Annotated in this window: 45 protein-coding genes, 1 tRNA gene and 3 pseudogenes; 36 read left to right on the top strand and 13 right to left on the bottom strand. The window is 57.5% G+C overall.

Annotation, left to right across the window (positions count from 1 at the left end; genetic code table 11):
• The coding region (locus tag ALO80_RS31735; protein ID WP_217997878.1) for a hypothetical protein at nt 1-184 on the top strand (184 nt) is incomplete at its 5' end.
• Between the two features lie 3 nt (nt 185-187).
• On the opposite strand, the gene secB is transcribed toward ALO80_RS31735, so the two are convergent.
• From secB to ALO80_RS05205, 3 genes are read right to left on the bottom strand one after another with little or no spacing between them, the layout of a single operon-like run.
• Nucleotides 188-676, bottom strand: a complete 489-nt coding sequence (gene secB, locus ALO80_RS05215) for a protein-export chaperone SecB (protein WP_002551468.1) — start codon at nt 674-676, stop codon at nt 188-190.
• Between the two features lie 40 nt (nt 677-716).
• Nucleotides 717-968, bottom strand: coding sequence for a glutaredoxin 3 (gene grxC / locus ALO80_RS05210; protein ID WP_054988634.1), 252 nt, complete (start codon nt 966-968; stop codon nt 717-719).
• 2 nt (nt 969-970) lie between these two features.
• Nucleotides 971-1384 (bottom strand): rhodanese-like domain-containing protein, encoded by a 414-nt coding sequence (locus ALO80_RS05205; protein ID WP_054988635.1) that lies wholly within the window; start codon nt 1382-1384, stop codon nt 971-973.
• A 156-nt stretch (nt 1385-1540) separates the two neighbouring features.
• Here ALO80_RS05205 and gpmI point away from each other — a divergent pair, with 156 nt between their 5' ends.
• The 5 genes from gpmI (at nt 1541) to ALO80_RS05180 (ending at nt 8784) form a co-directional block, all read left to right on the top strand.
• On the top strand, nt 1541-3073 hold the full coding sequence (gpmI, locus tag ALO80_RS05200; protein ID WP_055008189.1) for a 2,3-bisphosphoglycerate-independent phosphoglycerate mutase: 1533 nt from the start codon (nt 1541-1543) through the stop codon (nt 3071-3073).
• A gap of 153 nt (nt 3074-3226) precedes the next feature.
• Complete coding sequence (locus ALO80_RS05195) at nt 3227-4549, top strand: murein hydrolase activator EnvC family protein (protein ID WP_055008188.1); 1323 nt, start codon at nt 3227-3229, stop codon at nt 4547-4549.
• Between the two features lie 33 nt (nt 4550-4582).
• Complete coding sequence (locus ALO80_RS05190) at nt 4583-5920, top strand: S41 family peptidase (protein ID WP_054988638.1); 1338 nt, start codon at nt 4583-4585, stop codon at nt 5918-5920.
• 3 nt (nt 5921-5923) lie between these two features.
• Nucleotides 5924-6706 carry a divergent polysaccharide deacetylase family protein gene (locus tag ALO80_RS05185; protein WP_055008187.1) on the top strand — a complete coding sequence of 261 codons (783 nt, stop codon included), beginning with the start codon at nt 5924-5926 and terminating at the stop codon, nt 6704-6706.
• Between the two features lie 251 nt (nt 6707-6957).
• Nucleotides 6958-8784 (top strand): M60 family metallopeptidase, encoded by a 1827-nt coding sequence (locus ALO80_RS05180; RefSeq protein ID WP_055008186.1) that lies wholly within the window; start codon nt 6958-6960, stop codon nt 8782-8784.
• A 229-nt stretch (nt 8785-9013) separates the two neighbouring features.
• Here the strand turns inward: ALO80_RS05180 and ALO80_RS05175 are convergent, their stop codons facing one another.
• From ALO80_RS05175 to ALO80_RS05140, 8 genes are all read right to left on the bottom strand, one after another.
• Entirely contained in the window at nt 9014-9769 is a 756-nt protein-coding gene (locus ALO80_RS05175; RefSeq protein WP_055008185.1) for a substrate-binding periplasmic protein, read from the bottom strand.
• Between the two features lie 186 nt (nt 9770-9955).
• Nucleotides 9956-10726 (bottom strand): imidazole glycerol phosphate synthase subunit HisF, encoded by a 771-nt coding sequence (gene hisF, locus ALO80_RS05170; RefSeq protein ID WP_055006271.1) that lies wholly within the window; start codon nt 10724-10726, stop codon nt 9956-9958.
• 19 nt (nt 10727-10745) lie between these two features.
• Nucleotides 10746-11483: a 1-(5-phosphoribosyl)-5-[(5-phosphoribosylamino)methylideneamino]imidazole-4-carboxamide isomerase gene (gene hisA / locus ALO80_RS05165; RefSeq protein WP_054988642.1), complete on the bottom strand. Its 738-nt coding sequence runs from the start codon at nt 11481-11483 to the stop codon at nt 10746-10748.
• Between the two features lie 108 nt (nt 11484-11591).
• Nucleotides 11592-11852 (bottom strand): DUF2164 domain-containing protein, encoded by a 261-nt coding sequence (locus ALO80_RS05160; RefSeq protein ID WP_055006264.1) that lies wholly within the window; start codon nt 11850-11852, stop codon nt 11592-11594.
• A 4-nt stretch (nt 11853-11856) separates the two neighbouring features.
• Complete coding sequence (hisH, locus tag ALO80_RS05155; RefSeq protein ID WP_054988644.1) at nt 11857-12495, bottom strand: imidazole glycerol phosphate synthase subunit HisH; 639 nt, start codon at nt 12493-12495, stop codon at nt 11857-11859.
• Nucleotides 12495-13088 (bottom strand): imidazoleglycerol-phosphate dehydratase HisB, encoded by a 594-nt coding sequence (gene hisB / locus ALO80_RS05150; protein WP_002551454.1) that lies wholly within the window; start codon nt 13086-13088, stop codon nt 12495-12497. The genes hisH and hisB overlap by 1 nt, the downstream gene beginning before the upstream one ends.
• A 92-nt stretch (nt 13089-13180) precedes the next feature.
• Entirely contained in the window at nt 13181-14380 is a 1200-nt protein-coding gene (locus tag ALO80_RS05145) for an amino acid aminotransferase (protein WP_054988645.1), read from the bottom strand.
• Nucleotides 14381-14642: 262 nt separating this feature from the next.
• A complete protein-coding gene (locus ALO80_RS05140; RefSeq protein WP_055006262.1) occupies nt 14643-16304 on the bottom strand; it encodes an OFA family MFS transporter in 1662 nt (553 codons plus the stop codon).
• Between the two features lie 498 nt (nt 16305-16802).
• Between ALO80_RS05140 and ALO80_RS05135 the strand changes: the two genes are divergently transcribed.
• From ALO80_RS05135 to ALO80_RS05005, 26 genes and pseudogenes are all read left to right on the top strand, one after another.
• Nucleotides 16803-19028 carry an AsmA family protein gene (locus ALO80_RS05135; RefSeq protein WP_055008184.1) on the top strand — a complete coding sequence of 742 codons (2226 nt, stop codon included), beginning with the start codon at nt 16803-16805 and terminating at the stop codon, nt 19026-19028.
• A 95-nt stretch (nt 19029-19123) separates the two neighbouring features.
• Nucleotides 19124-20191: an A/G-specific adenine glycosylase gene (gene mutY, locus ALO80_RS05130; protein WP_054988648.1), complete on the top strand. Its 1068-nt coding sequence runs from the start codon at nt 19124-19126 to the stop codon at nt 20189-20191.
• Nucleotides 20188-20460 carry an oxidative damage protection protein gene (locus ALO80_RS05125; protein WP_002555777.1) on the top strand — a complete coding sequence of 91 codons (273 nt, stop codon included), beginning with the start codon at nt 20188-20190 and terminating at the stop codon, nt 20458-20460. Before mutY ends, ALO80_RS05125 begins: the two co-directional genes overlap by 4 nt.
• A 101-nt stretch (nt 20461-20561) precedes the next feature.
• Nucleotides 20562-20637 (top strand) — tRNA-Phe (locus ALO80_RS05120).
• A 174-nt stretch (nt 20638-20811) separates the two neighbouring features.
• Nucleotides 20812-22021 (top strand): annotated as a pseudogene (locus ALO80_RS05115) (tyrosine-type recombinase/integrase).
• The gene (locus ALO80_RS05110; RefSeq protein ID WP_055008183.1) at nt 22021-22473 is read left to right on the top strand and encodes a hypothetical protein; all 453 of its coding nucleotides are present in this window, start codon (nt 22021-22023) and stop codon (nt 22471-22473) included. The pseudogene ALO80_RS05115 and the gene ALO80_RS05110 overlap by 1 nt, the downstream one beginning before the upstream one ends.
• 418 nt (nt 22474-22891) lie before the next feature.
• Nucleotides 22892-23116 (top strand): helix-turn-helix transcriptional regulator, encoded by a 225-nt coding sequence (locus tag ALO80_RS05100; RefSeq protein WP_055008181.1) that lies wholly within the window; start codon nt 22892-22894, stop codon nt 23114-23116.
• Nucleotides 23116-23754 (top strand): hypothetical protein, encoded by a 639-nt coding sequence (locus tag ALO80_RS05095; RefSeq protein WP_055008180.1) that lies wholly within the window; start codon nt 23116-23118, stop codon nt 23752-23754. The genes ALO80_RS05100 and ALO80_RS05095 overlap by 1 nt, the downstream gene beginning before the upstream one ends.
• On the top strand, nt 23751-24467 hold the full coding sequence (locus ALO80_RS05090) for a hypothetical protein (RefSeq protein ID WP_055008179.1): 717 nt from the start codon (nt 23751-23753) through the stop codon (nt 24465-24467). Before ALO80_RS05095 ends, ALO80_RS05090 begins: the two co-directional genes overlap by 4 nt.
• 2 nt (nt 24468-24469) lie before the next feature.
• Nucleotides 24470-24877 (top strand): virulence-associated protein E, encoded by a 408-nt coding sequence (locus ALO80_RS05085; RefSeq protein WP_055008178.1) that lies wholly within the window; start codon nt 24470-24472, stop codon nt 24875-24877.
• Entirely contained in the window at nt 24874-26175 is a 1302-nt protein-coding gene (locus tag ALO80_RS05080; RefSeq protein WP_083493151.1) for an AAA family ATPase, read from the top strand. The genes ALO80_RS05085 and ALO80_RS05080 overlap by 4 nt, the downstream gene beginning before the upstream one ends.
• Nucleotides 26175-26465, top strand: coding sequence for a hypothetical protein (locus ALO80_RS05075; RefSeq protein ID WP_055008177.1), 291 nt, complete (start codon nt 26175-26177; stop codon nt 26463-26465). The genes ALO80_RS05080 and ALO80_RS05075 overlap by 1 nt, the downstream gene beginning before the upstream one ends.
• A 234-nt stretch (nt 26466-26699) precedes the next feature.
• The gene (locus ALO80_RS05070) at nt 26700-27899 is read left to right on the top strand and encodes a tyrosine-type recombinase/integrase (protein ID WP_055008176.1); all 1200 of its coding nucleotides are present in this window, start codon (nt 26700-26702) and stop codon (nt 27897-27899) included.
• A gap of 91 nt (nt 27900-27990) precedes the next feature.
• The gene (locus ALO80_RS05065) at nt 27991-28191 is read left to right on the top strand and encodes a hypothetical protein (RefSeq protein WP_055008175.1); all 201 of its coding nucleotides are present in this window, start codon (nt 27991-27993) and stop codon (nt 28189-28191) included.
• On the top strand, nt 28191-28583 hold the full coding sequence (locus tag ALO80_RS05060) for an HNH endonuclease (protein WP_017277746.1): 393 nt from the start codon (nt 28191-28193) through the stop codon (nt 28581-28583). The genes ALO80_RS05065 and ALO80_RS05060 overlap by 1 nt, the downstream gene beginning before the upstream one ends.
• A gap of 85 nt (nt 28584-28668) precedes the next feature.
• Nucleotides 28669-28905 (top strand): MerR family transcriptional regulator, encoded by a 237-nt coding sequence (locus ALO80_RS05055; protein WP_044322229.1) that lies wholly within the window; start codon nt 28669-28671, stop codon nt 28903-28905.
• Nucleotides 28906-29045: 140 nt separating this feature from the next.
• A complete protein-coding gene (locus ALO80_RS05050) occupies nt 29046-30287 on the top strand; it encodes a phage major capsid protein (protein WP_083493150.1) in 1242 nt (413 codons plus the stop codon).
• 52 nt (nt 30288-30339) lie between these two features.
• Complete coding sequence (locus ALO80_RS05045) at nt 30340-30546, top strand: hypothetical protein (RefSeq protein ID WP_055008173.1); 207 nt, start codon at nt 30340-30342, stop codon at nt 30544-30546.
• 411 nt (nt 30547-30957) lie between these two features.
• Complete coding sequence (locus tag ALO80_RS05040; protein ID WP_235812446.1) at nt 30958-33435, top strand: AAA family ATPase; 2478 nt, start codon at nt 30958-30960, stop codon at nt 33433-33435.
• A 616-nt stretch (nt 33436-34051) separates the two neighbouring features.
• Nucleotides 34052-35206, top strand: coding sequence for a Fic family protein (locus ALO80_RS05035; protein ID WP_055008171.1), 1155 nt, complete (start codon nt 34052-34054; stop codon nt 35204-35206).
• Nucleotides 35207-35399: 193 nt separating this feature from the next.
• On the top strand, nt 35400-35678 hold the full coding sequence (locus ALO80_RS05030) for a hypothetical protein (protein WP_054985136.1): 279 nt from the start codon (nt 35400-35402) through the stop codon (nt 35676-35678).
• Nucleotides 35679-35987: 309 nt separating this feature from the next.
• Nucleotides 35988-36764: pseudogene (locus tag ALO80_RS32440) on the top strand (PAS domain-containing protein); the annotation flags it as partial.
• Between the two features lie 63 nt (nt 36765-36827).
• Nucleotides 36828-37334 (top strand): methyl-accepting chemotaxis protein, encoded by a 507-nt coding sequence (locus ALO80_RS32435; protein WP_244391644.1) that lies wholly within the window; start codon nt 36828-36830, stop codon nt 37332-37334.
• A gap of 157 nt (nt 37335-37491) precedes the next feature.
• Complete coding sequence (locus tag ALO80_RS05020; RefSeq protein WP_162491663.1) at nt 37492-37887, top strand: type III secretion system chaperone; 396 nt, start codon at nt 37492-37494, stop codon at nt 37885-37887.
• 27 nt (nt 37888-37914) lie between these two features.
• Nucleotides 37915-39057, top strand: a pseudogene (locus ALO80_RS31730) (T3SS effector HopA1 family protein).
• Nucleotides 39058-39181: 124 nt separating this feature from the next.
• Nucleotides 39182-39667 (top strand): hypothetical protein, encoded by a 486-nt coding sequence (locus tag ALO80_RS05005; protein WP_055008167.1) that lies wholly within the window; start codon nt 39182-39184, stop codon nt 39665-39667.
• 42 nt (nt 39668-39709) lie between these two features.
• Here the strand turns inward: ALO80_RS05005 and gabP are convergent, their stop codons facing one another.
• Both gabP and ALO80_RS31365 read right to left on the bottom strand, forming a co-directional pair.
• Nucleotides 39710-41101: a GABA permease gene (gene gabP / locus ALO80_RS05000; RefSeq protein ID WP_055008166.1), complete on the bottom strand. Its 1392-nt coding sequence runs from the start codon at nt 41099-41101 to the stop codon at nt 39710-39712.
• Between the two features lie 208 nt (nt 41102-41309).
• Nucleotides 41310-41474 (bottom strand): hypothetical protein, encoded by a 165-nt coding sequence (locus ALO80_RS31365; RefSeq protein ID WP_162491662.1) that lies wholly within the window; start codon nt 41472-41474, stop codon nt 41310-41312.
• Between the two features lie 151 nt (nt 41475-41625).
• On the opposite strand from ALO80_RS31365, the gene ALO80_RS04995 reads away from it, so the two are divergent.
• The 4 genes from ALO80_RS04995 to ALO80_RS04980 form a co-directional block, all read left to right on the top strand.
• On the top strand, nt 41626-42399 hold the full coding sequence (locus ALO80_RS04995; protein WP_054985144.1) for an ABC transporter ATP-binding protein: 774 nt from the start codon (nt 41626-41628) through the stop codon (nt 42397-42399).
• 13 nt (nt 42400-42412) lie between these two features.
• The gene (locus ALO80_RS04990) at nt 42413-43177 is read left to right on the top strand and encodes an ABC transporter substrate-binding protein (protein ID WP_054985145.1); all 765 of its coding nucleotides are present in this window, start codon (nt 42413-42415) and stop codon (nt 43175-43177) included.
• A 66-nt stretch (nt 43178-43243) separates the two neighbouring features.
• Complete coding sequence (locus ALO80_RS04985) at nt 43244-43939, top strand: ABC transporter permease (RefSeq protein WP_055008165.1); 696 nt, start codon at nt 43244-43246, stop codon at nt 43937-43939.
• On the top strand, nt 43936-44444 hold a 509-nt coding region (locus ALO80_RS04980), incomplete at its 3' end, for an ABC transporter permease (protein WP_055008164.1). The genes ALO80_RS04985 and ALO80_RS04980, both read left to right, overlap by 4 nt.

Below are 44444 nucleotides of genomic sequence, written 5' to 3'. Positions count from 1 at the left end.
GTTTCCGGCCCGACTTCGTCCTGTCACTGACGTCGCACTCTGCGTCGTCAGTAACATCGCGATAAAAAGCATACAAACAGTATGCGCAGTAAAACCCATGCACGAGGATGCGCGTGGTCAATCGCCGCTATTTGAACAGACACAAAAAAGCGCCCCGAAAGGCGCTTTTTGCTTGCAGCGGTAACGCTTACTGAACAGTCGGCGTTTCGCCGGCTTCCTGCATGCGTTGCAGCTCTTGCGCGTAAAGGGCATCGAAGTTCACCGGGGCCAGCATCAGCGCAGGGAACGAGCCGCGTACGACCAGATTGTCGATCGCTTCACGTGCATACGGGAACAGAATGTTCGGGCAGAACGCACCCAGGGTATGGCTCATCGCGCCGTCGTCCAGGCCCTTGATCAGGAAGATACCGGCCTGTTGCACTTCAACGATGAAGGCCACTTCGTCGCCGTTGTTGACAGTTACGGACAGGGTCAGCACGACTTCGTAGAAATCGCCTTCCAGCTGCTTCTGACGGGTGTTGAGGTCCAGACTGACGGTCGGCGTCCACTCCTGACGGAAGATCGCCGGGCTTTTTGGCGCTTCGAACGACAGGTCGCGAACGTAGATACGCTGCAGGGAAAATTGCGGGCCGTTTTCTTCGTTGGCAACAGCGCCGTTGTTCGGTTGATCGGTCATCTCGGATCCTTGTCAGGTAGGGCTGAAAGTTTAAGGGGAATCAGGCCAGCAGCGCATCAAGCTTGCCGGCACGCTCCAGAGCGAACAGGTCATCGCAGCCGCCCACGTGGGTCGAGCCGATCCAGATCTGCGGCACAGAAGTGCGACCGGCTTTCTTGGTCATTTCTGCACGCAGCTGCGGCTTGCCGTCCACGCGGATTTCATCGAAGGCCACGCTCTTGCTCTGCAGCAGTTGCTTGGCGCGTATGCAATACGGGCAGTAGTCGCTGGAATAGACGATGACTTGAGCCATGTTCACTTCACCAAAGGGAGATTGTCGCCGCGCCAGCTGGAAATGCCGCCGGACAGCTTGGCCGCCTTGAAGCCGGACTTGAGCAGCTCACGGGCGGTGGTGCCAGCATGCTGCCCCATTGCGTCGACTATGATCAACGTCTTGTCCTTGTATTTCTGCAGTTCGGCGGTACGGGTCAGTACCTTGTCCTGCGGAAAGTTAAGGGAGCCCACGATGTGGCCTGCGGTGAAATCCTTTTTCGAGCGCACGTCGATGACCACGCCCTGATCGCTGTTGACCAGTGCGGTCAGCTCGCGAGTGCTCAGGCTGGCACCGCCCTTGCTCAGTTCGTACGCGATCAGCAGTCCCAGCAGAACGACGAAGGCACCGGTGATCAAATAGTGGTTAGTGGCGAATTCAAGCAGGTGAGCAACCATCAGTAGGTTCCAGGGCGTTAAAATGTCGGCCAGTATACACAGCAGCCAAGGTCGGCCAAAGTCCGTACGGCAGTGACGCCGTTTGAACTTGTCCTTAAAATGCCGTTCCCTTGTACTTTGTCTATCTCTTTATCCAATCAGCATCGAGTGGGTTCTATGACTGCCACGCCAAAACCTCTGGTTCTTATCATCCTGGATGGCTTCGGACACAGCGAAAGCCATGAAGGCAATGCCATTCTGGCGGCAAAGATGCCCGTCATGGATCGTCTCTACCAGACCATGCCCAACGGCCTTATTTCCGGGTCGGGCATGGACGTCGGTCTGCCGGACGGTCAGATGGGCAACTCCGAAGTCGGGCACATGAATCTGGGTGCCGGCCGCGTGGTGTATCAAGACTTCACTCGGGTGACCAAAGCGATCCGCGACGGCGAATTCTTCGAAAACCCGACCATCTGCGCCGCTGTGGATAAAGCTGTCAGCGCCGGCAAGGCTGTGCACATCATGGGCCTGCTGTCCGATGGCGGCGTTCACAGCCATCAGGATCACCTGGTGGCGATGGCCGAACTGGCGGTCAAACGTGGCGCGGAAAAGATCTACCTGCACGCGTTTCTCGACGGTCGCGACACGCCGCCGCGTAGCGCGAAAAAATCCCTTGAGCTGATGGATCAGACCTTCGCGCGTCTGGGCAAGGGCCGCACCGCCACGATCATTGGCCGTTACTTCGCGATGGACCGTGACAACCGTTGGGACCGCGTCTCCACTGCCTACAATCTGATCGTCGACAGCACCGCCGAATTCCACGCAGACAGCGGTGTCGCAGGGCTTGAAGCCGCTTACGCACGTGATGAGAACGACGAGTTCGTCAAGGCCACGCGCATCGGCGAACCTGCCCGCGTGGAAGACGGCGACGCCGTGGTGTTCATGAACTTCCGCGCTGACCGCGCCCGTGAACTGACCCGCGTGTTCGTCGAAGACGACTTCAAGGACTTCGAGCGCGCCCGCCAGCCCAAGGTCAATTACGTGATGCTGACCCAGTACGCTGCAAGCATCCCTGCACCCTCGGCCTTCGCGGCGGGCAGTCTGAAAAATGTGCTGGGCGAATACCTGGCAGACAACGGCAAGACGCAACTGCGCATCGCCGAAACCGAAAAATACGCCCACGTCACCTTTTTCTTTTCCGGCGGTCGTGAAGAACCGTTTCCCGGTGAAGAGCGCATTCTGATCCCATCGCCGAAAGTCGCCACCTACGACCTGCAGCCGGAAATGAGCGCGCCGGAAGTGACCGATAAAATTGTCGATGCCATCGAGCATCAGCGTTATGACGTGATTGTCGTCAACTACGCCAACGGCGACATGGTCGGCCATAGCGGGATTATGGAAGCGGCGATCAAGGCGGTGGAATGCCTGGATGTGTGTGTCGGCCGTATTACCCAGGCGCTGGAAAAAGTCGGCGGTGAAGCCTTGATCACTGCCGACCACGGTAACGTCGAGCAGATGACCGACGATTCCACCGGGCAGGCGCATACTGCGCACACATCGGAGCCGGTCCCTTTCGTATACGTTGGCAAACGCCCGCTGAAAGTCCGCGAAGGTGGCGTTCTGGCTGACGTCGCACCGACCATGCTGCACCTGCTGGGCATGGAGAAACCGCAGGAAATGACCGGCCACTCGATCCTCGTGGCAGAGTAAACCGCTAAAAACCGGCCTATAGCCATCAGGCAAGGCCGGTTTTTTATGATTCAAGCCCTAAAGCAGTGGCTGCGGGGCGTTTTTTTTGCAGCGCATGGCGGGCATACTAGGCCTGACATTTTTTCTCACAATTCCTCGGTATCGCCCACCCACATGCTTCGCGCCTTGATTGCCCTTGCTCTGATCTGCCTGCTCAATCCGGCGTTTGCCGAAGACGAGCGCGTGCAAACCCAAAAACAGATAGATGCTGCGCGTCAGGATGTGGCGGAGCTGCAAAAAGTCCTGGGCAAGCTTCAGGAAGAACGTGCAGGCGTCCAGAAGGACCTGCGCACCACTGAAACCGAAATGGGCAAGTTGGAAAAGCAGGTCGAGGTCCTGCAAAAGGAACTAAAAAAGACGGAAACCGAGCTGCAAAAGCTCGACAGTGAAAAAAAGAAACTGAACAGCGCTCGTGTAGAGCAGCAACGCCTGATTGCTATCCAAGCCCGCGCCGCCTACCAGAGTGGCCGCCAGGAATACCTCAAGCTGTTGCTCAATCAGCAATATCCCGAGAAGTTCGCCCGAACCCTCACCTATTACGATTACCTGAGCCAGGCGCGCCTGGAGCAGTTGCGCAACTTCAATGAAACCCTGCGCCAACTGGCCAATGTCGAAAAAGACATCGACCTGCAACAGGCACAATTGCTGGTGCAGAAGAGCAACCTGGAGAGTCAGAGCGAAGAGCTCGCCAAGGTGCGTCAGGAGCGCCAGCAGGCGCTGGCCAGGCTGAACCAGGATTACAAGGCCCGCGATCAGAAGCTGCAGGCCCGTCAGCAGGATCAGGCCGATCTGGCCAAAGTTCTCAAGACCATCGAGGAAACGCTGGCCCGGCAGGCACGTGAAGCCGAAGAGGCTCGCCAGAAAGCGCTGGTTGCTGCACGTGAGGCGGAGGAGAAACGTCAGCGCGAAGCTGAAGCCGTCGCACGCAACAACAGCAATAGCAGCAGCAAAAGCGATGATGAACCCGCACCGCGTCGTCCGGTCAAAGCCCCCGGCGCAGTCGTTTCCAGTGCCGGAGTTTCCTACGGCGGACCTTTTGCAGAGGCCAGAGGAAAACTTCCATGGCCTGTTGATGGTCGACTGCTTGCGCGTTTCGGTGAAGCCCGCGGTGATGACGAACGGACCAAGTGGGACGGCGTCATGATAAGCGCCGCAGCCGGAAGCCAGGTACATGCCGTGCATGGCGGACGAGTGGTGTTCGCCGACTGGTTGCGTGGTGCCGGGCTTCTGGTCATTCTCGACCATGGCAACGGTTATCTCACCCTCTATGGGCATAACCAGAGCCTGCTCAAGTCGGCAGGTGACATTGTAAAAGCCGGTGAAGCGATTTCCACGGTCGGCAATAGTGGCGGTCAGGACACGGCAGCGTTGTACTTTGCTATTCGTCAGCAGGGTCGCCCCAGCGATCCGGCCCAATGGTGCCGCACTCAAGGATAAGTCGGCGTCAATATCTGTAGGAGTTCGTTAGACATGCTGCATTTGTCCCGCCTCACCTCGCTGGCCCTGGCAATTGCCATCGTTATCGGCGCGCCTCTGGCGCAAGCTGCCGAGAAGACCGCGCCAGCCACGCCTGCAGCAGTCACGCCCGCCAAGACCAATGCCAGTGCAAAGCCACCGCTGCCGCTTGACGAGCTGCGTACCTTTGCCGAGGTCATGGACCGGGTCAAGGCAGCCTACGTCGAGCCGGTGGACGACAAGACCCTGCTTGAGAACGCCATCAAGGGCATGCTCAGCAACCTTGATCCTCACTCGGCCTACCTCGGCCCGGAAGACTTTCAGGAGCTGCAGGAAAGCACCAGCGGCGAGTTCGGTGGTCTGGGCATCGAAGTGGGTGTCGAAGACGGTTTCGTCAAGGTGGTTTCGCCCATCGACGACACACCGGCTTCCAAGGCAGGCATTGAGGCAGGCGACCTGATCGTAAAGATCAACGGCACGCCGACCCAGGGCCAGAACATGCAGGAAGCGGTCGACAAGATGCGCGGCAAGATCGGCGAGAAGATCACCCTGACGCTGGTGCGCGACGGTGGTACTCCGTTTGACGTGACGCTGGCGCGTGCGACCATCCAGGTCAAGAGCGTCAAGGCGCAGATGCTGGAAAACGGCTACGGCTATATCCGCATTACCCAGTTCCAGGTCAAGACTGGTGACGAAGTCGGCAAGGCGCTGGCCAAATTCCGCAAGGACAATGGCAAGAAGATGAGCGGTCTGATCCTCGACCTGCGCAACAACCCTGGAGGCGTGCTGCAATCGGCTGTGCAGGTGGCGGATCACTTCCTCACCAAGGGCCTGATCGTCTACACCAAAGGCCGCATCGCCAACTCCGAGTTGCGCTTCTCGGCCGATCCGGCAGATGCCAGCGAAGGCGTGCCGTTGGTAGTCCTGATCAACGGTGGCAGTGCCTCGGCATCGGAAATTGTTGCCGGTGCCCTGCAAGATCAGAAACGCGGGATTCTCATGGGCACCGACACCTTCGGCAAAGGCTCGGTACAAACCGTCCTGCCGCTGAACAACGATCGCGCGCTGAAGATCACCACAGCACTGTATTACACGCCAAATGGCCGCTCGATCCAGGCTCAGGGTATCAACCCGGACATCGTGGTACGCCGGGCCAAGGTCACCAGCGAAGCCGACGGCGAGAACTACAAGGAAGCCGACCTGATGGGCCACCTGGGTAATGGCAACGGCGGTGCCGACAAGCCGACCCTCAAAGGCGGCGCAGCAGCCAAGGCGCGTCCGCAGGATGACGACTTCCAGCTCAGTCAGGCACTCAGCCTGCTGAAGGGGCTGAGTATCACCCGCGGCAATTGACGGATGCGTGTTCTCGCTCTGTTACTTCTGGCCTTCTCGATCACTGGCGCTGCCCACGCAGCGCCAGCCGATCAGGCTGAAAGACCCTCGAAAGCCTATCTCAGCCTGATCATTGACGACCTGGGTCAGAATCCGGCGCGCGACAGCCGTACACTGGCGCTTCCAGGCCCGGTCACGCTGGCGATCATGCCTGATACCCCGCATGCCACCGAGTTTGCCCGCGAGGCTCATCGCGCAGGCAAGACGGTCATGCTGCACATGCCGATGGACCCCGCGACAGGCCCATACGCCTGGCATCCCGAACTGCCACTGCCTGAGCTGGAAAGCCGTCTCAACGCTGCCCTGCTGAAAGTACCTTACGCAGCCGGTATCAATAATCACATGGGCAGCCGGATGACTGCCGAACCGGTCGCCATGGCCTGGCTGATGGCCGAGCTACAACGGCGTCATCTGTTTTTCGTGGACAGCCGCACCAGCGCGAAAACCGTGGCGGCAGCCGAGGCGCAGCGTATCGGTCTGGCCAGCGTCTCGCGCGATGTGTTTCTGGACGACGAGCGCACCGCAGAGGCCATCAGCCGACAATTGCAGACCGCTATCAACCTCGCCCGCAAGCACGGTTCGGCAGTGGTTATCGGTCACCCCTATCCCGTTACGCTGGACGTGCTGGAGCGCGAGCTGCCCAAACTCAAGGCCCAGGGCGTCGAATGGATCGACCTGCGCAGCATGATCAGCGAGCGCGGTAATCAGGCGAGCGCGGCACATGGCAAGAATGGGATTTATCGCTGACGCAGTACGCAACCACACCTCCCTGTCAGTTCTGTCAGTACACCTCGATCAAGGACAGGCCCACACTGTGTTTACTCGGTTTGGGCAGTATGGACATCCGATAGCAGATCTCATCTGACTATATCCACCACTCCCGCTGCTGTACGAGAAAATCACAGGCACGAGCATAGCGACCATCACGTCCAGGCCCGTATCTGCCCACTATTTCTCTCTCGGTCATGAAGTGACCGGGCAGCAACAGGTATCATTCGATGAGCGATTTCACTTCAGCCATCACTGGCGCGGGGGCGTTACAAGGCTTCATCTGCGGCACCTCCACAGCGGACTCCGAACCGCCGGCAACGCAAGCAGTTTCAATTGTAGCAATCGACATAGCGGCAGTTTCAGATGATCGCGTCGAGGTCGTTGTCGCGATCTACGGCGCAAACGGCGCGACGGTAGAGGCACTGAGGGCAGATGGCATCTGGGCCTCTATAGGCCCGGTTTCCATGGGCCTACTTAATCCGGATGTGCCTGCAAGTTATCTTGTAGACCCTGAACGTATCCGCCTGCGTGTGGCCGGTTTTCCAGGTACTGATACGACGTTTCATGTCCGCCCGATACTGACGCGCCTGTCATCACTCAGGAACCCCGACGGCAGCCTGTCAGTCAGTGGCTCAACCACTATGCAGTCGGGACGGGTAGAAGCATTTTCCGACTCAGAGTGGAAAGGCGTCGGTATCGTCAGCAGCGGAGTCTTTTCCAACCCGTCCGTACCGTCTGCCTACCTGTATACCGCCGATACCTTGCGTATCCGAATATGCAGCCATTCTCAAAATATTTGCTCTTACGCACTGGATTCAACGCTTGAATTCCCTCACCCGCGCTCTGTGCTTATTCGACCCATGCAGGACGCAGCTGCCGAGCAGGCCGAGATGTCCTGGTGGCTCCGCAAGGCCGACTATCAGCCAACCGGCTACTTTGCGCCAGCAGGGCAAGAGATTCAGGTATGGGCATGGGGCAACGTCGATAACCTGACCTTGCTGGTCGGCACACAAGGCATGGCTAACCGCAACTACCCTTCAGTGCAGTCCGAGAACATGCGGGCAACGCGTCTGACCCGAGGGATAAACATTATTCGAGACCCGTTGGGCGGTGCCATTCACATCCGTAAGCTGACCGGCCCCACGACCGGCGCAGCGCGGGTGACCTTCGGGAATGAGGTCATCCCGATGGCCTACTACGTCAATAGGGTTACCACTCAACCCCAATGGCTTAAAATGCTCATTCGCACCGATGCGCCTGAAGTCGAGCTGGTGGGGACGCACGTGGTGATTGCGGCATTACGGCACACGACGCTCAAGTTTTCCCATGTCGACCCCAGTGCCATAGTGCATTCTCATGAGGAGGTCATGCGCCTGGAAGCAGAGGTCAGCGGGCAGGATGGTTCCACGTCTATCCATAAAAGGTCGGCTCTTTTGCTCTATGCGGTGGAAGGCTCCGCCAGTGCAAATCCCCATGCGACCACAGGTTACATCGCCCTGCCCCATAGAGAATCGATCGGTGAGTACAACGAGGCTCTACTCGGGGGGCTAGCCGCTGAGCGATGGGTCACGCTGCACGAGTATGGACACCATTATCAAACCTCTTACAACGCCTACGGACCCTTTACCGAAGTCTCCGTTAATCTGTACGCCCTTGCTGTAGGACGACACTACATCAACGAATATACCTATTTACTTCCAGACCGATGGGCTCACACCGTGAATTGGCTGGCACTGCCCCGCCCTGTAAAAACCTATGGGGCGCCTGAATCCGACCCCATGGCAATGTTTGAGCAACTCCGCAAGGGGCTGGGCGAGGGCTTCCTGCCAAACTGGCATCGTTACATCAGAGAAAATCCAGGCCAGACCCGAGGTCTTGAATATTTCGTGTTGAGCGCATCCATCGCCGCCAAACGCAACCTCACGGAGTTTTTTGCCGATTGGGGCTTACTCAAGCTCACAGATACCGACGTGTGGAGTGCCGTGAACGCTCTCGGATTTCCTTACCCCTCACAACGGCTGTCTGCCATCAGGCCGTACTTGAATCAGGATTGACTGTAATCAGCTCGGTTCAGCAGAAGCAGGTACATGAATACGCCCGCCTGACGTCAGCATGTTCAATACCAGAGGTAAGCCGAGCCTGCCTTACATGTCCACCACCGCTTCAGCCTTGATAATGAAACAGATCATGATGAGAAGATCTGCACCTACGCCCACGACATCAACGGTCAGCCATCCGCGTTGCGCGAAGACCTCATCGCGTTGCCCGCGGCAGGGTAATCGATTACTGATAGCGCGCCTTGACGGCATCGACCCAGCCTTCGGCGCGCATCTGGTCGAGTGCCTTCTGCAAGCGAGTGACAACCTCGTCTGGCGTGCTTTTGTTGACGGCCAGGTACAACTCGGCACTGTTGAAACGCAGCGCCGTCTTGAACCCCGTGACGCCTTCCAGTTTGGCCAGATAGCGGCCAACGGGATCGCCCACTGCCCACAGGTCGATCTGGCCGTTAGCGAGCTTTTTCACATTGTCCCGGTCACGCAACATCAGGATCGGGTTCAGGCCCATGGCGTTGAGGCGTTCGCCAATGGCATCGCCTTTGTAGGCACCGATCCGGTAATCCCTGGCCTGCTCCAGTGACGTCAATGTGATGGGACTGTCGCCGCGCGCCAGCATGATCCAGTCGTAGGATCCTACCGGGCCGACCCACTTGAACAGGTTCTCGCGCTCAGGCAGGCGGGTGGTGGAAAACACGCCGTAACCAGGTTTCTCCAGCGCGAGTTTGTAAACGCGGTCCCACGGAAAGCGCAGGGTCATGCTGTAGCCGATATTCGCGCGCTTGAACATCTCGCGCACCACTTCAGCAGCAATGCCGTCGATGTTGGTTTCCTGCGCGAAATTCTTGCCATCGACCGCCATGTTGAACGGCGGGAAGTTTTCGGTCAGCAACACCATAGAGTAAGGCGCCGGGTCGCCGGCTCGGGCACCTTCACTCAACAAGACTCCGGCCCCGATCAGTGCAAGAAATAGACGTTTGAACATGTTCCGGCACTCGATCGTGAACGACGCATGCAGAGTGCCGTGAACCCGATGCACTGTCTAGCCCGGTACTCTGCGATGTCGCTTACAGACAATAAAGCAGAGACGCAGGGCCTGAAACAAAACGAGCGCCGGTCATTTCAGACCCTCGGTCCGAAACGAGCGACACTCGTTTTTAAGCGCAGCGAATCAGCGCACTACAATCCCGCGACTGGCCATGTAGGCCTTGGCCTCGGGGACGGTGTATTCGCCAAAATGGAAAATACTCGCCGCCAGCACCGCACTGGCGTGGCCTTCTATGACACCGGCCGCCAGATGCTCAAGGTTGCCGACACCGCCGGAAGCAATCACCGGGATACCCAGCGCATCGCTGATGGCGCGTGTGACGCCCAGGTCGAAGCCGTTTTTCATGCCGTCCTGGTCCATGCTGGTCAGCAGAATCTCGCCGGCCCCCAGCTCTTCCATCTTTTTTGCCCACAACACTGCATCGAGCCCGGTGGGCTTGCGTCCGCCGTGGGTAAAGATTTCCCAGCGCGGGGTTTCGCCCGGGCCTGAGACCTTCTTGGCATCAATCGCGACCACGATGCACTGCGACCCGAAGCGGGCAGCGGCTTCACCGACAAACTCGGGGTTGAACACTGCAGCAGTGTTGATCGAGACCTTGTCCGCCCCCGCATTGAGCAGGTTACGGATGTCCTGCACAGTACGCACGCCGCCGCCAACGGTCAGCGGAATGAACACCTGACTGGCCATGCGCTCGACGGTATGCAGCGTGGTGTCACGGCCGTCGACGCTGGCAGTGATGTCGAGAAAGGTGATTTCATCGGCACCCTGCTCATCGTAGCGACGAGCGATTTCCACCGGATCGCCTGCGTCCCGGATGTTCTCGAACTTGACGCCCTTGACCACTCGACCGTTGTCGACGTCCAGGCAAGGGATGATGCGTTTGGCTAGGGCCACAGGTTCAATCTCCAGCTGTTCAGCGTTGTTCGCGGTCGCAGAGGGCCTGAGCTTCGGCCACATCCAGCGTGCCCTCGTAGATCGCACGACCGGTGATTGCGCCGATGATGCCCGGAGCCCTGGCGTCGAGCAGCGCCTTGATATCGCCCAGATTATGGATACCACCCGAAGCAATCACCGGGATCCGCGTGGCAGCCGCCAATGCGGCGGTGAACGGAATGTTGCAGCCCTGCATCATGCCGTCTTTGGCGATGTCGGTGTAAACGATGGCCGATACGCCATCGGCCTCGAAGCGCCTGGCCAGATCGATGACCTGCACCGAGCTGACTTCAGCCCAGCCGTCGGTGGCGACGAAGCCATCCTTGGCGTCCAGGCCGACGATCACCTTGCCGGGGAACGCACGGCAGGCCTCAGCCACGAACTCGGGCTCCTTGACGGCCTTGGTGCCGATGATGACGTAGCTCACACCCGCCTTTACGTAGTGCTCGATGGTTTCCAGCGAGCGGATGCCACCGCCGATCTGGATCGGCAGGTTCGGGTAGCGTCTGGCGATGGCCGTGACCACATCACCGTTGACTGGCTGGCCTTCGAACGCACCGTTCAGATCGACGAGGTGCAGACGGCGGCAACCACCGTCGACCCATTTGGCGGCCATTGCCACCGGGTCATCGGAGAACACCGTGGAGTCTTCCATCCGGCCCTGACGCAGACGCACGCAAGCGCCGTCCTTGAGATCGATAGCGGGGATAATCAGCATGCTGTTTCCTTGGTCAAAAAGAGCGGCAAGCTGCAAGCGATTGGCTGCAAGTATGCGTACTCACTGATTCTTGCGGCTTGAAGCGCGACGCTAAAAGCTGCTTGTATTTCAATTCTTTTCGAGCGCCCAAAGGTCGCTTTCGATGCTCTCGAACCGCTCCTTGAGGTGCTGCTGAACATCGAAAATGGCGCGATTGTAGTAATGCGGGGCAATCTCGCGGGTGAACAGCTCAAGCACCTCAGCCACTTCGAATGTGCCCAGGTCAAGCTCGAAGCGGTCTGCGAACAGACGCTTGAGCTTGTCGATCGCCTGCTGCTCATGCTCGGGCGAAAGGGTCAGGATCGGTGGCTTGCCTTTGGCTTTGCTCATGCGCTTACCAGCGACCATCCCAGGCGGCGAAGTTCTGCAGCAACTGCAGGCCGTGGGTGTGGCTTTTTTCCGGGTGAAACTGCACGGCGAAACGTGAACCGTCGGCCAGCGCAGCGGCGAAATCGAGGCCATAGTGACCACGCCCGACCACCTGACGCTGATTGGCAGCATCGATATAGAAGCTGTGCACGAAGTAGAAACGCGCCAGGTCCGGAATGTCGTGCCACAGCGGGTGATCCACCGCCTGAGCGACCTGATTCCAGCCCATGTGCGGCACTTTCAGGTGCTCGCCTTCTTCATGCAGGTCCTTGCCGAAAAACTTTACCTGACCGGGAAACATACCGATGCAGTCCACACCGCTATTTTCTTCACTGCTGTCGAGCAACGCCTGCATGCCGACGCAGATGCCGAGAAACGGGCGGTCCTGGCTGACTTCCCTGACCAGCGAATCAAAGCCCAGGCGGCGAATCTCGGCCATGCAGTCGCGAATCGCGCCCACCCCCGGAAACACCACACGGTCGGCTTCGCGAATCACCTTGGCGTCACTGGTAATCAGCACACGGCCCGCGCCTACGTGCTCCAGCGCCTTGGCGACAGAGTGCAGGTTGCCCATGCCGTAATCGATGACCGCAACCGTCTGCATCAGAGCACACCCTTGGTGGATGGCATTTGACCGGCCATGCGCTCGTCCAGCTCGACCGCCATGCGCAGGGCACGACCGAAGGCCTTGAACACGGTCTCGATCTGGTGGTGAGTGTTGGTGCCACGCAGGTTGTCGATGTGCAGCGTCACGTTGGCGTGGTTGACGAAGCCCTGAAAGAACTCCTGAAACAGGTCAACATCGAAGCCGCCCACAGTGGCGCGGGTATACGGTACATGCATCTGCAGGCCGGGACGCCCGGAGAAATCGATGACCACGCGCGACAGCGCTTCGTCGAGCGGCACGTAGGCGTGGCCGTAACGACGAATGCCCTTCTTGTCGCCGATGGCCTGGCTGAACGCCTGACCCACGGTGATCCCGACGTCTTCTACCGTATGGTGGTCGTCGATAGCCAGGTCACCCTTGCATTCGATGTCCAGGTCGATCAGCCCGTGCCGGGCGATCTGGTCGAGCATGTGCTCAAGGAAAGGCACACCGATATCGAATCGGGCCTTTCCGGTGCCATCCAGGTTGATCGAGGCTTTGATCTGGGTTTCCAGAGTATTGCGCTCGACGTACGCCTTACGTTCGGCCATCACCAGCTCCGCAAAATCATTGGGCGAAAAAAGGCGAGCATTATAGGCCCAGATGCGCCCGCCATGAAGCAAACAGACGACCAGCAGGGCATTTAGTGAGCGAAGAGGCTCGCGATTGCGTTACATACCTTGTCGATATTCCCTTCATTCAGACCCGCCATGCATACACGGCCACTGCGCAGCATGTAAATGCCGTGAACGTCTTTCAGTTCATCAACCTGCTGCGGTGTCAGCCCGGTGTAGCTGAACATGCCGCTCTGCCTGAGGATGAAGCTGAAATCATGCCCGGAAACCTTCTGCGCCAGCACTTCAACCAGACGAGTGCGCATGTCGATGATGCGCAGGCGCATAGCCTCGACTTCACTCAGCCACTGGTCGCGCAGGTGCGGCGTGTTGAGCACTTTTGACACCAGAAAGGCACCGTGTGCAGGCGGGCTGGAATAGTTGCGTCGCACAGTCGCCTTGAGCTGGCCGAATACATTGGCAGCAGAGGCCGCGTCTTCGCAGACAACCGAGAGCCCGCCGACTCGCTCACCATACAGTGAGAAGATTTTCGAGAACGAGTTGCTGACCAGGGTTGTGATCCCTGCGTCGGCCATTGCACGGATCGCGTAGGCGTCTTCATCGATGCCTTTGCCAAAGCCCTGATAGGCGATATCCAGAAAGGCGATGAGCTGACGGTCCTTGATCACCTCGATCAACCGGTCCCATTGTTCGACCGACAAATCGCTGCCGGTCGGGTTATGGCAGCACGGATGCAACAAAAGAATGCTCTGCGCAGGCAGGCCCTGCACCGTATCGAGCATGGCCTCGAACCTGACGCCGCCGGTCTGTGCATCGAAATACGGGTAGCTGTTGACCTTGAAGCCGGCACCGCCGAACAGTGCGTTATGGTTTTCCCAGGTCGGATCGCTGACCCATACCTGTGAGTCCGGGAAGGCATACTTGAGGAAATCGGCACCGACCTTGAGTGCGCCGGAGCCGCCCACGGTCTGGATGGTGGCCACGCGCCCGGCCCGCACCAGCGGGTGATCCGCCCCGAACAAGAGAGTCTGCACCGCCTGCCGGTAAGCCGCCAGGCCTTCCATCGGCAGGTACACAGACGCCGCCTGTTCGCCTTCGGCCAGTTGCTGTTGCGCCGTTGCTACGCATGCCAGCTGAGGGATACGGCCCTGTGCGTCGTAATACAAACCGATGCTCAGATTGACCTTGTCCGCCCGTGAGTCCTTGCCAAAGGTCTCCATCAGCGAAAGGATCGGATCACCGGCGTATGACTCCACGTGGGCTAGCATGCAAACAACTCCTTCAGGCAATAAAATCAGAGCTGACTAATGTAGCAGCGTATGCACCGGAACGGGCAGTGCCTCGAGTACATAGGGTCAACTGAATATGGCTATCGCGGCGAACACCATCCGGACGCGATGATCATCGTTCCCGTGCTCCGCATGAACACGAGTCAGATCGCAATCAATTTTCGTGGGCGCAGCGCACAAAAAACAGGCAAAAAAAAGCGCCTGCACCGAGGTGCAAGCGCTTTTCTATCAACGGCAGGCCTTAGTGGAACAGCACTGCGGTTTTTTGCAGGGTGATCCAGACGCCCCACGCCAACGGAATGCCGACCGCCAGCCAGGCGGCGATGACCACCGGCTTGCTGCCTGCAGATGCCTTCCACTCCAGCGAAGTCGTGGCGTTGGCACCCTTGTCGTGACCGATGGCTTGTTCAGCAGCCAGTTCGGCGTCGGTCATGAAGTACTTGTCGGCAACCGGACGAATCAGCAGGTTGCAGATAAAGCCCAGCACCAGCAGACCCGAGAGGATGTACAGGGTGATGTCGTAGGCATCGGCACGTGCAACACCGTGGCTGAGCTGATACTCACGCAGGTAGTTGACCAGTACCGGACCCAGCACACCGGCCGCAGCCCATGCCGTCAGCAGACGACCATGAATCGCACCGACCATCTGCGTACCGAACAGGTCAGCCAGATAAGCCGGAACCGTTGCAAAGCCGCCACCGTACATCGACAGCACGACACAGAACGCCGCTACGAACAGCGCGATGCTGCCCATGTGACCCAGTGTCGGCACCGATGCATAGAGCAGGAAACCCAGCGCGAAGAACACGAAGTAAGTTGCCTTGCGCCCGATGTAGTCCGAGCACGAAGCCCAGAAAAAACGGCCGCCGATGTTGAACAGGCTCAGCAGACCGGTGAAACCGGCTGCAATCGCAGCAATGGCTTTCAGTTGGTCGGCATTGAGCTGACTGAAGGTCAGATCGTTGCCCAGCAGTTTGCCGGCGAACACTTCCTGCAGGAGTGGCGAAGCCATGCCCAGGATACCGATACCCGCCGAAACGTTAAGGCACAGCACCAGCCAGACCAGACGGAACTGCGGTGTCTTCCAGGCCACGCTGACATGCACGTGGCGGTTGGTGATCATCGCGTTCTTGGCCTTGGCAGCCGGAGCGGTCCAGCCTTCAGGTTTCCAGCCGGTTGGTGGAACGCGGTAGCCCAGCGCGCCGCCGATCATGAAGATGAAGTAGATTACCGCCATCACCACGAAGCTCTGCCAGACGCCAACGCTTTCAGCCGAAGCGAAATGCCCCATCAGCGCAGTGGCCAGCGGTGCACCCACCATTGCGCCGCCACCAAAGCCCATGATTGCCATGCCGGTCGCCATGCCGCGCTTGTCCGGGAACCACTTGATCAGGGTCGATACCGGGGAGATATAGCCCAACCCCAGCCCGATACCGCCGATCACGCCCGAGCCCAACCACATGAGCCAGATCTGGTGGGTATAGATACCCAATGCTGAAATCAGCAGACCGCCACACCAGCACACGGCAGAAACAACACCGGCCTTGCGCGGACCTGCGTGTTCCAGCCAGCCACCCCAAATGGCTGCCGAGCAACCCAGGAAGATGAAGAACAGGGTGTAGATCCAGCCCAGCATGGAAATCTGCCAGTCGCAGGTCGACGCAAACATTTGCGCGAGGAAACCCATGTCCGGAGTACAGGCGACGGGGGCGGTAACACCCACGGCTTTCGACAACGGCAACCAGAACACCGAGAAGCCGTAAGCCATACCGATACAAAGATGGATTGCCAGTGCGGCAGGTGGAACAAGCCAACGGTTGAAACCGGGCTTGGCGATAATGCGCTCTTTGGACAAGAACGCAGGCTGAACGGCAGCGCCGCCCAAGGCTGTGCTTGTGCTCATTATAATTACCCCAATGTGTGAAGCTCGCAGATGGTCCGCTGGTCCGCCACAGACTCCATGCCGAGCGGCCATGTCTGTTTTATCGGCAGGTTGTTCAGATACGTGACAAAAAGACGCACCTGAGCCAGCAAAAACGGAGACTATCACTCTCTGATGGCAAATAAGCATCTCGTTACATGCTTTTTATTATCTATTTTCATAGGTTAATCCGCGCGCTCTATGACGCCATAGATGCAATCAATTACGCGATAAGCAAAACTCTGTCCGCGCTTTAGTTGCGCCGTGACTGTGTGAGTGTTCGACTCGCCTGGAAACACCAGAAAGGTCTATCGCGAAGAAGCGGCCCATGATTTTCCCTCGGCTCTGTGGCTGACGCTGGACGAGTGCTGCGCCGTCCTACAGGGCAGCAGACTGCAATAACGGCATCCGCAGCCCGGTACGCTCGTCAGAGCGGTATACTCGTGGGCTATTTTTGAACATCGACACAAGGACTCGCCCATGAAAGCGTTCGGCAAAATCCTGGGGCTGTTTATTCTCGGGTTGTTGCTGATCATCGTGGCTCTCGGCTTTGCCCTGACCCACCTGTTTGATCCCAACGACTATAAAGACGAGATTCGCCAGCTGGCACGCGACAAGGCCAACGTCGAGCTGACGCTCAATGGCGATATCGGCTGGAGCCTGTTCCCCTGGCTCGGCCTGGAGTTGCACGACACCCATGTAGCCACCCTGACCGCCCCCGATCAGCCGTTTGCCGATGTGCAGATGCTGGGCCTGTCCGTTCGTGTGCTGCCACTGCTTCGTCGTCAGGTGCAGATGAGCGATATTCGTGTCGAAGGCCTGAACCTGACCCTGCACCGTGATGAAAACGGTCACGGCAACTGGGAAGACATCGGCAAACCTGCTGCGGCAAGTGCCGGAACGCCTGGCGAGCCCGCACCCGCGCCGGCACCGGACGCGCCCAAAGCGGAGCGCCCTTCTCAGCCAATCCGGCTGGATATCGACAGCCTGACGGTCAACAACGCCCGCGTGGATTACAGCGATGCCCGAAAGGGTCGGACCTTCACCGCCGAGAGCATTCAACTGAGTACCGGGCCGATTCGTGAAGCATCCGACATCCCGATCAAGCTGACGGCGTTCCTGAGCACCAACCAGCCAGTCGTGCGCGCCAAGACCGAGCTGGTCGGCGAATTGCGCATGGACCGCGTGCTCAAACGCTATCAATTCGAAGACATGCGCCTGTCCGGCGAAGTCGCCGGCGAGCCTTTGCAGGGCAAGACCGTGACCTTCTCGGCGCAAGGCCAGCTGCTGGTTGACCTTGCTGCCAATATCGCCGAATGGAACAGCCTCAAAGTGTCGGCCAACCAGCTGCGGGCACTGGGCGAGCTGCGTGCCCGCGATCTGGATAAAACCCCACAGATCAGCGGCGGCCTGTCCATTGCCCAGCTTGATCTGCGCACGTTCTTCGAAAACATCGGCCAGCCGTTGCCAGCCATGTCCGAGGGCGCGCTGAGCAAGGTTGAAATGGTCACGCGCCTCGCCGGCACGCCCACCAGCCTTGCGCTTGAAAACCTCAACCTGAAAGTCGACGAAAGCACGTTCACTGGCCGCATCGCGGTGGACGATTTCGCCAGGCAGGCATTGCGCGTCCAGCTCAAGGGCGACACCTTCGACGCCGACCGCTACCGCCCGGCTGAGAGCGAAGAAAGCAAAGGTGCCAAGGCCGCACGCAAATCAGAAGTGCAGTCGGGTGAAGCCGCCGCGGTTGCAGGCGACTCACCGTTGCCCGAACAACCCACCAAGGCGGCCTGGAGCACTACAAAACTGCTGCCACTGGAGCGCTTGCGCACGCTGGATGTCGAGGCCGACCTGAGCTTCGGCAAGCTGACCCTGAACAAACTGCCTATCGACAATGCAGCGTTCAAAACCCAGGCAAACGCTGGCGTCATCAAGGTCGATACATTGAGTGGCGATCTCTACAACGGCAACTTCGAGGTCAAGGGCAACCTGGACGCGCGTCCGGACACCCCTGTGGCAAATGTGCAGACGCGCATTGTCAAAGTGCCAGTCGAGCGCATTCTGGAAAGCCAGGGTCAGACACCGCCGGTACGCGGCCTGTTGACCCTCGACAGCCACCTGAGCGGCACCGGCAACAGCGAAAAAGCCCTGATCGACAGCCTCAATGGCACCGCCAGCTTCGCGCTCAATAACGGCGTGCTGGTCAACGCCAACCTGGAGCAGCAGTTGTGCAAGGGGATTTCGACCCTGAACCGCAAACCGCTGACCGGCGAACCACGCGCCAAGGACACGCCGTTCCAGCAACTCAACGGCAACCTGACAGTGCGCAACGGCGTGGCCAGCAACCCGGACCTCAAGGTTCGTATTCCGGGCCTGACCGTCAACGGTAACGGCGACATCGACCTGCGCGTCCTGGGCATGAACTACCGCGTCGGCATTATCATCGAAGGCGACAAGAGCGACATGCCGGACCCGGCCTGCGAGGTCAATCCGCGCTTCGTCGGCATCGAATGGCCCGTGCAGTGCCGCGGCCCGCTGGAGCTGGGTGCCAAGGCCTGCCGTCTCGACAAGGAAGGCGTCGGCCAGATCGCGGCAAAACTGGCGGGCGACCGAATCAGCGAGAAGCTTGAGGACAAGCTGAATGAAAAACTCGGTGACAAGGTCAGCCCAGAGCTAAAGGACGCCCTCAAGGGACTGTTCAAACGCTAAAGCAACGTGGACTGCTCAGGAGCGCCCCGGCGGCGCTCCACTAGCGCAACGTTTCATCTACCTACTCATACCCGACAACGAGAGCCCACCAGGCCATGCAACCTGAACAATTCTCCAGCGCCGTGCTGGACTGGTACGACCGTCATGGCCGACATGACCTGCCCTGGCAACAAGGCATCACGCCGTATCGGGTCTGGGTATCGGAAATCATGCTGCAGCAGACGCAAGTCAGCACCGTGCTGAATTACTTCGACCGGTTCATGGAAGCCCTGCCGACCGTGCAGGCGCTGGCTGAGGCCCCGGAGGACGAAGTGCTGCACCTGTGGACAGGTCTGGGTTACTACACCCGCGCCCGCAACTTGCAGAAGACCGCCAGAATCGTCGTGGCCGATCACGACGGCGAATTTCCCCGCGACGTCGAAAAACTCATCCTGCTGCCCGGCATCGGCCTGTCCACCGCAGGTGCCATTGCCAGCCTGAGCATGGGCATCCGCGCGCCGATCCTCGACGGCAACGTGAAGCGTGTGCTGGCGCGCTTTACGGCGCAAGAAGGCTATCCCGGCGAACCCAAGGTGGCCAAACAGCTGTGGGCCACTGCCGAACGCTTCACACCGCACAGCAGAGTCAACAACTACACCCAGGCGATGATGGACCTGGGTGCCACACTCTGCACCCGCAGCAAGCCCAGCTGCCTGCTCTGCCCGCTGGAACGCAGTTGCGAGGCGCACATGCTGGGCCTGGAAACACGCTACCCGATCCCCAAACCACGCAAGACTGTTCCACAGAAACGCACGCTCATGCCCATGCTCGCCAACGACGACGGCGCGATCCTGCTTTATCGTCGCCCGTCCAGCGGTCTGTGGGGCGGCCTGTGGAGCCTTCCGGAACTGGATGACTTCGATGATCTGCAGCACCTGGCCACACAACATGCGCTGCAACTGGGCGAGCACCATGAACTGCCGGGGCTTATCCACACCTTCAGCCACTTCCAGTTGAGCATCGAACCCTGGCTGGTCAAGGTTCGCGAGTCCGCCGATCACGTGGCCGAGGCCGACTGGCTCTGGTATAACCTCGCCACCCCGCCACGCCTGGGCCTTGCTGCCCCGGTGAAAAAGCTGCTCAAACGCGCAGCCGACGTATTGAACGCAGGAGAGTCGTCATGACCCGCACCGTAATGTGCCGCAAATACAAAGAAGAACTGCCTGGCCTGGAACGCGCGCCCTACCCTGGCGCCAAGGGCGAAGACATCTTCAACCACGTCTCGCAAAAAGCCTGGGCCGACTGGCAGAAACACCAGACCCTGCTGATCAACGAGCGCCGCCTGAACATGATGAACGCAGAAGACCGCAAATTCCTTCAGACCGAGATGGACAAATTTCTCTCGGGCGAAGAATACGCCCAGGCCGAAGGCTACGTACCCCCCGAAAAATAAAGCGTTTCACGCAGTGGAGGTCGTAAGCGTCGGTAATAATTCGAATTTTTTAAAAAACACGCTTGACGACCTCCTGAAAAACACGTCTAATGCGCCCCGTTGCCCAGATAGCTCAGTCGGTAGAGCAGGGGATTGAAAATCCCCGTGTCGGCGGTTCGATTCCGTCTCTGGGCACCACTAATTGATTTCAGGTGGTGCCAAAACCACCCGAAAGCCCACAAGAAGCCCGCCTAGTGCGGGCTTTTTGTTGTCTATGGTTTCCCAAACCAACCTTGCCAGCCCAGAGTTTTGGGGGCAGAGTTAGGGGCAAGACCGGTTCGGTCATCTTGCTTGCCCCTACAATGGTGCCCTATGCCCCGCAAAGTCACGCCCCTGACCGACTCCGCGATCAAGGCCGCAAAGCCCCAGGAGAAGTCCTACAAGCTCTCCGATGGCGAAGGTCTGTACTTGGAAATCATGCCCATCGGCTCCAAGCTATGGCGGCTCAAGTATCGTCACCTCGGCAAAGAAAACCGGCTGGCGCTTGGATCGTATCCCGAAGTGACGTTGATGCAGGCACGCAAGAAGCGATCAGAGGCCCGGCAGCTAATGGCAGACGGCAAAGACCCAAGCGCGGCCCGACAAGCGGCGAGGAAAGCGCAGAAGGTCGAGGGGCTGACATTTGAGACGCTGGCGCGGGAGTGGTTTGCCTACAACGCGCCACGCTGGGCAAAGAGCACGGCCTACAAGGCCAAGCTTTACCTGGAGAACGATCTGATCCCAGGTATCGGTGCTCGCCCACTGAAAAGCATCAGCCGGCCCGATCTGGTGGAGCTGGTGCGCAAGGTTGAGGCCAGGGGGGAAGATCCGCCAATGGCTGCACCAGATATTCCGCTACGGGTTGGCGAAGGGTGTAGTCGATAGCAACCCCGCTACCGATCTGGACGTGGTAGCCGCTCCCGCAAAAGCGCCCCGCCACCACCCACACGTCGCTTTGTCCGAGTTGCCCGAGCTACTGGGGAAGTGCGATAGCGCCAACATCAACAAGCTGACCCGCTACGCCATTCGCCTGCTGGTACTGACCGCCGTGCGACCTGGTGAATTGCGAGCCGCACCGTGGGCCGAGTTCGATCTGGACGCCGCCACCTGGACAATCCCCAAGGAGCGGATGAAGGCCCGCCGCCCACACGCTGTACCACTGCCGAGTCAGGCCGTGGAGATCCTGCGCCAGCTTCAACCGATTACCGGCGAGTACTCGCTGGTTTTTGCCGGACAGCAAAACACCGAACGCCCTATGAGCGAGAACACGATCAACAAGGCATTGCGCCTCATGGGTTACGAGAACCGCCAGACCGGCCACGGATTCCGTCATCTGCTGTCCACCGAGCTGAACGGACGCGGGTACAACAAGGACTGGATCGAGCGGCAACTGGCCCACGGCGATTCTGATGGCATCCGCGACACTTACAACCACGCCAACTACCTGGAGCAGCGCCGGGGAATGATGCAGGCCTGGGCTGACTCAATCGACGCGCTATGTGCTGGCGCGAACTCAAATGTACAGTTAATGAGGGCGTGCTAATGCTTTGCGAATACTTCCGATACATCGACCTTGAAAAACTGTATGAGCAACTACACTCGTACAATTCATTTGAAAGCTCTAAGCTCTCGAATATCCAAGAACAATTCACAGACACCCTATCATTTTGCTTTGAGGAACTGGCATACGTTGCACTAGGCCAAGACGATGAGGACGCCTGGAAAAGTTTACCGCCAATTCAGGTTGGCGCAGACGTAGGCGATATCATAGAGGCGGATTTAGAGCTTATCGCAATAGCTTCGAAAATAACGCTACCAAGTCGTCGAGCATCTGCAACTACCGCTATTGAGAAGCTGACCACACTATCTATTCACGCATCGTTTGGCGAGTTTGACTACTGGCAAAAAACAAGCTTACTCGTATATCAATACGATCTACTATGCTGGCTTTATAGTAAGGATAAAATTAAAGAAGCGTTCGAGGTATATAACTGATTTTGAAAACGTATGGCGAATTGGCGGCAAGTTATGCGCTAAGCCGTTCTTTCCAGCAGCAAAGTGAGATCGTTTCGAATATCGCCCGTGAGCGAGCGCAGAAACGTCACGCCTCCACGAACAGGGTAAAGACCCAACTGTTAGCTGAATGGGACAAAACGTCTGCCGAGTACAAGAGCCGCGCCGACTTCTGCCGCATAGTAGCCCGCCGAGACGGGATTAAGGAGCGCACGCTACAAGAGTGGATTCAAATTCACGAAAGAGATCGCTCGTGAGCTGACTACGGTCTGCACCGCAAACCGGACATTATGCTAGGCAAACTGTACGGTTTGCGCAGCACACCGGACTATCAGCACCGCCGCTTACCCGCCAGCATTGCCATCGTCGATTACCAATACCGCCCAAGGAGGCGCAGACGATGGCAAACGCTACCAACACCACCTCTCCAGCTCGCCGGTTTATCAAACGCCAGGAAGTAGAGTCGATCACCGGCCTTTCCTGCACTGAGATTTACCGCCGTGTCGCTGCTGAAAACTTCCCCAAGCAAATCACCCTCGGCCCGAAGTGTGTCGTCTGGATCGAGGCTGAGGTGCTGGCCTGGTGTGAAGCCCGCATCGCCGAATGCCGTAGCGAGGTGGCGTAATGTCCACGAAGGCGCTCAAGGCGCTCACGAAAAAGAATGAGCACCTTCATGAGCATCTTGGCGACCAGCACTCCATTCGTGCCCTTTTTCTTATCAGTCGTGCCCTTTTTGTGCAGTCGTGCCCATACCCTAGGCTGGGCACCACTGAGGGCACCACTGAGAAAAGCATCCTCAAGAGCACCGACGAACGGTCGATATCGTTGGTTGCACGCAATCGTTCTCGCGGTTATTGTTCGCCCGTCGTTGCCAATTCAGCGACCGACCTTGGCGGGTCGAATGATTTCAGGCGCAACAGCGCCCCCATTACGATTGCAGGCGCTTTTTTTGTGCCCGCAATCCTGTGTTATGGCGGGTTGCGCAGGAGCACCTTCGGGTGCGCCGGGTTCCTGAATCTCCGGTCCGCCAATCCTGTGCAACTCGCCACCCTTACCTGCTTGGCGGCAGGACGCGGTGGCTCCAATGATTCGGGAGCTTCACCTATGTATGCCCTCACTCCGTCCAAAATCCGCGCAATAGCCCATCGCCGCATGGCCCTGGCCGCCCTCCGCGCAAACTCGTCCCTATCCGTTCGCTTGAAACGCTACAACCATCACATGAGTCAGGTCCGTGTACTGGAAGCTCAAGGCGGTGCGCTGTGAAGACCAATACGACTCTCACGCTTGGCCGCATCCAGTACCGCAATCTTGCGGAAATATCCAAAGAAGCGGGTTGCTGCCTCGCGATTGGCACTGACGAAGAGCTGGGGGGCAACTGGGGTATGTTCAACCCTTTTGCACAGGCTGTTTACGCTGACGCGTCAGTCAACGAAGTGTCGCTGCAGGAACGAGTTGTAATTCTGGTTGCCGAAAAAATAGACGCAGCTACCCTGCGGAGCGTCCAGCGCCCAGAGATAGATTGGTCCCAACTTGAGGACGACGAAATCCACACGTTCGTTGTCATGCATGAGATCGGACACTATCGCGATAACTTCAGCGGCTTTGACACTTTCGGAATTACCGACCCAGAACTTCGCGCCGATTGCCAGAGAGTTATTGGTGCTGTAAACGAAATATTAGCTGACCGCTACGCATGGAACGCTATTCGACCTGGTGAGCCTGTTCCTTTGTGTGAAACCGGCAAACGACTGCAAGACTCAATGGCTGAGTCAATGGCGCTGCTGGATAAGTGCATACCTCGTATCCGTCGGGCTCCGCGCACTCTGCCACGCGGCCAATATGCATATGTCCCGCAGGCGATGTTAATGACCGACTCTAAGGTCGCTTATGTGGGAACGAAAGTATCTCCAGAACTGGTGGACCGAGTTCGTGATCGTCGCCGCATTTATCGCCGCGATACTCGCGTAAGGGGCTAACTATGAAAATTCAAAACGGCGCACTTGCGCCGACGGGATCGGCTTGCCTTGAGAACGTACTTTCGAGGCTCGAAAAAGTTAAACCGGCAGGCGCGCACAAGTGGAAAGCGTGTTGCCCAGCGCATGATGACCGCTCTCCAAGTTTGGCAATTTCGGACACTTCAGATGGCACCGTTCTGTTGCGCTGCTGGGCAGGTTGTTCAGCTAAAGCGATTGTTGAGGCCATCGGTTTGGAGCTTCGGCATCTGTTCCCAAACAGCGTGCGCGAGCGAACCGGCCCCAGCAAAGCTGCGATCAATCACGAGCGCGCGATTTACCTGATCGGCGCGGCACTTCAACAAAACGGCACGCTTTCCGGGGATGACCTGGAGCGGTTCAACATCGCCAAGCAACGTCTGGGGGTCGCATGACCATTAAAAAAGATCCGTTCGGCTCCCAATGGGCAGAGCCAAAAAGCGCCATCACGCGCGCTGATCTGCCGGCCGTATGGCGGGCGAACGCAGTGCGCGCCAACAACATCAAGCCGGTAGCGATCCGCTGGTTGTGGCCTGGCTGGCTGGCGCGCGGAAAACTGCACATTCTGGCGGGTGCCGGCGGCACCGGTAAAACCACGTTGCTGATTGGCCTAATTGCAACCATTACCACTGCTGGGCGGTGGCCAGATGGTGAAATCTGCCGAGAGCCGGGTAATGCCGTGATCTGGTCGGCCGAGGACGATCCTGCTGACACGTTGGTGCCTAGGCTGATAGCCGCAGGCGCAGACCTGAGCCGGGTGGCGATCCTCCAGGGCCGCGTTAACTCCCGTGGCGACGTTGAGCCGTTCGATCCTTCGAACGATATCGGCCTGCTGCACATGACAGCCGAAGAAATGGGCGGGATATCGCTGCTCATGATTGATCCTGTGGTGAGCGCAGTGAAGGGCGATATGCACAAGGCCAATGACGTGCGTCGCGGCCTGCAGGGAGTTGTCGACTTTGCCGAACAGAACCTGTGCGCCGTGGTGGGGATTTCCCACTTCGCCAAGGGTGGCGCAGGCACATCGCCTGCGGATCGGGTCATTGGCTCACAGGCGTTTTCGGCGCTTGCCCGCACGGTACTTGTGGCGGCCAAACAGCACGACTCTGACGCCCGGGTGCTGGCGCGGGCCAAATCCAACATCGGCACAGACGATGGCGGCGTTTCCTACACCATCGAGCCTTGCACACTTGATGACGGCATAGAAGCCACTCGGGTTGAGTGGGGTGAGCTGATTCAAGGCTCGGCCCGCGAGATTCTGGGCGATGTGGAAGGCCAAGACGATGAGGCGCGCCTTGATGATTCGGATGACCCGACTGAGGCGCTCCGGCGGATTCTGGCAAAGGGACCACTGCCCGGCAAAGAAGCCAAAGGCTTCATGGCCAGCAACGGCTACACGCAAAAACAGATCCGCCGAGCGCGTGAGCAACTGTCGATCACTACGGCTCGCAGTGGGTTCGGCGGCGACACTGTCGTCACCTGGTCGCTCCCTCAGCCCGATGGCGAATACGCCATGTTTCAGGCCGATTCCCAGTCGTGCCCTCAGTCGTGCCCACCCTTGGACATGGGCACGACTGCACAAAAAGGGCACGACTGCGAGGAAAAAGGGCACGAATGGAACCAGTACCTCAAAGGCCCACTGCCTGACGGCACATCTCTTCCCTTCCTGGACGATGACGCGGAGGAAGTCTGATGGCCGCTCTCGCCTACCTGCTGAATCTCGGTTTCGCGGCAAAGTTGAGCGGCAGACGCGTTCGGGTTTCACCCGCCAGCAGACTTACCGACCCTATCCGCTCCTACATCAAAAACCATCGTTTGGAGCTGATTGCAGAGCTGGCTTCAGACGACGGCGTTGAGCGCCGCTGCCACTGGCAGGTTACGAGAGACGGGAAAAGGCTCTGCACGATGATCGGTGAACCGATGACCAGGGCCGAAGCGCTGGAAATTGTTCGCTGGCGATGGCCTGACGCTGGCCTTGGATAGATGTGAGCAAAACTGCGCGCACCTACTCCCCCCATAACTGGGGGCAGCCGCCACTAACGCTCGCACCGTTACCGCGCCGTTAGCCGGGATGCGCTCAGATTTGAGCGCATCCCGCCGGAGTAGCACCAAGTTTATCGGTACGAGAACGGATTTTATCGGAACAACTCCCGCCATTGGCGGAAGTTAAACCACATCAGTGCATCCACAGCTGGATGCCTCTCAGAGGCCGGCACCATGAACACGCTACACGTCACTGTTACCGATGCTGAGATTCGCAAACAGGCCGCTGGTAACGCACGCCAACTGCGCGACCCGCGTTACCCAGAGCTTCGGTTTCGCTACTCCACATCAGATCGCGCCAAAGGTGCATGGCACGTCGTGGTGCGCGGCAAATGGGGCAAGGCCGGTAACTATCCCGGCATCAACGCCAAGCTGATGCAGTCCACGCTTCCCGCCATCCTCGCTCGACGCGCCGTCGATCCGGACGCCGTGTCCACCACCAGCAGTTGGCGCACGGTGGGCGACGTACTGAGCTGGTACACCGAGCGCATGAAGCGTGACCGGGCGTTGTCGGCCAAGCGCAAAGCGGGTGCGGAATCTGCGCTGCGCTGTCACCTGGTGCCTCGGCTGCAAGAGGTCGAGCTGTGCACGTTCAACGGCCCGACGCTGGATCGCCTGCTGATGTGGCCGATGCAGGAGCGTTACAAGGCCTCGTTCGTGCGCCTGGTCTATGGCGTGCTGGCCGTAGCATTCAGCCAGGCATTGCGCCTCAAGATGCTGCCGGTCAACCCGATGGCCACGCTCAAGTTCACCGACTTTATTGCGACCCGCATCCGACCCAAGCCAGCGCGAGTGCGTGGCGACGATCTGCCCGCACTCATGGTTCAACTGGCAGAGAAGTATGAGCTCGCCCCCACTGCCTCGATGCTGGCGCTGATGATGCTATGTCACGGCACGCGACTGGGCGAAACGCGGCTGGCGCGCTGGAAGAACATCAACCTCACCACCGGGCTGTGGTTCATTCCGGAAGAAGACACCAAGACCAAAGCCGAGCACACGTTGCCCCTGACAGCTCAAGCCTGCGCGTTGCTAAAGCGCTACCGCGATCAGCAGCACGCCAATGGCTACACCGGCCCTCATGTGTTTCCCGGTCGTCCTGGCGCCCCGGTGAGTGCCAGCAAGGCCAGCACCTTGTTCGCAGAGTTGGCCAAGGGTGAGTGGTCGAGCCATGACCTGCGCAAGGTGGCCCGCACCGGATGGGCCGATCTGGGCGTCGACTACATGGTGGGCGAGATGCTGCTCAACCACGCCATGAAAGACCTGGACGCGACGTACATCCACACCACCGCCGAGGGCATGAAGCGTAAGGCGCTGGAGACCTGGCATGACCACCTCGACAGCCAGGGTTTCCGACAGCTTCATGGTGGGACATAGCCGGGATCTTTTGCATGGTTAAACGGCTGCAAGCCAAGAAACACAAGGGCCGCAGGCCGAACACGAATCCATCCCAAGGGAGTACGTAGAAATGAAAAGCAGCACAGATTACAGCCGCCCGGCCCGCCAACAATTCCCCGTCACGCTGGCCGAGATGATCGCTCGGAAAGCCTCGGTCATGGCGCAGCGGCTTGAAGACCAAGCCATCACCCAGATGGTCCGCGACGCACAACGTGCGCTTGATCGCGGTACCGATGTTGAACAGATCGCACGTGAGATGGAGTTGAAGTAATGCCGCAGAGACCACAGAAGCCTTGCAACGCCCAGGGCTGCAACACACTGACGCGCAACCCTCGGTACTGCGACGAGCACGCACACCTGCGCACCGGCTGGAGCAGGCGCGGGCCGGACGCTGGCAACACCACTGAACGAGGGTACGGTCATGCCTGGCGAGTGAAGCGCGATCGCGTCCTTAGACGTGACCATTATCTCTGCCGGATATGTACACACAACGGGCGAGTTACTGAGGCCTGCGACGTCGATCACATCGTGAATAAGGCGGCGGGCGGCAGTGATGCGGACGAGAACCTGCAATCGATCTGCGAGACGTGCCATAAGGCCAAGACAGCGACCGAAAGCCGCATTGGGCGTGGGGCGGTCCCAAAGTCTGGGACCTCTCGCTAAGTGACCGTCCCCTCAGTCGTTTTTTTACACCCGCGAAATTAAAAGTTCAGACCGAGCTGCGACCGGGCAGCTCAGGAGCCAAGGCATGACAAGCAGTGTTGAAGAAGAGATCGCGGCCCGCCTGGCGGCCGCGGGTGTAACGCCCCTGATCGGAGGGCTCGTGCCGGAACCGGCCACGGCTGAACTGCTGGGCTACGCGCCGAGCTACCTGCGCCGACTCGCTGCCGAGGGGCACGCTCCGATCCCCTTCGTGCGCCGGGGCAACCGCAGGTTCTACAAAGTCGCCGACATCGTGAGCTTCGCGACCAATACCGCCGCATAACGTCGGACTTCGCCGAAGACTGGGGCTTGTGTGCGCGCATAAGGTAGTCGGCATGAACTCACGCCGTGCGCTGGGGGATTGCCCACCGCCTCACGCCTTGCGCTGGGGCGGCTCCCATAACACCTAGATGGGATTACCCCATGACTACCCCTCACGATCAACGCTGGCATAAGCTCAAAGCAGCTCTCGCCTCGCACCACCCCACGGCTGGCGGAAATGAACATCTCGCCACCATCACTCAAGAGATGAGCGAAATGGATCAAGACATTGGCCAAATGGCTGCCGCGATGAAGGCGCAGAACGAACACATCACCGCTCAAACTGACAAGCAGTCAGAACTGCAGGCTCGTATGCTTGAGCTCGAGCAACGCGCAGTCGCCGGCGGTCTCAATAAAGCTCAACGTAGCAGCGAGCCGGACACCAATGTCGTCAGCGCCGCAGTGATTGAAGCCGATGGTATTTCGGTGATTCGAGCGGGCCAGAAATCCACCGGCAAAATGCGCGTTGGGACAGGCCTGCGCGCAGCGGTGACTAACCCCAACAAGGGCACCACCGGATCAACCAGTTACCCGACCGCGCCGGTTCGCGCCCCGGGCATTCAAGGTATTCCGCAACCGCGCCTCAGCCTGCTAGACGTTCTCCCGATCGTCCCGGTTGAAGGCTCGACATATGAGTATGTCCGGCTCGACGGGTACCTGAGCGGCGCCGCTTACCAGGTCAAGGAAGGCGACGAGAAAGCCGAGGGCCAACTGCCCACCAAAATGGACCGTGCCGAGATTGCCACGATTGCGACGTGGATTCCGGCCAGTCTCCAGGTGCTGAACGACAACACCCAACTCGAGGATCAGATCGGCCTGCTGATGAGCGTTGGCGTCCGTCAGAAACTGGAGGCTGAGTTGCTGGTCGGCGACGGCGGTCCGGGTGAGATCCTTGGATTCGTTGCCCAGGCCCCGGAAGCTGGCATAACCACTGGTAAGCCTGTTGACCGCATCGGCTTGGCGCTGACCGATCTGAAAGCCGCCGGCTGGAATCCAAACGTGGTGGTTATGAACCCCCGCGATTGGTTCGCCATCGAGAGCGAACGCGCAAATGAGGGTGACGGACAGTACGTGATCGGCACGCCTCGCGACCCGGCACCACCGAGCCTTTGGGGTACGCCGGTAGTTGTCACCATGGGAATGCCCGAGGGTAAAGCGCTGATCCTCGACACCACCACCACCGCTCTGCTTGATCGTCAGGAAGTGACGGTTGAGGCAAGCCGGATGGACGGCGACAACTTCCGCCGCAACCTAGTGACGATCCTCGCTGAACTGCGCGCAGGCCTCGCCGTGTATGCCCCATCCTCGATGCGCCTGGTGTCCCTGACCCCAACCGCCCCTTAGTCACTGGCTGGGCCGGGGCGATACGTCGGCCCGTCCCATGAGGACTGCACACATGAGCTCCACCAAACCTGAAACGCTACCCAAGCCAATCCAGCAAGCGCTAAACCAGATCGCACACAGTCGTGCCTTGCTCTATCAGGCTGCCTGCCGTGATCGTATCCGCAAAGAGATTGATGGCTTCCTTGCCCAGGGTATGAGTCACCAGCAGGCTATCGAGGCGCTGCGCACGAACCCACCGACCATTGACCCTGGCTACTAGGATCGATCTGGTTCGACCTCACAGCGTAAACTGGGGGCAGGCCGGTGCGAAACCATACAGGCCTGTGTACCGGCCCCCGCCCCCGACCGGACGTAGAGATTTTCCCCTCTCACCTTTTTTTGTTAAAGCTCCAGCGCGTTAGCCTTACTGGAAGCCTTGAAAATCAATTGGTTATTCTTCTTTTATTCAACTGTGCGCTTGTTAACACCTCGCGTGAGCGTAAGGCCATGTGTCCTGTCACTGAGCGCATGCCGGGAAATGCCGGTTAGCACCCCGATAGAGCTCCTACCGCGCTCGTGAACGATGTGCCCGCAGAGGATCCTGACGGCCCAGACGCATCTCACAGCCTGATGCCGTATGTCCATGAGCCGCGCACAGATGCTGAGATAAACAGGCTCGGGATTGAAAGCTGTGGGTCGCTGGGCTCGAAGCGATTATTCGGCTTGGTGGATTCTGAAGGCAAAGGATTGCGGAGAAAGACTAGAAATGCGCATAGTGAGCGCTTTCAGCCTTACAAGAGAACGGAAGCTCGGCATGTTAAAACGAATTAAGTCGATTCAAAATGTAGGCCGGTTTCGGGCATGCGCACCTGCGAGGATCGAATTTGGGCCAATCACGTTCGTGTATGGCCTAAATACTTACGGAAAATCTACCTTAGGCGACATATTCTCCAGCCTACGATCTTCTGATACCTCAAGCATAAAGGCGAGGCGAACCATACCCTCGGACTCCACGCCTCAAACAATCGAACTGAGCTTCGCAGCAGAAGGGCAAACCGAAACGACAGTCAGGTACGCTAACGGGGAATGGAGCAAAAACTTTCCTGCGGAACTGAGCCTCCATGTTTTTGATGATGGGTTTTACCACAAAAATTTATTTTCCTCGCGCCAGTTCACACGGGCAACAAAAGAAGCATTTAGCTCGTTTGTATTAGGTGAGCAGGGCGTATCTAAAACTAAAACCATCACCGAAAAGAACAAGATAAAAAATGAACTAGCACGTGATATCGCAAAAATAACCTCCCATGCATTTCAGGAGATAAGTGACCTTCCGACTTTTTTAGCACTCGAAATATTAGAACCCATTGAGACCCTAGAGGAGACAGTCGCGAGTCTGCGCACTGAATATGACAGCCTAAGAAAACAACGAGGAAGCATTCAGAAAATCAGTGTTCGAAAGACACTAGCAACCACGAACTGGACAACAGATTTCAGTCACGAATTTCGCGCAATTAACACGACTCTGAAAGAGTCCATGAAAGCGCATCAGGAAGCGGCCCGAAAAGCTGTTGCAGATCACATAGCAACCACTTTCCAAGGTGAAAGGGGCGCAGAAGCTTGGATAAGACAGGGATTATATTATCGTAAAGGTGACGACTGCCTCTTCTGCGGGCAGCATTTATCGCTTGATGCGATGGACCTTATCAATATCTATGAAGAAAGCTTCGACACCTCTTTTGAAACGAATTCCAAGAGAATCAACGACGCCTTAGAGGCTAGTTTTATTGCAATTAACAAGCCACGCATCACACAACTGTCATCACTAATAACGCGCAACAAGGAACCACTCGCCAGCTATCCAGAGCTAGACGATTCAGAGTATTTCTCGACTACAGTAAAGTTCCTCGAAAGTGTTGAAGCCGACATAGTCGACGCTATAAAAGAATGGGATCTACACTGGCCAGAGTTCATACAATCATTAGCTATCGCTGTCGAAAGAAAAAAAGAGACACCAAACCTGCCATGCCCTCCCGCGGATGATTTTGGCCTGATCCAAATTGAACAAAATCTCACCATGCTGTGCAGTAACTATGACAGCTTCGTTGAGTACGCGAATTCGGCCATTGAGCAATTCAAGGCGACGGTCAATATCGCGGACCTTGAACGCAAAATGACGGAGATTGCCGATCAGGGGAAATCAATAAAAACCAAAATCTCACGAATTCAGCTTGCACCGCAATGCGTCGAGTATGTGTCTATGTCGGCAAGACACAAGGAGCTGGCGGACGAGATTCCCGCTCTAAATCTGGAATTGATTGCCGAACAGAGTGACTTTCTCAGTCATTACTATAAGAAAATAAACGAGTATTTCAAAAAGTTCGGCAGTGAAGATTTTGACCTGGTGAAAGGAGAAGACAACAGAGGGCACACACCGATATTTTATCTGAAAGTTAAATATCGCGACCAAGACATCTCAGAAAGGAACCTTGAACAAGTATTTAGCGAATCAGATAGAAGGGCCCTAGCGCTTTCAGTATTTTGGGCAGGGGTAATGGGGAGCGAGTTTGGCAGACTGAAAAACTCCATTGTAGTTCTCGATGACCCAATAACCTCGTTCGATAGCAACAGGATGACTTCAGCCCACATGGAAATAGTTGAGCTATCGAAGAGCGTCCGACAAATATTGATCTTAAGTCATTTCGAATCCGGAGTTGCTGCGTTCCTCAACGTATATAGAAATCAACTGCCAATCAAACTAATCTCTATAACCAAGACTGAACGATCCTCCGATCTTACACTTCCAGATGTCGAAATTTTTATATCGACAGAGCACGAAAAGCGTAGAGCGAAAATCTTTGACTTCATATCAGGCGAAACAGATATCCATAGTCCTGGAGATTTACGTGTTTTTTTCGAGCTAGAGCTATCCCTTAGGTTCGCACAGCAAATTGCTAAACACGAAATCACTGAAATCAACCTTTCAGACCGCATTGATAGACTTCATGACAATAAAATAATATCCAGCACCGTACTAAACACTGCACATCAGTTCCGATTGGTTTTGAACCCTACTCACCATATCTGGCAGAGCAACAACATAGAAGACCAAAGAAATACCGCACGAAACCTCATCGCTTTTATTTACGCCGAGTTCATGCCTGGTGCATAGGATCCCTAGCTTTGTTGCTGGTGCACCCAGTCACGAAAAACCTGCAGATCAAGAGTGAATCCGCATGAACGACGAGTGTGGCACTGTCATTCACGCTGTTTTCTTTGAAGGCATGAGAATTGCTCTCACATATCTGAAAAAAAACCGAGGATCTACAGTCAGTGGTTTAGGTGTTTTTATTTTTGGGGGCAGATTTGGGGGCAAATTAATAAATAACACCAGGCACACCCTACGGCACATGGGCCGTAGCCATAGGTTCGGTTCCGTCTCTGGCACCACCTTCCGTTTTCAGGTGATGCCAAGCACACCTGAAAACACACAAAAAGCCCGCCTCGTGCGGGCTTTTTGCTGTCTGGGGTTTCCAAACGCCCTCCCCCTTGTAAGTCCAAAGTTATGTGGGCAGATCCCATTCGATCTGGAAACCTCCTCTCACCACACGGTCAAGCGCCCGCCTCCACCAACCGAGGATACATTCCACTAACCATTCTCCCTTTTCACTTAGCGCAAAGCTGAATTCAAGATAATTTTTTCTGGATGCTATGCTAAGCCCTTTAAATACGGCATCTAACAGACTTTTTTTCAAGATAACATTTCAGACTACTGAGATATTTCTCGCATGCCTACGTTTACTCACCATGATCTTGTGCTTTTGAATCCGTCCTTCGACTCAGATCTGGTTGATGTGCTGAGCGAACTGGAGCATCTACGTCGCCTCAGGCTTGAAGGCGATACACCACCGCAGGTGTTCTACCAACTCAAATCGCTTTTCCACGCACTGGAAAGCCTTGGGTCTGCCCGTATAGAAGGCAACCACACCACTTTGGCGGACTACATAGACAGCAAGGTAGGAGGCAAGGCACGAGAAACGGACCAGTTGCGCGAGGTTGCCAACATTGAAAGGGCAATGGATTACCTTGAGCAGATCATGACGCCGGGCGCTGTGCTGACCGAGCAAACGATTCGTGAGCTACACGCGATGACGGTCGATGATTTGGTACGCGAAGGCGACAGAACGCCTGGCGCTTACCGCAATGGAGGTGTCCAGATATCCCAATCTGACCACCTGCCGCCCGATTTCATTCAGGTTCAGGCTTATATGCAGGAGCTTGTCGACTTCGTGAATCGCGAAGACTCTCCAAAATACGATCTCATGAAGGTAGCGTTGGCCCACCACAGATTTGGATGGATACATCCATTTGGCAACGGCAATGGTCGCGTGGTCAGACTGCTTACCTACGCACTCTTGATAAAGTACGGCTTCAACGTCAGCACAGGCGGGCGCGTCCTGAATCCTACGGCCGCGTTCTGCAATGATCGTGAGCGTTATTACGCCATGCTTGCCAAGGCCGACAAAGGAACAAAAGAAGGGCTTGAGGAGTGGTGCACATACGTACTGCAAGGTATTCGTGATGAGGTTGAGAAAGTCGACCGCCTCACAGACTATGCCTATCTGACCAAATGCATCCTTGTCCCGGCTGTGGCGTTCGCACGTGAACGAGAATGGATCACAGAAACAGAAGAGTCAGTGCTGTCTGCCGCAATCAAGCTGAAGATCGTAAAGTCTGCAGATGTAGCAAAAGTGCTGCCTCGACAGTCAAGCAATCAACGAACTTACCTGATTAGAAAGCTAGTGGATCAAGGAATGCTTTTGCCCCTCAGTGCGGGTGCCAGACAGTACACCATCGGTTTTTCAAACAACTATCTGATTCGAGGAGTCATCAAGTCTCTCAGGGATCAGGGGTTCATACCTGAACCACTTGAAAAGCCTTGATCATGGGTTGAAGGCCGCACGAGCGAAATTAGCCTTTCCGTGCGTTTGAGACTGGAAAATTCATAGCCACCACAAACCATAGCGCTGACGCAGAAGCGCGGACGAGAGCGCCCCATGAGCACGCTCATCCCATTGAACTAATTTTCCCTGGCCACCCTCGAAGCCATACATTTGCTTCCACAAGGAAAATTCCGTGCTCAAACTTACTGCCTCCGCCCTCATCATCGCCGCCACGCTGGGTCTGGCTGCCTGCGACAGCAAGTCCGAACAGAAAGCACAGGACGCTCAGGCTCATCAGGAGAAATCCCAAGACAAAATGGAATCTGCCCAGGAAAAAGTGAACGAGGCGGCGAAAGAGAACACCGAGGCGGCCAAGGACAAAGCTGCGTCCAAGGAAGCGGCTGCCGAAGAGTCGAAGACCTTCGTGCCGACGTCCGAAGTGACCAACACCATTCAGCCAGAAAAAAAGTGAACACAGTGAACGCTCTTCACAAAGTTTTCACAGCGGCCGCGTCATTGTGGAGCTGCTCCCAAGTGTGAATCCTTAAGCCCGCTCCCCCATCGCGGGCTTTTCTTTGTCCGGGATTTGGCGGGCAAAGCACTTTCGCGCAACCACGATACTCAAGTGCCGCGTGTTTTTTGGCAGAAAAAACGCAACTTTCCTGACGTCAAAAAACTGCTTGATTTATTTTTCGGATTATTGCGAAGCGCATTCATGCCACAGCGTTTCGAGTCGATACTCTAACTACAGTAAGTCCACAAATACACCAAGGGGCAGGTTATGTTCGGAAACAAGAACAAAGCTGAACTGACAGCCATGAAGGCCGAGGTCGATGGACTCAAAGGACTGACAAGCGCGCTGGAAAAATCGATGGCGGTGGTCGAGCTGGGTCTCGACGGAAAGATTCTCAGGGCCAACGATAACTTTCTCGCGGCGATGGGCTACCGGGCGGACGAGCTGGCAAGCAAGACGCACCGCGACTTCTGCGAACCGGAGGTACTGCGCAGTCGCGAGTATGCCGATCTCTGGGCGTCCTTGAAGGCCGGGAAATTCATCTCCGGCACCTTTAAGCGCGTCGGCAAGAATGGCCACAGTGTCTGGCTTGAGGCCAGCTACAACCCGGTGACCGACACGCAGGGCAACGTCTTCAAGGTGGTCAAGTACGCCCTGGACGTTACCGCACGCGTGATGCTGGAGAACGAGACCACCAGCAAGCTGGCGGCGGTAGACAGGGCCATGGCAATTTGCGAATTCGAGCCCAATGGCAATGTCATCACTGCCAACAGCAACTTCCTGAACGTCATGGGTTATGCGCTGAACGAGATCAAAGGCAAACATCACAGAACGTTCTGCGAACCGGCGCTGGTCAACAGCACCGAATACTCCGAATTCTGGCGCAAGCTGAATCAGGGCGAGTTCATCGGCGATCAGTTCAAGCGCCTGGGCAAACATGGCCGGGTTGTCTGGCTGGAAGCCACGTATAACCCGGTTTTCGACGTCGACGGCAAGCTCTACAAGATCGTCAAGTTCGCCAGCGACATCACCCACCGTGTCGAGAAGCAGGAAGCGGATGCGCATGGCGCTTCGCGCGCTTATCACATTTCGGCAGAGACCGAAAAAGTGGCCGAGCAGGGAACCCTGGTCATTCAGGAAACCGCTCGGGAAATGCGCCAGATTGCCGAAAATATCGGCGCGTCGGCGAAGCTGGTGAGTCAGTTGGGAGACCGCTCCGAGCAGATCACCGCCATCGTCAACACCATTCGCGGCATTGCCGACCAGACCAACCTGCTGGCCCTCAATGCTGCGATTGAAGCGGCACGCGCGGGCGATCAAGGCCGCGGCTTTGCGGTGGTTGCCGACGAGGTTCGGCAACTGGCGGGACGCACCAGTGGCTCTACCACCGAGATTGCCGAAATGATCGGCAAGATCCTGGCCGAAACACGCGAAGCGGTGGCGAGCATGGACGCTACTCAGGAAGGTGCCATCCGCGGTGTAATCCTGGCCGATCAGGCCGGACAGGTCATCGTCCAGATCCGCGACGGCGCGAGCGACGCGGTCGAGGCCGTGAACATGTTTGCCACCCGCATGGACGAAGCCGAAGCCTTTGCCAAACCAGGCAAACGATGACGACGGCATAACACGCACCAACCCAAACCCGCGTCCTGCGGGTTTTTTATTGCCCCGCTTTGTGTCGACTGTTCGGTACTGAAACGCTTGAGCATTTTTCAGTGCACGCATGGAACCGCCTTGAGCAGACGCTCCACTCATTGATGAACTTCCGTTGATGAGCAGGCCGATGAGTAACCTTTTCTACAAGACCCTGCTTGATGACTTGTCCCGATCCCTCGACATGCAACCGCTGGCATTTGATGATCACGGGGGGTGCAACATGATCATCGACAACACATTTGCGCTAACGCTGTTATGCGATCACGCGCGCGAACGCCTGCTGTTGATCGGCTTGCTTGAGACGCCCGAAGACATACCTCAGCAGCGTCTTCTGGCTGGAGCGCTCAATCCGTTACTCAATGCAGGGCCCGGTCTTGGTCTGGACGAGAAAAGCGGCCTTTATCACGCGTATCAAAGCATCCCTCGAGAAAAACTCGGCGTCCCGACGCTAAAGCGTGAAATTGCGAGTCTGCTGGAGTGGATGAGGAGCTGGCGCGAAGCCAGTCAATAAGCGCTTCCTTTTCGTGAGAATCAACCTATGAACCCCATTCAGTCACGCTTCTCCAGTGTGCACGAGCTCAGACAGTCGAACCTTGATATTCCGGCGCTCAAAGCCAATGGTCAACTTGAGGTCGACGGCAAAAGATACGAGATTCAAGCAGCCGATGACGGAACGATCGCGGTCCTTCGCCCCGAACAACAATCCAGAGCGAAAAGCTTTTTCAAAGGGGTCTCTCAGCTGGTAGGCGGCAGCAGTCAGCGCGCGCAGATTGCCCAGGTACTCAACGAGAAAGCCGCATCGACACGTACTGCCTTGCACCAGAGCCCTGTGCCGGATAGACGCTTTGACAACCTTGAGCGGGGCGAAAGCAGCTCAGCCGCAACAGCCATCAAACCCACGGCCAGACAGGCAGCGCAAAATACTTTTGACAGCTTTCATGAGTGGGCCAGGCAGGCGGAAAAGCTGCCCAACCCGTCTCGGATGGACATCTACAAAATCTATAAAAATGATGCCCCTCACTCTCGTCCCATGAGCGAGGAGCAGCAAGAAGAGTTCCTGCAAACGCTAAAGGCACTGAACGGCAAACACGGCATTTAGGTGCGCAGCCAGGATCATGACAAAGTGGCGAATAAAAAGGACCGCAACCTGGACAAGTACATTGCAGAGAGCCCGAACGCAAAAACGTTTTTCTATCGAATTACCCCCAGACATGAACGCCGCGAAGGTAAGCATCAAGGGCGATTGACCATCGGCGTACAGCCCGAATACGCAACACAGCTGACGCGCGCCATGGCTGCACTGATCGAGAAGGAAAGTGCAATCACACAAGGTAAAGTCATAGGCCCTGCCTGTCATGGCCAAATGACGGATTCAGCCGTTTTGTATATCAACGGCGACCTCGCAAAAGCGGAAAAGCTGGGTAACAAACTCAAACAGATGAGCGGCATACCTCCAGAGGCGTTCATTGAGCACACCCCTATGAGCATGCAATCCCTGAGCACAGGCCTGTCTTATGCAGAAAGCATCCTCGGAGACGTCAGAGGTCATGGAATGTCGCGGGCAGAAGTTATCAGTGACGCCTTGCAAATGGATGGACTGCCATTCCTCGCCCGATTGAAGTTATCGCTGGCAGCCAATGGTTATGACCCGGACAACCCGGCCCTTCGAAACGCCAAATGAGCGCGGCGTCTGGCGTGAGCGCGGTTATTTGCAGATGCGAGTCAAACCAGCAAAACCTTGGTTATTTACCACGTCTGCGCTTCAATAGCGGCCATTGCACCTCACGCCAGCCAAAGGACCGTTCATGGCCTCGCCAGACAAGCAGCAAAAACGTGCCAAGCGCGCAAAGATCAAGGCCAAACAAAACCGCTCGGGCAAGGCCGCAACCAGCCTGGTTCATCCGGTGTTTGCCTCGGCGCTGGTCAATCAGCCGTTTGATGATGTCGAACTCGATCTGAATACCTTCGACTTCGGTGACATTGTCGAGAACGGCTTCGATCCGGCTGACTACGACGATCTTTTCACCGCCATGAAAGCAGCAGAAGCCATTAGCCAGCTCGCGCTGTGTGTGGTCTTTCTGCAATACCCGGTGCTGGCACTGGTCGTTTCCGAAGAGGAAGAAGATCCCGCCACGGACTTCATGATGGGTCTGCTAATTGTGTACCGCGCCATGTATCACGATGAGGATGAAGACACGGCAATCGAATGGATCGAAAGCCCTGCCTTCCAGAAGGATTACACCCTGGCCTCCGACCTGCTGATGAAGAGAGATACCAGGGCGGCACGCTGACGGAGGACCGTGCCGATGCCAGGCATCGGCACGGTAGCCAGATCAACCCAGCGCAGCAGCCCCCACACGCCCGGCTTTACGGCGACGTGAAACAAGCAGGCCGGCGCCGATCACCAACAGACTGAGCACGCCGGTGGCGATGATTTCGATGCGATGGTCTTCCTGCAGCAGCATGATCGTCAGCACCGCCACGATGAACGCGATGACCGCCCAGGTCAGCCATGGGAACAGCCACATCTTGAAGTCGATGGCCTCGCCCGCAGCGATGCGCTTCTGGCGCATACGTAGCTGGGACACGGCGATCACGAGGTACACCAGCAGGGCGATGGCACCGGAGCTGGCAAGCAGGAAGTCGAACACAGCCGCAGGTGCGATGTAGTTGGCGAACACGGTCAGGAACGCTGCCGCCGTCGACATGATCACCGCCCAGTGAGGCGTGCCGCCTTTGCTGGTGCGCCTTGATACCGCCGGGGCATCGCCGCGCTTGCCCAGCGAGAACAGCATGCGCGAAGCGGTATACAGCGCCGAGTTCAGGCAACTGGTCACTGCCACCAACACCACCAGATCGACGATCAGCTTGGCGTTCGGAATGCCCATCGCATCGAGCACGGTCTGATATGAACCTACCTCGGCCAAGCGCGGATCATTCCACGGCACCAGCGACACAACGATGAAGATCGAAACCAGATAGAACAGGAAGATCCGCCAGATCACCGAATTGGTGGCCTTGGTGATCTGCTTGCCGGGGTTCTTGGACTCGGCCGCGGCAATGGTCACGATTTCGGTGCCCATGAACGAGAACATGGTGGTCAGCATCGCCGCCAGCACCGCACCCATGCCATTGGGCAGGAAGCCCCCGGTGTCGAACAGATGGCTGACGCCGCTGACGTTACTGGTCGGCAGCAGGCCGAAGATCGCCGCCACACCCAGCACTACGAAAGCGATGATTGCCACTACCTTGATCAGCGCGAACCAGAACTCGAATTCCCCATAGTTCTTCACGCTGAACAGATTGGTCGCAGTCAGCAGCAATGTGATGACCAGCGTGAACATCCAGATCGCGATGTTCGGGAACCAGGCATGCAGAATGGTCGCGGCAGCGTTGGCTTCCAGCGGAATCACCAACACCCAGAACCACCAGTACAACCAGCCGATGGTGAACCCGGCCCAGTGACCGATGGCACGGTCGGCGTAGGTCGAAAACGACCCGGTGTCAGGCGAGGCCACGGCCATTTCGGCCAGCATGCGCATCACCAGCACAACCAGCGTACCTGCAGCGGCGTAAGCCAGCAGCACGGCAGGGCCAGCTTCGGCAATCGCGTGGCCGGAGCCGACGAACAATCCTGCGCCAATCACGCCAGCAATCGACAGCATCGTAATGTGTCGAGGTTTCAGCCCTTGTTCGAGCTCGGAAGAGTTAGCGGTACTGCTCATAAAACCACCTGTGCAAGACGAGCGAGACACACCGGAGCGTTACGTAAAGAGAAACCTACGGTGCCGTTCTTTATTTTTGACGCAAGAATTACGCCAAAATATTTCAAAAACGACGTCGCGCAGAGAATACACGGTGTGCGGCTTGACCACCGGGGCGTGGAGAAGAGCGATCTGTCTGCGTGATCTGTAGGATTTGTTACCGAACGCCTCAGAATCGTCTACACGCGCGCACCAAAAAGACACTCAAGCCGCCGATCAGCTCAAAGATGGTGCGTACAACAGGCTGCCGCTCGGCAAAAGCTGCTTCCAACACCCGGCCAAAGCTGGCAACATCGCGCCTTTTTCGCGCACGCCTGCCTGAAACAGGCATCATGCCTGCTTTCCAGCGACAGGCTGCTGTTGCGATGCGACAACCCGGCGAGGGCCGTCAAATTCAGCCTGCAACGCTGATGGTTGTCCTTCAAACGCTGTGCTAGCTTGGCGTTCGCCAGCAGCAAGAGCACACACTTCGATGAGGACCCCACATGGCTGAGGCCACGCCCGCCCTGGAAATCCGCAACCTGCACAAACGCTACGATCAGCTTGAGGTGCTCAAAGGCATCTCGCTGACCGCACGCGACGGTGACGTCATCTCCATCCTTGGCTCATCAGGTTCCGGCAAGTCCACACTGCTGCGCTGCATCAACCTGTTGGAAAACCCGCATCAGGGGCAGATTCTGGTGGCCGGCGAAGAACTGAAACTCAAGGCTGCGCGCAACGGTCAACTGATCGCCGCCGATAACCGGCAGATCAATAGACTGCGCAGCCAGATCGGTTTCGTGTTCCAGAACTTCAACCTGTGGCCGCACATGAGCGTGCTCGATAACATCATCGAAGCCCCGCGTCGTGTCCTGGGTCAGAGCAAGGCCGAAGCCATCGAAGTGGCTGAAGAGCTGCTGGCAAAAGTAGGTATCGCCGACAAGCGTCATGCCTACCCGGCGCAGCTTTCCGGCGGCCAGCAGCAGCGCGCTGCCATTGCACGCACGCTGGCCATGCAGCCCAGGGTTATCCTGTTCGACGAGCCCACTTCGGCACTCGATCCAGAGATGGTTCAGGAGGTGCTGGGGGTCATCCGCGCGCTGGCCGAGGAAGGCCGGACCATGCTGCTGGTGACTCACGAAATGAATTTTGCGCGTCAGGTATCAAGTGAAGTGGTGTTTTTGCATCAGGGAATGGTCGAAGAACAGGGCACACCGCAGCAAGTGTTCGAAAACCCGCTGTCGGCACGCTGCAAACAATTCATGTCGAGTCACCGCTAACGGAGCAACACCCATGCAGTCGTTTAAAAAGATCTTACTGATCGCCGCGGCCACACTGGCGTTCAGCAGCAGTGCCTTTGCCGAAAAACTGAAAATGGGCATCGAAGGGGCTTACCCTCCGTTCAACAACAAGGATGCCAGCGGACAGGTAGTCGGCTTTGATCGCGAGATCGGCGACGCCCTGTGCGCCAAGATGAAAGTCGAGTGCGAAGTAGTGACCTCCGACTGGGACGGCATCATCCCGGCGCTCAACGCCCAGAAGTTCGACTTCCTGATCTCGTCGTTGTCGATCACCGAAGAGCGCAAGCAGGTGGTCGATTTCACCGATCCGTACTATTCGAACAAACTGCAATTTCTGGCACCGAAAACGTCCTCCATCGATGTGTCTTCGATCGACAAGGCCAAAGAAAGCCTGGCGGGCAAGTCGGTGGGCGCGCAGCGCTCGACCCTGGCGGCTACCTGGCTGGAAGACAAGCTCGATATCCTGGACGCCAAACTCTACGACACTCAGGAAAACGCCTTTCTGGACCTGTTATCCGGTCGCGTCGACGTCATGCTGGCGGACAAGTACGTCAGCTATGAATGGTTGAAAAGCGAAGCTGGCCAGAACTTCGAGTTCAAGGGCGAGCCCGTTGTAGAGAATGACAAGATCGGCATCGCTGTGCGCAAAGGCGACGACCCGTTGCGCGAGCGCCTGAATGCAGCCCTGAAAGAAATCATCGCTGACGGCACCTACAAAAAGATCAACGACAAGTATTTCCCTTTCAGCATTCTCTGATTCACCCGACAGTGTCGCCGCTGCTTGCGGTTGAAGCGCGGCGACCCGTCCTGACAAAGCCTGCCCATGAACATTGATCTCCACGGATTCGGCCCGGCCCTTGCGGCTGGCGCGCTGATGACGGTTCAGCTTGCACTCTCGGCCCTGTGCCTGGGACTAATGCTCGGACTGCTCGGTGCTCTGGCCAAAACTTCGCCCTACAAGCCACTGCAATGGCTGGGCAGCACCTACTCGACGCTGGTACGCGGCATCCCCGAGCTGCTCTGGGTGTTGCTGATCTACTTCGGCACCGTCAACGGCATGCGTGCGCTGGGCGAGCTGTTCGGCATCCCCAATCTGGCATTGAGCGCTTTCTCTGCCGGGGTTATCGCTTTGGGCTTGTGCTTCGGCGCGTACGCCACCGAAGTGTTTCGCGGGGCAATTCTCGCCATTCCCAAAGGCCACCGTGAAGCCGGACTGGCGCTGGGCATGTCGCGCTCGCGCATCCTCTTCAAGCTGGTTCTGCCGCAAATGTGGCGCATCGCTCTGCCCGGCCTGGGCAACCTGTTCATGATCCTCATGAAAGACACCGCGCTGGTCTCGGTGATCGGCCTGGAAGAAATCATGCGCCATGCGCAAATCGCCGTCAGCTTCACCAAACAGGCCTTCACGTTCTACATGGTCGCGGCCATCATGTACCTGGGCCTGACCGTGCTGGCCATGATCGGCATGTATTTCCTCGAAAAACGCGCCAGCCGCGGCTTTCTGAGGAGCGCGTCATGAACTGGGAAGTCATCATAAAGTGGCTGCCACGCCTGGCACAGGGCGCGACCCTGACGCTGGAACTGGTGGCCATTGTCGTCATTGCCGGGCTGATCCTCGCCATCCCGATGGGCATCGCCCGCGCATCGCGGCACTGGCCGGTGCGCGCCCTGCCCTACGCCTACATCTTTTTCTTTCGCGGCACGCCTCTGCTGGTGCAACTGTTTCTGGTCTATTACGGGCTGGCCCAGTTCGATGCCGTGCGTCAGGGGCCACTGTGGCCATACCTGCGCGACCCGTTCTGGTGTGCGGTCGTCACCATGACCCTGCACACTGCCGCCTACATTGCAGAAATCCTGCGCGGCGCGATTCAGGCGGTCCCGGCAGGCGAAGTCGAGGCGGCACGGGCGCTGGGCATGTCGAAATGGAAGGCGCTGTTCTACATCGTCCTGCCACGCGCAGCACGCATCGGCCTGCCTGCCTACAGCAACGAAGTCATCCTGATGCTCAAGGCCAGCGCGCTGGC

The organism is Pseudomonas caricapapayae (assembly GCF_001400735.1).
Classification (GTDB): domain Bacteria; phylum Pseudomonadota; class Gammaproteobacteria; order Pseudomonadales; family Pseudomonadaceae; genus Aquipseudomonas; species Aquipseudomonas caricapapayae.
The sequence above is the reverse complement of the archived record's forward strand: the minus strand, read 5'-3'. Positions and strand labels throughout refer to the sequence as shown.

Coding starts and splice junctions, on each gene's coding strand:
- ALO80_RS05080 (WP_083493151.1), top strand. CDS start 24,874: ATGACCATTAAAAAAGATCCGTTCGGCTCCCAATGGGCAGAGCCAAAA.
- ALO80_RS05095 (WP_055008180.1), top strand. CDS start 23,116: ATGTCCACGAAGGCGCTCAAGGCGCTCACGAAAAAGAATGAGCACCTT.
- hisA (WP_054988642.1), bottom strand. CDS start 11,483: ATGCTGATTATCCCCGCTATCGATCTCAAGGACGGCGCTTGCGTGCGT.
- ALO80_RS05175 (WP_055008185.1), bottom strand. CDS start 9,769: ATGTTCAAACGTCTATTTCTTGCACTGATCGGGGCCGGAGTCTTGTTG.
- ALO80_RS05160 (WP_055006264.1), bottom strand. CDS start 11,852: ATGAGCAAAGCCAAAGGCAAGCCACCGATCCTGACCCTTTCGCCCGAG.
- ALO80_RS05140 (WP_055006262.1), bottom strand. CDS start 16,304: ATGAGCACAAGCACAGCCTTGGGCGGCGCTGCCGTTCAGCCTGCGTTC.
- ALO80_RS05085 (WP_055008178.1), top strand. CDS start 24,470: ATGAAAATTCAAAACGGCGCACTTGCGCCGACGGGATCGGCTTGCCTT.
- ALO80_RS31365 (WP_162491662.1), bottom strand. CDS start 41,474: ATGATGCCTGTTTCAGGCAGGCGTGCGCGAAAAAGGCGCGATGTTGCC.
- ALO80_RS04995 (WP_054985144.1), top strand. CDS start 41,626: ATGGCTGAGGCCACGCCCGCCCTGGAAATCCGCAACCTGCACAAACGC.
- ALO80_RS05050 (WP_083493150.1), top strand. CDS start 29,046: ATGACTACCCCTCACGATCAACGCTGGCATAAGCTCAAAGCAGCTCTC.
- ALO80_RS05060 (WP_017277746.1), top strand. CDS start 28,191: ATGCCGCAGAGACCACAGAAGCCTTGCAACGCCCAGGGCTGCAACACA.
- ALO80_RS05035 (WP_055008171.1), top strand. CDS start 34,052: ATGCCTACGTTTACTCACCATGATCTTGTGCTTTTGAATCCGTCCTTC.
- ALO80_RS05180 (WP_055008186.1), top strand. CDS start 6,958: ATGAGCGATTTCACTTCAGCCATCACTGGCGCGGGGGCGTTACAAGGC.
- ALO80_RS05005 (WP_055008167.1), top strand. CDS start 39,182: ATGGCCTCGCCAGACAAGCAGCAAAAACGTGCCAAGCGCGCAAAGATC.
- ALO80_RS05135 (WP_055008184.1), top strand. CDS start 16,803: ATGAAAGCGTTCGGCAAAATCCTGGGGCTGTTTATTCTCGGGTTGTTG.
- gabP (WP_055008166.1), bottom strand. CDS start 41,101: ATGAGCAGTACCGCTAACTCTTCCGAGCTCGAACAAGGGCTGAAACCT.
- ALO80_RS05195 (WP_055008188.1), top strand. CDS start 3,227: ATGCTTCGCGCCTTGATTGCCCTTGCTCTGATCTGCCTGCTCAATCCG.
- hisB (WP_002551454.1), bottom strand. CDS start 13,088: ATGGCCGAACGTAAGGCGTACGTCGAGCGCAATACTCTGGAAACCCAG.
- ALO80_RS04985 (WP_055008165.1), top strand. CDS start 43,244: ATGAACATTGATCTCCACGGATTCGGCCCGGCCCTTGCGGCTGGCGCG.
- ALO80_RS05185 (WP_055008187.1), top strand. CDS start 5,924: ATGCGTGTTCTCGCTCTGTTACTTCTGGCCTTCTCGATCACTGGCGCT.
- ALO80_RS05100 (WP_055008181.1), top strand. CDS start 22,892: ATGGCAAACGCTACCAACACCACCTCTCCAGCTCGCCGGTTTATCAAA.
- ALO80_RS05045 (WP_055008173.1), top strand. CDS start 30,340: ATGAGCTCCACCAAACCTGAAACGCTACCCAAGCCAATCCAGCAAGCG.
- ALO80_RS04990 (WP_054985145.1), top strand. CDS start 42,413: ATGCAGTCGTTTAAAAAGATCTTACTGATCGCCGCGGCCACACTGGCG.
- ALO80_RS05055 (WP_044322229.1), top strand. CDS start 28,669: ATGACAAGCAGTGTTGAAGAAGAGATCGCGGCCCGCCTGGCGGCCGCG.
- ALO80_RS05065 (WP_055008175.1), top strand. CDS start 27,991: ATGAAAAGCAGCACAGATTACAGCCGCCCGGCCCGCCAACAATTCCCC.
- ALO80_RS05125 (WP_002555777.1), top strand. CDS start 20,188: ATGACCCGCACCGTAATGTGCCGCAAATACAAAGAAGAACTGCCTGGC.
- ALO80_RS05070 (WP_055008176.1), top strand. CDS start 26,700: ATGAACACGCTACACGTCACTGTTACCGATGCTGAGATTCGCAAACAG.
- ALO80_RS05020 (WP_162491663.1), top strand. CDS start 37,492: ATGAGCAGGCCGATGAGTAACCTTTTCTACAAGACCCTGCTTGATGAC.
- ALO80_RS05145 (WP_054988645.1), bottom strand. CDS start 14,380: ATGCTAGCCCACGTGGAGTCATACGCCGGTGATCCGATCCTTTCGCTG.
- gpmI (WP_055008189.1), top strand. CDS start 1,541: ATGACTGCCACGCCAAAACCTCTGGTTCTTATCATCCTGGATGGCTTC.
- mutY (WP_054988648.1), top strand. CDS start 19,124: ATGCAACCTGAACAATTCTCCAGCGCCGTGCTGGACTGGTACGACCGT.
- ALO80_RS05205 (WP_054988635.1), bottom strand. CDS start 1,384: ATGGTTGCTCACCTGCTTGAATTCGCCACTAACCACTATTTGATCACC.
- ALO80_RS05190 (WP_054988638.1), top strand. CDS start 4,583: ATGCTGCATTTGTCCCGCCTCACCTCGCTGGCCCTGGCAATTGCCATC.
- secB (WP_002551468.1), bottom strand. CDS start 676: ATGACCGATCAACCGAACAACGGCGCTGTTGCCAACGAAGAAAACGGC.
- ALO80_RS05075 (WP_055008177.1), top strand. CDS start 26,175: ATGGCCGCTCTCGCCTACCTGCTGAATCTCGGTTTCGCGGCAAAGTTG.
- hisH (WP_054988644.1), bottom strand. CDS start 12,495: ATGCAGACGGTTGCGGTCATCGATTACGGCATGGGCAACCTGCACTCT.
- grxC (WP_054988634.1), bottom strand. CDS start 968: ATGGCTCAAGTCATCGTCTATTCCAGCGACTACTGCCCGTATTGCATA.
- ALO80_RS05110 (WP_055008183.1), top strand. CDS start 22,021: ATGCTTTGCGAATACTTCCGATACATCGACCTTGAAAAACTGTATGAG.